This is a genomic window from Corallococcus interemptor (assembly GCF_003668875.1).
Classification (GTDB): Bacteria; Myxococcota; Myxococcia; order Myxococcales; family Myxococcaceae; genus Corallococcus; species Corallococcus interemptor.
In genome coordinates this window covers 1-57,671 of record NZ_RAWM01000002.1, presented here as the reverse complement: position 1 = coordinate 57,671, position 57,671 = coordinate 1, and the positions used below count along the sequence as shown (strand labels likewise).

Below are 57,671 nucleotides of genomic sequence, written 5' to 3'. Positions count from 1 at the left end.
GAACTCGGTGATGCGCTCCACCTCATCGCCGAAGAAGCTGACGCGCACGGCGCGCTCCTCTTCGTACGCGGGGAACACCTCCACGGTGTCGCCGCGGGCGCGGAAGGTGCCCCGGTGGAAGTCCAGGTCGTTGCGCTCGTACTGGGCCTCCACCAGCTTGCGCATGAAGCCGTCGCGGCCCATGTCCTCGCCCACGGTGGCGCGGATGGCCAGGTCCACGTAGCTGCGCGCCGCGCCCAGGCCGTAGATGCAGGACACGCTGGCCACGATGATGACGTCGTTGCGGGTGCGCAGGCTGTGCGTCGCCGAGTGGCGCATCCGCTCGATGTTGTCGTTGATGGACGAGTCCTTCTCGATGAAGGTGTCCGTCGACGGGACGTAGGCCTCGGGCTGGTAGTAGTCGTAGTACGAGACGAAGTACTCGACGGCGTTGTTCGGGAAGAGCGCCTTGAACTCGCCGTACAGCTGCGCCGCCAGCGTCTTGTTGTGCGCGATGACCAGCGCGGGCCGCTTCACGTTGGCGATGAGGTTCGCCATCGTGAACGTCTTGCCCGAACCGGTGACGCCCAGGAGGGTCTGGTAGCGGTCGCCGCGGAGCAGGCCCTCGGTCAACTCCCCGATGGCCCTTGGCTGGTCGCCCTGCGGCTTGTGCTCACTGACGAGTTCGAAGTCCGGCATGGAGGACAGATCTAACATCCCCGCTGCCTGTGTACTGAACCTTCGTGCACGTCCGTCCGGCAAAGGACGGGGCGCCCGCCTACTTCGCGGGCGGGGCCTTCAGTGCCTCCAGGGACTTCAGGCGGGCGGCCTCGAACTCGTCGCCCTTGTTCCACGCGGGCATCTGCTGCGCCTTCGCCACCTGGGCGCCCACGAGGAAGAAGAGCCGGGTGTCCTCCACGGCGCCGGACAAATCCCACTCCGGGCGGACCTCGTCGGAGGGCTGGTGGTAGTGCTTCGCCTCCCACTGGCCGCGCTGCGCCTTGCCCCACCCTTCCGGCCGGCCGATGAAGTCCATGCCGCTGCCGAAGTAGGCGGCCGGGATGCCCTGGCGCGCGAAGTTGAACTGATCCGAGCGGTAGAAGAACCCACGGTCGGACAGCTGATCCGCCTTCACCGTGCGCCCCTGCGTCTTCGCCATCGCGGTGACGAAGCCGTCCAGCGAGGACTTGCCCAGGCCGATGACGGTGATGTCCCGCGTGCGGCCCAGCACGTTGCCGCCGTCCACGTTGATGTTCGCGGCGATGCGGCCCGGGGGCACTGGCGGATGGCTGGCCAGGTACGAGGAGCCCAGCAGGCCGTACTCCTCCGCGGCCACGGCGGCGAAGAGGATGGAGCGGCGCGGGGGCGTGGGCAGCGCGGTGAAGGCCCGGGCCACGGACAGCATCGCGGCCACGCCGGCCGCGTTGTCCAGCGCGCCGTTGTAGATGACGTCCTCGCCGGGCTTGCCGTCGTCCTTCTTGCCCAGGTGATCATGGTGCGCGCTGTAGAGCACCACCTGCTTCGACAGCGTGGGGTCGCTGCCGGGGAGCAGGCCCAGCACGTTCGCCGTGGGCCGGCGGCGCACCTCGTTGGTGAGGTTCAGGGACACCGTCACGCCCAGCGGTACGGGGCGGAAGTCGCGCTTCTGGGCGGCGGCGCGCAGCGTGTCCAGGTCCTGCCCCGCCAGCTTCAGCAGCTGCTTCGTGGCGTCCTCGGTCGTCCACGCCTTCACCTGGAGGCGGGGCGCGTCTGCGGCGGGCAGCTCGAACTGCTCGCCCGTCCACGACGTGCGCACCACCTGCCACGGGTAGCCCGCGCTGGGCGTGGTGTGGATGATGATGGCGCCCGCCGCGCCCGTCTTCGCCGCCTGCTCGTATTTGTAGTCCCAGCGGCCGTACCAGAGGCGCGTCTTGCCGGCGAAGAGGCGCGGGTCGTCCTCCGGATCATTGTTGAGGATGACCAGCGTCTTGCCCTTCAGGTCCACGCCCTTGAAGTCATCCCACTGGTACTCCGGCGCGACGATGCCGTAGCCCACGAAGACGAGCTCGGAGGCTTCCAGCTTCGCCGCCGGGGCCTGCACGCCGGACACGGCGATGAAGTCCTCGCGCGGCTGGAGCTCCACGCGGCCCGCCTTCGCCTGGAAGGTCATGGAGCCCGGCCGGCTGTGGATGCCCATCAGGTCGAAGCGCTGGAGGTACCCGCCGTCCTCCGCGCCGGGCTTGAGGCCCAGGCCCTCGAACTGCGTGGCGATGTACTCCTGCGCCAGCGCGTCACCGCGCGTGCCGGGGCCCCGGCCCTCCAGCAGGTCGCTCGCGAGGAAGCGCACGTGCGCGCGCAGGAGGTCCGCGGTGATGGCCTGTTCGGCCGTCTTCTCCTGCGGCGTGACGGTGGGCGTGGCCGCGGCGAACGCGGACGCCGAACACAGCGAGACGAACAGCGCTGGGAGGAGCCTCATGGGCCTCATTGCGTAGCATGGGCGCACGGGCGCCCCCCAGCGGGTTTTCAGGAGGCTGCCGCCGCCACCTTCCAGGAGGTGCCGGCAGGCGTGTCCATGATGTCCACGCCCAGGGCCTTGAGGGCGCCTCGCACCTGGTCCGCCTTGGCGAAGTCCTTCGCGGCGCGCGCGGCGGTCCGCTCGGAGAGCAGGCGCTCCACCTCCGCCACGTCGATGCCGCGCTCGCGCACCGCGCGGTCGCGGCGGCGCAGGAGCCACTCGCCCGGGTCGTCCTCGAAGACGCCCAGGACGCGGGACGTCTCACGCACCTGCTCGCGCAGCGCCTGGAGCGTGCGGCCCACCAGCGGCTTGTCCTTCACGGGCGGCTTGTCCGTGAGCTCGTTCATGAAGCCGAAGAGGCCGGACAGCGCGCCCAGCGCGCCCGCGGTGTTGAAGTCGTCGTCCATGGCGGACTCGAACTCCGCGAGGAAGCGCGCGGGGTCGCCGTGCAGGGGGCCCTTGCCGAAGTCCTTGCCCGCCACGCGCTCGTCCACCTTGCGCAGCGTTTCGTAGAAGTACTCCATGCGGCCTTCCGCGTCCTGGAGTGCCTTCTCCCCGAAGTTGAGCGGGTGGCGGTAGTGCGTGGAGAGGAAGAAGAAGCGCAGGGCCTCCGCGTCCACCTTGGCGAGCGCGTCGCGCAGGCGCACCACGTTGCCCAGCGACTTGGACATCTTCGCGCCTTCCAGGTCCAGGAAGCCGCAGTGCATCCAGTACTTCGCCATCGTCTGGCCGGTGGCGGACTCGCTCTGGGCGATCTCGTTCTCGTGGTGGGGGAAGATGAGGTCCAACGCCCCGCCGTGGATGTCGAAGGTGCGGCCCAGGAACTTCTCGCTCATGGCCGAGCACTCGATGTGCCAGCCCGGGCGGCCCTTGCCCCAGGGGCTGTCCCACGACGGCTCCCCGGGCTTCGCCGCCTTCCACAGCGCGAAGTCCAGGGGCTCGCGCTTGAGGTCACCCGGCTGCACGCGCTCGCCCTGGCACAGGTCGTCCAGGTTGCGCTTGGACAGCTTCGCGTAGTCCTCGTCCTTGCCGACGGCGAAGTACACGTCGCCCTTCGCTTCGTACGCGTAGCCCTTGTCCACCAGCGTCTGGATGAGGGCGACGATCTCCGGGATGGTCTCGCTCACGCGCGGGGACACGTCCGGCTCGCGCAGGTGCAGCGCGCGGGCGTCCTCGCGGAAGGCCTCCACGAAGCGCGAGGCCAGGTCCACGGGCGCTTCGCCCGTCTCGTGCGCGGCCTTGATGATCTTGTCGTCGACGTCCGTGTAGTTGCGCACGTACGTCACCTTGAAGCCCCGGTAGCGCAGGTAGCGGACCACCACGTCGAACGACGTGAAGGTGCGCGCGTTCCCGATATGGATGTAGCTGTAGACCGTGGGCCCACAGACGTAGACCTTCACTTCGCCGGGCACGAGCGGCTCCAGCGGCTCCTTCTGCATGGACATCGTGTTGAAGAGCCGAATGGATGGGGGGGCCACGGTGGAAGGTCCTCCTTTGGGAGCAGGGCGGGCGCGGCACTTGCGCAACGCGATACACACTCTAGGATCCCGGGTCCCACACAGGCCAGCACTTGGCGTTGGAAGCGTCGGATAGGGAGAATCGCCGCATGGCTCCGCCGAATCCGAAGCGTCCGCCGCGCCCTCCCCGCCCTCCAGGGCAGCAGGCGTCGTCGGATGACCCGTCGGAGGAGCTCCCGTTCGACGACGACGAGGTGGCGCCCCTGCAGGCGGATGATCCGCGCCCGCAGCGCGTGCCCCAGTATCCGGCGGGTCCCCGGAAGGCGAAGCGGCGGGGGCCGGGTGAGCGCAGCCGGTCCGACAAGGAGCTGACGCCCCGGTATGACTGGGCGAAGGAGTACTCGGATCCGGGCCTGACGCCCGCGTTCGTGTACGTGGAGCGCGGGCCGGGGGCCGGGCAGCTCGTGCCCTTGCGCCAGGGCTCCATCACGCTGGGGCGGTCTTCCACGTCGGACCTGCGGCTCCAGCACGCGTCCATCAGCCGGCGCCATGCGCAGCTGACCCGGCGGGGCAACGTCTTCATGGTGCGCGACCTGGGCAGCCAGAACGGCACGTTCGTCAACCGGCTGCGCATCAAGGGCGAGGTGGAGATCAAGCCCGGGGACGAGCTGAGCCTGGGCAACGCGACGCTGCGGCTGCGGGGTTCGGGCGCCGGGCCGGCGGTGAGCCGGACGGCGTTGGAGCCGCTGCGGTCTCGCTCGGTGAAGCGGCCGCTGAACGGGGTCGCAGTGGCGGTGGGCGCGGCGGTGGTGGGCTCCGCGGTCGCGGCGCTGATCAGCGTGATGGCCATGCGGATGGCGGACCGGTCTTCCGCGCGGACTCCGGCGGCTCCCTCGCAGGAGGCCACCGGCGCTGATGTGGCTGAGGCGGAGAAGGCCGCGCGTGCGGAACCGGCCCCCAGTGCGGGTGAGCCCGCGCTCAGCGCTTCGGAGGTCGCTCGCGGGATGCACCCGGCTGCGCCGGCCGCCAAGAGCGGGAGCACCGAAGCGGCGAAGGTCCTCAGCGCTTCGGACATCGCTCGCGGCATGCACCCCGCCGCGGGGGCAACGGCGAAGGACGCGGCTCCGAGCGCGGTAGAGGTTGTCGCTGCGTCCGGACGGAAGGCCGTGCAGTCGGCGACTCCGGGTGAGGGGCAGCGCGCGGACATCCTCGCTCGCTACGAGGCGGGTGACGTCTCGGGTGCGCTGGCGCAGGCCAGGCGCGCGAACCTCCCGCTCCTGGTCCAGCAGCTCACCCGCTTCCAGACCGCCGAGTCCGCCGCCCGGAGCGCCCTGGCCGAGAAGGACCGCCCCCGGGCGCTGGATGCGCTGGGTGCGGCCGTGCGGGCGGACCAGGAGATTTCCCAGGGCTGGAGCCGCCAGGGCACCAGCCTGCGACGCCAGCTCGCCGGGCTCTACGTGCGCACGGGACAGGACGCCGTCCACGCCCAGCGCTTCGCGGACGCCCGCGCGGCCTTTACGGCGGCCCTCCAGTACGACGCGGACAACGCCGAGGCCCGCTCACAGCTGGCGGCGCTCGAAGCGCAGGCGCGCTGATTCCCCTGGTGCCCGGACTCCAGAAACACGACGCCCCAGATTCCATCGAGGGAACCCGGGGCGCGGGGTGCGAACGCGAGGACCTTGGAGGCCTTCGCGTCTCACAGGGGGCTCAGGCGAGGTTGAAGATCTTCTTCAGGTCGGACTCGACCTCTTCCTCGGAGCAGTCCTTGGCCAGCGACAGCTCCTTGATCAGCAGCGAGCGCGCCGTGTCCAGCATCTTGCGCTCACCAAAGGACAGGTCCTTGTCGCCCTTGAGCAGGTACAGGTCGCGGAGCACTTCCGCGATTTCGAAGACGGAGCCCGTCTTGATCTTCTCCATGTACTCGCGGTACCGGCGGTTCCACGTGGTGGAATCGACCGAGATGTCCTTCTCGCGGAGGATGGAATAGACCTGCTTGACGTCCTCCTCGCTGATGATCTCCCGGAGGCCGACCGAACCGACCTTGTTGATCGGGATCATGATCCGCATCCCGTTCTCCAGGATGCGCAGGACGTAGAACGACTGGCGCTGCCCGGCGACCTCGGTGTGCTCGATGCCCATCACCTCACCGACGCCCTGGCCCGGATAAACCGCCTTGTCACCAGTCTTGAAGCTGGTCTGCACTAACTGCCTCCTTGGAGAAAGCTTCGACCCCGGCCTTCACGCCAGCCACTACTACCACAAACCACATCCAAGGACAACGAAATCGCCTTGACCACCTGATGACAGCCGCACTACGGTGTCCGGTTTTGTGTGCGGTGTCGCTCGGTGTGTGAGCGCCGCAGGACGGACAGGGCGGTGGGTGGGGGTGGGTGTTGGTTCGTTTTGTGTGGCGCGACCTGGGTACGCGTCCGTTGTTCTTTCCAGCGCTGAGCCTCTTGCTCGGCGCCCTTTGGCCAACCGGAACAGAGAGCTTCGGCGGGGTATTTCTCCTCTGCGCGCTTTGCCTGGGAGGGCTGGGCATGGCGCTCGGCCCCCTGCCTGGTGCGCACCTCGCGGTGCTCGGCGCGCTGGCCCTCACGGGCGCGGGGCTCTCCTCTCTGGAGGCCCGGGTCGACCTCCCTCCCTCATTGCGAGACGGCGGCAGCGCGGTCCTTGAGGGCGAGCTGGAGCGCGTGGACCGCTTCGATGGCGCCACGCGCCTGCGGCTCGCGGTGGCCCGCGCGGGGCTGAAGACAGAGCCTCCGGTGGATGCCCGCTTCCGTGTCAGCCTTTCGGGGCGGGGTGAAGGTCTGGAATTGCACCCCGGGCAGCGCGTGCGGGTGGAGGCGCGGCTCGTGCCGGATGCGCCTCCTTCGAACCCGGGCGAGCGGGACTTCGCCTCGGCGCGGCGGCGGCAGGGCGTGGCCTTCACGGGCGGCTTCGTCCCGGGCCGGGTGCTGGCGCTCTCCCCTCCCCCTTCGTGGCGGCTGGCGCTGGAGGACGTGCGGGGACGGCTGACGGTCGCGGTACAGGAGGTCGCGCCTTCTCCGGACGCGGCGGCGCTGTTCCTCACGCTGGCCGCCGGTCAGCGGGCGGACCTGGACGCCGCATGGGAAGACGCGTTCTCACGGGCGGGGCTCGCGCATGTGCTCAGCGTCAGCGGGCTGCACGTGGCGGCGCTCGCGCTGATGACGCTCGCGCTGCTGCGGCGGGTGCTGGTGCGGATGGGCGGGCGTTGGCGGACGCTGGAGGCTCGGCGATGGGCGGCTCCGGCGGCGGTGCCCTTTGTCTGGGCCTACGTGCTCTTCACGGGCAACCAGGCGCCCGCGGTGCGCTCGGCGGTGATGGCCACTGCGGTGCTGCTGGGGCTGTCGTTGTGGCGGCGCGCGGACGGGCTCAATGGCCTGTCGCTCGCGGCGCTGGTGCTGGTGGCGTGGACGCCTTCCAGCGTCGTGGACCTGTCGCTCCGGTTGTCATTCCTCGCGGTGCTGGGCCTGGTGCTGCTGTCGCCCGCGCTTCGCGAGGCCCTGCCCCTGGCACCGCCGGATCCTTCCGAGCCCCGGCGGCTGAAGCGGTGGGCCGCGCAGGCCCGGGAGACCGTGGCGCAGACGTTGTGCGCGAGCGGCGCGGCGACGCTCGTGGGGCTGCCCGTGGTGGCGGCGGCGTTCGGCCGGGTGAGCCTGGCGGGGCTCGTGTCCAACATCGTCGCCCTGCCCCTCTGTGGCGTGCTCACGGGGCTCGCGGCGGGCGGCGCGGCCCTCTTCGTCGTCGCTCCTGTCGTGGCGACGCCGGTGCTCTGGGCGGGTGCGTGGGCGTCGGAGCTGCTCCTCATGCTGACGCGGGGCTTCGCGGCCGTGCCTTTCGCGGCGGTGGAGGTTCCAGGCCTCGGCGCGTGGCTTGGCGGGGCCTACGCGGTGGGGTTGGGGGCCTGGGCGCTGGGCTCGGGACGGTGGCGCTGGCTGGGCGTGCTCGTCCCGGGGGCGGTGATGGGCGCCGTGCTGCTGCCCGTGCTCACCCCGGAGCCCGCGCTGCGGATCACCTTCCTCTCCGTGGGCCAGGGGGACGCGGTGGTGCTGCGCTCCCAGGGACACCATGCGCTGGTGGACGCGGGCGGCGTTCCGGAGGGCGCGGACACCGGGGAGCGGTTCGTCCTGCCGTTCCTCAAGTCGGAGGGAGTGTCGCGGTTGGACCTCGCGGTGCTCTCGCATCCGCATCCGGATCATGCACTCGGGCTCATATCCACCCTGGCCCGGGTGCCCACCGAACGCCTGTGGCTGTCCGCGGGGAGCGCGGACGGTCCGCTGTCCCGGCGCATCATCTCCGCCGCGAAGGGCGCGACGGTGGAGGAGGTGCAGGTGGGCCATCCCTCGTTCACGCTGGGCGAGGCGACGCTGGAGGTCCTGGGGCCTCCCGTGGACCGCGAGCTGATGGAGGGCGCCAACGACAAGAGCGTGGTGCTTCGCGTGCGCCATGGCACCGTCACCGTGCTGCTGGCGGGCGACGTCGAGGCGGAGGGCGAGGCCGCGCTCGAGGAGGCGCTGGGGCCCGTGACGGTGCTGAAGGTGCCGCACCATGGCTCGCGCACGTCGTCCACCGCGCCGCTCCTGGAGCGCACCCGGCCACGTCACGCGGTGTTCTGCGTGGGCCGCCGCAACCGCTTCGGCTTCCCGCATCCGGAGGTGGAGGCGCGCTACCGCGCCCTGGGCACCGAGTGCTGGCGCACCGACCAGGAGGGAGCCATCACCCTGGAGAGCGACGGCGAGGACGTCCGGCTGGTCTCCTTCCTGCCGCGCGCGGATCCCGCGCCGGTGCCCATTGCCGGGAGTGAAGGTCAGGCCCAGCTTGAGCGGTGATGATCTCCGACGACCTGGATCTCCGGCAGCTCACCGCCCAACTCAAGGCCCGCCTGGGCCCTGGCGAGCCCGTGGGCTACCTGCGCGGCAAGTCGCTCATGCGCGACCTGCTGCTCGACATGAGGGACAACCGGTTCTCCGAACTGGAGGCCGAAGAGCTCGTCGACACGCTGGAGTCCCGGGGCTTCGTGCGCTTCCTGGGCGACCCGGCGGAGCGCTCCGTCGCGGACGCGCCGTGGGACATCACGCCCCACGCCTGACGGCACCGGCCTACTGGAAGACGAGCCAGCCGAAGCGCGGCAGGGCGTGGAAGTCCCCGATGAAGAGGGGCGAGAACGCCTGTCCCTCCACCTGACGGCGGTCGTGGTGCTCCAACCGGTAGAGGTTGAAGCGCCAGCGCTCGCCGGGCTGGGGCGGGACGTGCGGCACCTCCGCGAGCCGGTTGAACGGGATGGCCATCTCCACGGTCCAGCCCTCGTCGCGGTCGGACGCGTCGTCCAGCGTGCCGCGCACCTTCACGGCCGTCCTCATGCCTGAGTCCCAGGACAGGTCCATGCCCTGGCGCCGCGCGGGGAAGTACGCGTCGAAGATGACGTTGTGCGGGGACACCTGCAGCTCGTTGTACGTGCGCCCGTCCGCGTTGGCGTCGAGGAACACCTCCACGACCTCCTGCTCGTAGATGGAGTCGTCGCGGTTGCGCATCGTGCCCCAGATGTCCGGGTCCTCCACGTCGAAGGCCACGTACAGGTTCGCGTCGTCATGGACGAGCCGCGCCTGGGTGCGCAGCCGCGCGGGCCGTCCGTCGAAGCTGCCCACGAGCGTCACCGCCTTCGCGCCCTTCCAGGCCTCGTCATCCAGCGCGCCGTCGATGACCGGGGCCTTCTTCACGCGCGTGACGGTGTACTCCGGCAGCGCGGGGGGCTCGCCGCCCAGGAGCGGTCCGCGCACGCGGTTGTCGCCCTGGTGCTGGCGCGGATCATCCACCGCGAGCCGGTCGTCGCCCTTCCAGAAGCCCAGCACCAGCCGCGCGGGCGTGGACGGCATGGCCACGGTGTGCACGTCCTCCAGCACCTTGCCCACGGGCCAGGTCTCCAGCGGCGCGGCGCCGTCCTGGAACTCGTGATCCGCGTTGGCCAGCATCTGGCCGCTCTCCGGATCCACCACGTGCACGAAGAAGTGGAAGCCCTGCGGCGGCGGGCGCACGGCCTGGAAGTAGTGCGCGATGCGCACCGGCTGCCCCGGGGTGGTGCGCTCCGGCGTCACGCGCGCGCCCAGGTAGACGATGGAGCCCCCCGCGAAGGTGGCGCCGCTGCGGAAGGTGAGCCCCTCCGGGGCCGCGTCGAGCGTCCGCACCGTCGTGGGCGCGGGCAGCCTGGGCGCGCGGTGGGCGGGGCCCGCCTGTTCGTCGCGGCACGCGCCGGCGATGAGGAGGGAGGACAGCAACGGGGCGAGGGCAAGGGAGCGAAGGCGCATCGAAGGCGCGGAGTCTACCCTCCCGCGTCCCGCGGGAAGCGTTCTTCCTCGGGTGGGGCAGCGCGCTTCCCACGCCTGGGCAACCCGTCCGGGCGGGAGGGCAGCCGAGCCTTCGGGCCCCCGGCGCACGGTTGGCATGGCCGAAGGTACACCCCACTTTTCGGTCCAACACAGGGAGGGGACCACATGGGCAAGGGATTGTTGGCTGGCGCGGCGGCGGTAGCGGTGTTGGCGGCGGGGTCCGCACAGGCGGCTTCGACGGAACTGCGCAGGTCGTCGGCGGACATGCGCGGCCTGACTTTCCTCGTGGGCGGCGGTGTGGAGGGCTACACCAGCGGCCTGCGCGACCAGATTGATCCAGGCCTGGCCTACGGTGTGACCGTGGCCATCAAGCCGACGAACGTGCTGGGCATCGAGCTGGGCTACACGGGCGCCATCAGTGACTTCAACGACAGCCGCCTGCTGACGACGGACACCAGCGGGCCGGACATCGTGCGCAACGGCGCGCAGGCGGCGGTGACGCTGGGCCTTTCGGCCACGCCGCTGCAGCCGTACGTCATGGGCGGCGTGGGCCTGAGCCGCTACAACGTGCGCGCCTTGGCGCCGGGCTTCCAGGACGACACGGTGGGCAACATCCCCGTGGGCGCGGGCCTGCGGCTGCACATCGGCAGCTTCACCGCGGACGCGCGCGTGAACTACAACTTCCTGTTCGACCAGGAGTTCGCGCTCACCGTGCCGCCGTCCGACGTGAACCTGGGCAGTGACGAGACGTTCAGCAGCGGCGGCCGCTACGTGGGCACCATCAACCTGGGTGCCACCTTCTAGCCAGAAGACCTGGGCTTCCGCCGTCCCGGCCTCCGGACATGGGAGGCCGGGGCTGGATGGGGCCTGGGGGCAACCCCGCGAAAACGCGACGTCCGGTGGCAGGCGTGATGCTTGCTGCCGGGCGTCCGCATGCGCTTCGAATTCGAGCACCTGGGCACCCCCACCCCGTTCGAGCTGACCGAGGGCCACCACCTGCTGGGCGGCGGCCCCGAGGACCATGTCCACCTGGAGGGCCTGCCTCCGGGGCTGTTGACCCTGCGCATCGACTCCGGCCGGCTGATGGTGGAGGCGGTGCGCAGCTTCACCGTGAACGCGGTGCGCGTGCTGCCCGGCGTGTCCCGCCTGGTGGTGCCCGGCGAGGTGCTGGGCCTTCCGGACGGGATGTGCCTGCGCGTGCTCGCCGAGCCCAGCGCCCCCGAGCGCGGCGTGGGCACCATCGCCGTGCTCAAGGGCCTGCTGACGGACGCGGACGCACCGCCGTCCCGCGCGGCCTCCCTCACCTGCCTCACCGGACTGGACGTGGGCCGCTGTCACGCGCTCGCGGAGGCGTGCACGGACATCGGCCGGGGTGACGGCATGGCGCTGCGGCTGCGCGACCGGGCCGTGTCGCGGATGCACGCGCGGATCCGCCGCGAGGACTCCGGCTTCGTGCTGGAGGACCTGGGGACGCCCAACGGCGTGTTCCTCAACGGCGTGCGCCTGGAGTCCCCTGCCCCGCTGGCGGACGGCGACGTGCTGGAGCTGGGGCGTTCGCTGCTCCGGTTCCAGGCGGCGTTCGATGAGGCGTCAGGGAAGGCCCTGCCCGTGCCCCGGCCGTTGGTGGCTTTCGAGGACGCACCGGCGGACGCAGCGACGCCGCGAGCCCCCGAAGGAGCGCCGCGGCGTCTGGAAGGCTGGCTCATCGCGGGAGCCGTCGCGCTGGTCCTGGGAGCCCTGCTCGCCACCCTCCTGCTGACGGCGACGGGCTGAGGCGGGCGCCCTCAAGCCGGCAGGGGCGAGAGGCCCGCGCGCTCCACCAGGAGCCGCGCCAGGTACTGGTGGTGCCGGAAGAAGCTGGTGAAGTGCACGAAGCCCTGGCTGCCCCGGATGGCGTAGACCGTCACCGGCCCGGGGAGAATGTCCACCTTGCGGATGTCCGCGAAGGAGAAGCGCCGGGTGCGCACCATGCCCCGGCAGGTGATGCCCCGGGAGTCCACTTCAATGCGGGTGCGGCCGTAGTAGGCGACGGCCACCCCGAAGAAGACGACGAAGAAGGCCGCGGAGAGGAACGTCTGCAGCGGCACTCCGTCGAAGTGGAACAGCCAGGCGAAGATGCCCAGCCATAACAGGCCTGCCGCCGCCATCACGGCGGCGAGCACCCTGCGCGGGCGAAAGATCTGTTGCGACTGCTTCCCCTCCACCGCCGGCTCGCGTCGGTCCATGCCCTTCAAAATAGTGGGCCGGACAGTCCCTTGGACGATGCCCGTCTGCCCACCAGGCAGCCGGTCAGCGCAGGCGCTCGGCCTTCTGGCGGGACTCCTCTTTCAGCTCGGGGCGCACGTCCGGGGCGGTGGAGCGCGAGTAGCGCTCGTAGAGGTCGCGGGCCTCCAGGTTGCGGCCCAGCGCGCGGTACGCCTCCGCGAGCCCGTACAGCGGCGAGGCCGCGTCCGGCTCCAGCTTCAGCGCGAACTGGTAGTCCGCCGCGGCCTCCGCGTAGCGCCGCAGCCCGATGTTGGCGCTGCCCCGGGCGATGTACGCCACGGTCAACAGCGGCTCCTGCTGCAGGGCCTGCGTCAGCGTCTGGAGCGCGGGCGCGTAGGCGCGCTGGCTGATGTGCTGGACGCCCTGCTCGTAGGCGCGGCGGGCCTGGGCCCGCGTCGTGTCCGCCACCGGCCCCGAACCGGGCGGCTGCCCCACGGCCTGCGGAGATGCTCCCAGCTCCGCCTGCTTCGCGCGCGCGCGGGTGATGTTGTCCTGCGCGCTCTGGCGGATGGCGGCGTCCTGGGTGAGGCGCGACGCGGCCTCCCACTCCTCGATGGCGCGCGCGTAGTAGCCGAGCACCGCCAGCGCGTTGCCCAGCTTGAAGCGGGCCTCCACGTGCTCCGGGGCCGCGTGCTCCGCGTCGAGGAAGGCGAAGGCCGCCTCACGGTAGCGGCGCTCGCGCATCAGCGCGTCCCCGTCGCGGATCCGCGTGGCCGCCAGCACGGCCTGCGACGTGCGCTGGGGCTGCGCTTCCACGGGACCGGGCTTCGTGTCGGAGGCCGGGCCCGGTGCGCGCGCGGCCGGGGGCTGTGCGCTCGGGGGCTGAGCCCAGGCGGGCACCGCCATCGTGCCGAGCCACACCACCGCCGAGACTCCGAGCTGGAACCTGCGCGTGCGAACCATGTCCCTCTCCCGTCCTGGCCCCCGGCGGGCCAGGACCACTGCGGCCTGCGTCCTTCCTAGCTGCGGAAGGGGTTCTGCAGGAGCACCGTCTCGCCGCGGTCGGCGCCCACGGAGACGCACACCACGGGCACGCCGCTGACCTCTTCCACGCGGCGCACGTAGCGCTTGGCGGCTTCCGGCAGCTCGTCGAAGGTGCGCACGCCGGCGAGCTTCTCGTCCCAGCCGGGCAGCGACTCGTAGATGGGCTTCACGCGCGCCAGGTCCTCGTAGTCACCGGGCAGCTCCGTGACGCGCTGGCCGTCCAGCTCGTACGCGTTGCAGATGCTGAGCGTCTTGATGCCGCTGAGCACGTCCAGCTTGGTGAGCGCCAGGCCCCACAGGCCGTTGACGCGCACCGCGTAGCGCAGCACCACGCCGTCCAGCCAGCCGCAGCGGCGCGGGCGGCCGGTGGTGGCGCCGAACTCGTCGCCCACCTTGCGCAGCCGGTCTCCCAGCTCGTCGCTCAGCTCCGTGGGGAACGGGCCTCCGCCGACGCGCGTGGTGTACGCCTTGCTGATGCCCATCACCTTGTCGATGGCCGTGGGCCCCAGGCCCGAGCCCACCGCGGCGTTGCCCGCCACGCAGTTGGAGCTGGTGACGAACGGATAGGTGCCGTGGTCCACGTCCAGCAGCGTGCCCTGCGCGCCCTCGAAGAGGATGCGGGCGCCGCGGCGGACCTGCTCGGAGAGGAAGAGGGACACGTCGTGCACGTAGGGGCGCAGCCGCTCGCCCAGGGCGGAGAACTCCGCGTGCACCTGCGGCGTCTCCAGGATCGGCACGTCCACGCCCGCCTTGGCGCAGAGGTCCTTCAGCTCCTCCAGCGCGGCGGGCAGGCGCTCGTCGATGCGGCGGCGCAGGCGCTCCGGGTGGAGCAGGTCGCGCACGCGGATGCCCCGGCGGGCCACCTTGTCCTCGTAGGCCGGGCCAATGCCCCGCCCCGTGGTGCCAATGGCGCTGCCGCCACGGGCCTTCTCGCGGAAGCTGTCCAGCAGCTTGTGCCACGGGAAGATGACGTGGGCGTTGTCGGAGATGAGCAGCTGGGCGTCATCCTTGAGGAAGCCGCGCGGCTTGAGCGCGTCAATCTCCCCGACGAGGACGGCGGGATCCACCACCACCCCGTTGCCAATGACACACGTCTTGCCCGGGTGAAGGATGCCGGACGGGATCAGGTGCAGGACGGTCTTCTGCCCGCCCACCACCAGCGTGTGGCCCGCGTTGTTGCCGCCCTGGAAACGGACGACCACCTGGGCGTGCTCGGTGAGAAGGTCGACGACCTTGCCCTTCCCCTCATCTCCCCACTGCGCTCCGATGACGACGACGTTCGGCATGGTGCCCGCCGCTTAGCACGCGGGAGGGGCCGGGTGACAGTGTTCCGCGAAGCCGCAGTGAAGGGCCTGGCAGGCCGCCTTGTCCCACCCCTGCCATGCCCCCGTGATTTCAGCCTGGGCCAGGGCCCGGACGCCCTCGGCCAGCCGGCGCACCGCCCCGGGGTCGGAGGCTCCGGCCGGGAGGAATTCCGGCTCCGGGGACGCATCCCCCAGGAAGGCCACGCCCACCCGCACGGGCACCCCGTCGCGCACCATCCGCTTCGAGGCCAGGGCCAGCGCCGTCAGCTCGTGGACACACGCGGCCGGGCCCAGGGGATGGCGGGCGCCCGGGCGCAGGAGCACCGCCACGGCCTCTCCGTCCGGTGACTCCCAGAGCAGATCCACCGCGCCCTCCACGCTGGCTGCGTCATCCAGGTCCAGGACGTAGTCCAGGCCCCGGTGGATGGAGGACGCGGGCGCCGCCGCGAGCTGGCGGGCGAACGTCGTGCCCAGGAAGCGCTCCACGGTGGTGAGCACGGCTCCCAGCTCGTCCTCCTCCGGATCCCGGCCCGCGCCGCGCAGCAGGTTCTCCAGGTGCGCGCGCCGCTCGGAGGCCTCCGCGTCCGGCCCGGCGAGCGACAGGTCCACCTCGCGCAACAGCCGCGTGACGAGCTGGTCCGGACGCTCCACGGGCAGCCAGCCGTCGGGCTCGACGAAGAGCGGTGCGGCGTGCGAGGGGGACTCCCATGGCTCGGATCCGGCGGCGAGCCCCAGCCGGTGGCGCTGGTGGTAGCGGCGCGGGCAGGTGAGGAAGTCCTGGAGCGCGCGCACGGAGGCCATCACCGGTGCGTCGGTGAAGAGGGCCGCGGGCGCCGCGTCGGACATCCGCTCCAGCGCGGACTCCAGGCGGATCCGCGCCTGCTCCAGCTGCTCCTCCGAGGGCGGCTCCGGATCCGCGGGCGGCGGCAGCTGCTCCACGTCCACGTCGAGGGCGAGCGCCCGCAGGTCCGGATCCACGTCCAGCCGCCGGTCCATGCGGTGCCACCACGTGTCGGTGCCCGCGCGCTTCTCCTCGCCGCCCGACAGCACGAGCAGGTCCTTGGCGCGCGTGAGGGCCACGTAGAGCAGGCGCAGGTATTCGGCGTCCTCGCGGGCCTTCAGCTCGGCGCGCACGGCCTCGAAGCGCTCGGAGGTGAAGGTGTCCAGCGAGTCCGGCATCCATGGCCGCAGGGCCAGGCCGAAGGAGCGCTCGAAGTACGCGCGCGCGGACGTGGTGCGACGGCGGCCGCCCATCCCGGGCACGATGACCACGGGCCACTCCAGGCCCTTGGCGCGGTGGATGGTGAGCAGCTGCACGGCGCGCGGGTCGCCTTCGTCCAGCAGGTCCGCCTGGGCCTCGTTGGGGTCGGAGTCCGCCAGCTGGCGCAGCTCGCGCGCGAAGGCCACGCAGCCTCCCGTGCCGCGCTCGTCCCTGCGCGCCGCGAGCGACAGCAGCTTCTCCACGTTGGCGCTCGCCTGCTCCGCGTAGGGCGAGCCCGCCAGCGCTTCACGGTAGCCCGTCGCGTCCAGCGCGGACTGCAAGAGGGCATGCACGCCCAGCCGATCCCGCTCGCGCCGCAGCACGGGGATGAGTTCCAGGAAGCGCGTCAGCCGGGACCGCTCGCGCGCGGACATGGCGGCGCGGACCTCTTCGTCCACCAGCCGGGGTGAGCCGAGCGACAGCGGCAGGTCCCCCGCGAGCCGGAACAGCGATGCGTCCGACAGGCCTACCAGGGGCGAGCGCAGCACCGCGGCGAACGCCAGCGCGTCGTCCGCGTCCGCGAGCAGCGCCAGCAACGAGGCGAGGTCGCGCACCTCCTGCGCTCCGTAGAAGCCGCGGCCTCGCAGCACCCGGTGCGGCACGCCGTGGCGGATCAACGCCTGCCGGTACTCCTCCAGGTGCGTGAAGGTCCGGAAGAGCATGGCCACGTCGCCGCCGCGCGCGGGACGCAGGCCCTTCTTGTCCTCCGCCATCACCGCGGGCGGAGCGCCGGGCGCGAGCATCACCCGCAGCCTGCGGGCCACCGCGTCCGCTTCGTATTCGCGCAGCTCCGGTGCGGTGTCGGCCTCCGGCAGGGTCAACCGCTCCACCACGGGCCCGTCCGCCAGGTTCGGGCGCGTGGGCGACAGGTCGTCTGTCTTCGGCTCGTAGACGACCTCGAAGGGGCGCGGCGTCTCCTCCTTCGCCACGAGCAGTCCGGCGAACGCGCGGTTGAAGAAGGTCAGGACGCCCGGCAGCGAGCGGTAGTTGTTCTGGAGGAAGCCGCGCATGCCTCCTTCGTCTTCGATCTTGTCCGCCAGGACCTTGAACACGGACACGTCCGCGCCACGGAACTCGTAGATGGACTGCTTGCGGTCACCCACCGCGCACAGGAACGCGGGCTCCAGGGGCAGCGAGGCCACCAGGTCCGCGCCCGGCGCCAGCTCGCGCGGGCCGCCTTCGCGCTTCTCCGCCAGGAGCAGCACCAGCTCCAGCTGCAGCCGGTTGGTGTCCTGGAACTCGTCCACCAGCAGCGCGCCCAGCCGCTCCTGCGTCTGCTGACGGAACTCCGGATGGTCGCGCAGCAGGTCGCGCGCCTTCACCAGCAGCGAGGTGAAGTCGAACACGTTGCGCCGGGCCAGCTCCGCGTCGTGCCGCTCCTCCACCTGGGTGAGCAGGTCGCGGAAGGTCGCCTCGAAGGGCGCCGTGCGCCACGCGGCATAGGCATCCTCCAGCCGCCGCACGGAGCCGTCGCTCTTGCCCTTCACCTTCCAGAGCAGTTCCTTGAGGCACGCGCCCGCGCCCTTGCGCAGGTTGGCCAGGTTGCGCGGCTCCGACAGCAGCACGTTGCGCAGCGTCGGGAAGTGGGCCGGCTGCATGAACGTGTCCGGCGTCATGCCCTTCAGCGGGGCCTCGCACGCGGACAGCAGCGTGCTCCACTCGCCCTTGGTGTCCTGGGCTCGGGCCTCCAGGCACAGGCGGCGGCAATCCTCGATGAGGGCTTCGAGCTGCGCCTTGTCCGCCACGCCGTCGCCCACGCGCGCGGTGGCGGCCTTGAGGCCCTCCTCCCGCAGCGTGCCGTGGACGTCCATCAGCGCGGCCACGAGCCCGTCGGAGAAGCCGGAGCCCGAGAAGCCCAGCTCCGCGCACAGCTCACGCACGCGCGCGTCGCCGCCCTCCAGCGCGTCCAGGACGACGCGTTCGGTGACGTCCTCCAGCAGGCCCGCGGCCTCCAGCTCGTCCAACACCTCGAAGGCAGGGTCGATGCCCACCGCGGGCGGCGCCCGGCGCAGCAGCTGTCCGCAGAGCGAGTGGAACGTGCCCACCGTCGCGGCGCCCAGCTCCTCGCGCACCTTGCGCCACTGGTCCTGCGTGGGGAACGGGCGCTCCAGCCTCGCGAGCGACGCGCGCAGGTCCTTCTCCGCGTCTTGCGGAACGTCCCCCTGGGCCAGCGCGTCCAGGCGCTCGCGGACGCGCTTGCGCATTTCGGCGGCGGCCTTGTCCGTGAACGTGAGCATGCACAGCCGGGAGGGACGCAGCGGCTCCGCCTGCCGCGCTCCCGCGAACAGGTGCAGCGTCATGGTCACCAGGCTGTACGTCTTGCCCGCGCCGGCGCCGGCCATCAGGGCCAGGTTCTTCTCCAGCGCGAGCATGTGGGGCGCGGTGTCGCTCATCCGCTCCCCTCGTCCGAGATGCGGCGCTCGGTGATGCGGCACACCGCGCGGTAGCCGCACTTGCCGCAGTCATTGGGCCGCGCCGGGAAGTCGCCCTTGCGCAGCTGGCGCACCAGCGACTCCACCGCGTTGGGCAGGTTGAGGCCCGCGGCGTCCGCCACGCGCTGGCGCACCTCCGGGTCGGTGGACAGCAGGTCCTCCAGCTCCGCGGGCGGCATCACCGAGGACAGGTGGATGGCGTCGCCCGTGCGCAGCGAGAACCACGCCGCGTTCTTCGCGCCCACGTGGCCCGCGACGCGCGCGGCGTAGAGGTACAGCGGGAGCTGGAAGTCCGAGCGCAGCAGGTTCTCCTTCAGCGTGCGCTTGTCCAGGCGGCCCGTCTTGTAGTCGATGACGCCCACCTCCCCGCTGGCCGTGTCCAGCCGGTCGATTTGACCCTCGAAGACGATGGCGTCCTCGGCGACCATCAGCTTCACGTCGCTCCAGCGCTTGTCGTCGGCCGCCGGGCCGAAGCGCAGCTCGAAGCCTTCGGGGACCAGTGGATCAAACGGCAGGCCGCGCTTCGGATCCGCGAGGATGCGCCGGGCCATGGCCTGGGCCTTCTCTCCGGCGAGCTTCCACAGCTCGTGGTGGCCCACGTGGTACAGCTCCGCGAAGTGCCGGCTGGCCTTCTTGACCGCCTTCTCCAGCACCTCTTCCGGGATGTCCTCCGGCGCCTGGCCCAGGAGCTTCTTCTCCTTGAGCGCCTGGAACACCTCCTCCATCACGCGGTGCCAGAAGGTGCCCCGGCCCCGGGCGTCGAACTCCTCGTTGGCCACCACGGGTTCGGCGACCTTCAGGCCGTAGGCGATGAAGCCCTGGAAGCCGCAGTTGCCGAACTTCGACAGGGCGCTGGCGGACAGCGGGCGCTCCAGGCCGAAGTGGAACGTCTCGCGCAGCTTCTGCTCCAGCAGGGGGCCCTGCACGCCGCCGGTGAACTCGCCGGGCAGCTCGTCCTCGCGGCCGAAGAAGCGCAGGCGCGCGGCCTCCATGTGGGCCAGCTCGCGCGCGCTGCGGAACCAGTCGTCCGTGCCGAAGCGCTCCTTGAGCACCTGGCCCGCGGGGTCCGGCTCCGTGACGCGCAGGGAGGGGAACGTCAGGCCCGCCAGCGCCTCCAGGGCCACGGTGCGCCGCAGCTCCGGGAGCGTGAGCACTTCGTCCAGCGGCAGCACCGGAGGCAGCGCGCGCGTGGACCACTTGTGGCCGGTGAGCCGGCGCACCTCTTCCAGGAACGCGGACGGCACCTGCTCCTGCCCGCCCGCGGCCTTCACCGCGAACGACAGGCTCAACGTGCCCTCCGCCGCCGCGAGCGCGCTGGCGAAGAGCAGCCGGTCCTCCGTGAGGCGCCAGGGTGCGCGGTCGTCGAACTCGCCGCCGGTGAGGCGGAACACGTCGCGGGTCAGGTGCTGGTTGAGCGCCACGCGCTCCGCGTCTCCGAGCAGCGGCGACGGCGGATCCCTTCCGGGCAGGCGGCCCTCCGTGAGCCCGGCGACGAAGAGGTGGCGGAAGGTGCGTCCCGGCACTTCGGCCAGCTCCAACACCTCCACCGCGCCCGTGGAGGGGCCTCGCGCGGGCAGGTGCACGTCGCGCAGCGCGTCCGCCAGCCAGCGGCCCAGCACGCGCCGGGTGATGCGCGGGCCTCCGCCCACGGCGTGCAGTGAGCGCAGCAGCGCTTCCATCCGCTGACGGAACGCCGCGAGCGCCGCGTCGTCGCGGGCCCTGGCGTCCTCGATGCGCGCGCCCAGGTCTCCGGCTTCGTGAGCCTCCAGGGGCCCCGCGGAGTCCAGGAGGCCCAGCCGCTCCACGACCTTCCACCACGCGGCCACGGACTCCGCGGCGGGGGCTTCCTGGGGGATGTCGCGGCATTCGGCGATGAGCCGCATCACGCGGTCTCGCAGGGCGCGCACGGCCATCACCTTGACCGCGTCCTCCTTGCGCTTGCCGCCCTGCGCGGCCATCCGGCGCGCGAGCCCGTCCAGGCGCACGTCGTAGGCGCCCTTGCCTCGCGTGGCGCCCAGGCGATCGTCGCGCGCGGCGGCGAGCGCGAAGAGGGTCGCGGGCGCGTCCGGCCCTCCGCGCGACAGCGAGGGCACGTAGCGGCTGGAGACGAGCTCCGCGACGCGCTCGGCGGGGAAGCCGTCCTCCATCAGCACCGGCAGCTCCAGGGCCAGCCGCACCGGCCCCGCGAGCGCGAGCGGTTCACCCCAGGGCAGGCGCACCGGCACGCCCAGGTCGCCCAGCGCCTCCGCGAGCCAGCCCGCCTCCGGGCCCAGGTCCCGGTACGCGATGGCGATGTCGCCCGGCGCGCTGCCCGCGTCGATGAGGCGGCGCACGTCGCGGGCCACCACGCGGGCCTCCTCGCGCGCGTTCGTGGCGTTCCACACGGACAGCCCGTCCACCGCGCCCTTCAGCACGTCGCGCGCGGCGCGGGGTGAGAACAGGTGGCGGCCCAGGTCCGTGAAGGGGCGGCCCTCGAAGGTGACGTCGGCCTTGAAGAGGTCCACGTGGGGCATGGTCTCGCCCCGGTTCTCGAAGGCGCGGAACAGCGCCGCGAGCGCCGCGTCCGCCACGGGCGAGCCGCCCACGGGCGTCTCCACGCGCAGCGACACGCGCCGGGCCTCGCACGCGGCGGCGAGCCCCATCAGCAGCTCCAGCTTGGACGGGCGCACGTCGTAGACGCCATGGAGCACCAGCGCCGTCACGCCGTCCCAGCCCGAGGGCCACGCGCCCCGGTCCAGCGCCTCGCGCGCGCCCCGGAGTACGTCCTCGCGGTCCGCGAGCCCCAGCTCCGCGAGGCGCTGTTCGTACAGGTGATAGAGCCGGGCGAGGACACGCGCGCGAGTGCGGCGCTCGGGCGGCAGCACCTCCGCGGCGTCCTGGAGCTCGCGCGGGGTGAGGCGGCCGGCCTTCAGGTCCAGCAGGACATCCGCGGCGGCGCGGGCGAAGGCGGGCTCGCGCACGTAGTCGCCGAACGGGGTGGGGCCCAGGGTAGCGCCCAGGCCTGACACCACGGCGCGGGCCGTCATGGCGGGACAGGGCCGGCGGTTGAGCTCGCGCGCGCCACCCAGCGCGTGGACGAAGTCGCCCCACGTGAGCAGGTGGGTCCCCACGCTGATGCCCCGCGCACGCCGCTCCGCCCGCAGGGCAGCCTGGCGGCGCGCGGCATCGGGGAAGACGTGAAGTGTGCGGCCAGGGCGGGACATGCGGGGCGAGGACTCTAGAACGGCCAGGGGCGCCGTTTTCATGCTCCTTTGTGCCCATTCCCACACCCTGGCCCGTCGTCCGCCCGCCTGCTGCCCTCGGAACCCGGGAAGTCCGAGGACACAAGGCTTCCGCCCGACCCGGGACAGCACCGGTCAGCCCGGGGGCGCCCGGGGTCTGAAAACCTGTCCGACAGTCGGACAGGTTCTGGAATCCTGCGTCAGGCGCCTCGGCAACCTGTCTGACGCGTTGCTGGCCAGGGCAGCCACAGGGTCGGGCTCGGTCCGTGGGTCAGCTCGCGGTGAGGAAGTCCTCCACTTCTTGGGCGAGCCGCGCGGGGGCGGAGACGTGGGCCACGTGGCCTTGTCCTGGCAACCCCCGGAGGGTTGCTCGCGGGAGGACCCGGGTCAGGGCTTGGGCGGGTTCCGCCAGGAGCACCCGCGGACTCTGGTCTCCCAGGACCACCCGGGTGGCGGTGTCCACCGCGCGGAAGCGCTCCACTCCCATCGGGAGCTCCGCCACCGCGCTGATTTCCCGCAGGAAGGTCTCCATCATGCCGAGCTGCTTCGCCCACTGGGGCGTCTGCCGGAAGGCTTCGAGTTGCTCCGCCGTGAGCATCCGGAAGATGTGGTGCTGCGCGGCCACGAGCGCCGCGTCCGGTCCCTCGCGCTTCCAGGTCGTCCGGACCCGTTCCACGGCCTCGCGCGTGATGCGCTGGGAGATGGGAAACGGCGGCTCGTAGAGCACCAGCCGCGCCGGAGGCCTCCGCACCGCTGCCTCCAGCGCGAGGATTCCGCCCAGCGAATGGCCGAACAGCGAGGCGCCAGGCCCGGCCTCCTCCATCAACGCGAGCACGTCCTCCACCTCGCGCTCCAGCGCGTACGCCGCTCCATCCGCGCTGGCTCCTCGCCCGCGCCGCTCCAGCACGAAGTTCGTGAAGCGCGGAGACAGCCGTGACGCCACGTCCCGCCAGTCGTCCCACGTGCTGAGCGTGCCGTGGACCCACACGAGCGCGGGCCCCTGTCCTTGCCGGAAGTACGACAGCGACGTGCCGTCCGCGGAGGTGAACCGATGCTGGGTGAAGGCCACCGGGCTCCCCGTCACAGCCTCGCGCGTTCCCGTGCCGGACGCGGTCGCGCAACCGGCGAGCATCAGCGCGGCTCCCGCTCCCAGCATGTCGCGGCGGGGAATGGGGGATGACCTGTTCGTGGGCTTCAGAGGCGTGGACATGGCGCGTGTTTCCTTTCCCCAGCATTCATGCGGTGGAAAAGGCGTGCGCGAAATGACGCTGTCTGCCATTTCACTCCGGACACCCGCGTCCGGAATCATCAAGCCCCGGAGGAACGCATGGAGAGCCTGTCCGCCATCGGCGTCTTCGCCCGCGTCGCGGAGACCGGGAGCTTCGCCTCCGCCGCCCGCGCGCTGGGCATCACGCCTTCCGCCGCGAGCAAGAGCGTGGCCCGCCTGGAGGAGCGCCTGGGCACCCGCCTCTTCCAGCGCACCACGCGGCGCATGCACCTCACCGAACAGGGCGCCCGCTTCCACGAGCGCTGCGTGCGCGCCCTCACCGAACTTCGCGACGCGGAGTCGGAGCTCGCCCACGCCGTTCGCACTCCCAGGGGCCGCGTGCGCGTCTCCGTCCCGGAGATGCTCGCGCTGCGCCTCATCATCCCCAACCTCCAGCGCTTCCGCCGCGAGTACCCGCACCTGGAGCTGGACCTGGACGTCAACGACCACGTGGCCGACATCGTGGGGGACGGACTGGACGCGGCCGTGCGCTGCGGGGAGCTCACCGGCTCGCGCCTCATGCGCCGCCGCCTGGGCCCCAAGCGCTTCATCCTCTGCGCGTCGCCCGCGTACCTCCAGGCGCATGGCACGCCGCGCTCGCTCGACGCGCTCCAGGAGCACGACTGCATCCGCTACCGCTTCGTGTCCACCGGCCGCGTGGAGTCCTGGGCCCTGCGCCAGCCCCCGGGCGCCCCCGCCCCGCGCATCCCGGAGACCTTCGTCTTCAACAACAGCGAGGCCGTCACCCACGCGGCCCGGGCGGGCTTCGGCATCGCCCAGTTCGTGGAGCTGATGATCCGCCCGGAGCTGGAGGCCGGCACGCTGCGCCCCTTCCTGCGCGAACACTCCCTGGAGCGTGGCGCGCTCTGGCTCGTCTGGCCCCAGGCCCGGCGCACCCCGCCCAAGGTGAAGGCCCTGGGCGACTTCCTGGCGCGGCTCGTCGAGGAGGACGAGGCCGGGGCGCGCTGAAAACCCACGCAACCGGGATTGTGGGAAAGGGGCGGAGCGCCTTTATGCTCCGCCGCCCCATGCTTGCCTCCTACCGGACCCTGGCCACCTTCTGCCTGCTGCTGCTGGCGCCGCTGTCTCCCGCCGCCGCGCAGGAGCCCTCCGATGCGCCGCGCGCGCTGCGCTTCAACTGGACCCGCGACGGCATCATCACCGGCACCGCGGGCGTGCTGTGGATCTCCAGCGAGTCCGTCTTCAAGGACAACCTGGCCCCGGCGCAGTGCCGCTGGTGCGACCGCGCGCCGGACGGCACGGACCGGCTCAACCGGTTGGATCGCTGGGGGCGGGGCCTCGCGGGCAGCACGGAGGCCTCCCGCAAGCGCGCGGACACCTGGAGCAACATCCTCGGGTTCGCGGGGGTGCCGCTGGGCATCCTGGGCACCCAGTACGCCGTGGGCCGCAGCAGCGGTGCCTCCACGGAGTTCTTCGCCCAGGACGCCGCCATCATGGTGCAGAGCGCCGTGCTCGCCTCCGTGGCCAACCAGGCCGTGAAGTTCGCCGTGGGCCGCGAGCGCCCCTTCGTCCACGTCCTCCCGGAAGAGGAGAAGGGCCTCACCGCGCACCCCACTGACAACAACCTGTCGTTCTACAGCGGCCACACCAACCTGGCCTTCTCCCTGGCCGTGTCCGCCGGCACCGTGGCCTCGTTGCGCGGCTACAAGCACCAGGCCGTCATCTGGGGCGTGGGCCTGCCGCTCGCCGCGTCCGTGGGCCTCCTGCGCATGGGCGCGGACAAGCACTACCTCTCCGACGTGCTCACCGGCGCCGTGATGGGCGCCGCGTTCGGCGTCGCCGTGCCCCTGCTCCTGCACAGCCGCGTGGACGACGAAGCCCCCTCCCCCGCGCGGCCGTCCTCGGTGTCACTCAACCCGATGGTCGGGACCCAGATGGTGGGCCTGTCCGGCGCCTTCTAGCCACAAGCAGCCAGGCGCCACCGCCCGGCGCGCACAAGCCGACACTTCGTCGCGCCGGGCTCCCGGACGCACCCGGATGACATGGTAGTCCCTCCGTTCATCTTCGTCGGACGGGTCCTTCCGTGCGCTCCACCTTGATGGTCTACCTTCCGTGCGCCCCCTGGAGGTGCCCGTGAGCGCGCCTCACGGGAAGGACGCCCCGCGCGTCGAGCGCTTCGGGCCCGCGCTGCCCCCCTCCACGTTCACGGGCTTCACCCTGGCGGCGCTGGCGGTGCTCGCCATCGCGCTGCTCTCCTACCGCACCCTCAAGACGCGCGCGTCCACGGGCGAGCTGGTGACGCACACGCTCACCGTCGTGGCGGAACTGGAGGAGGTGCTGTCCACCGTGAAGGACGCGGAGACGGGCCAGCGCGGCTTCCTGCTCACGGGCGCGGAGAGCTACCTCAGCCCCTACACCCTCGCGAAGAAGACGCTGCCGGCGAAGCTGAAGGAGCTTCGCGGGCTCGTCTCCGACAGCGCCGTGCAGCAGCAGCGGCTGGACCGGCTGGAGGCCGCCGTCACGGAGAAGCTGGCGGAGCTGCAGGAGACCGTGGACCTGCAGCTGCGGGGCGACAGCCGGCACGCCATCGCCGTGGTGAAGGAGGACCGCGGCTTCGCCTCCATGAGCACCATCCGCGCCGCCGTGGAGGAGATGGAGCTGGAGGAGCGCAGGCTGCTCACCCTGCGCTACGGGCAGTTCCAGGAGTCCGCCAACCTGTCCCTCGCCGTCACCCTGAGCGGATCCCTCCTGCTCTTCGCGCTCCTGGGCATCGCCGCGTACACCGCCGCGCGCGACTTCCGCGCCCGCGCCATCGAGTCGTGGCTCCAGGCCGGACAGGCCGCGCTCGCCACGCGCATGCAGGGCGAGCAGCGCCTGGACCGGCTGGGCGACAACATCCTGCGCGTGCTCGCCCAGACGATGGACGCCCAGGTGGGGGCGCTCTACGCCGCGGACGGGACGAACCGCCTCCGCCGCGTCGCGGGCCATGCGCTGCCCAAGGACCTGGCCACGCGCGACGACACGCTGGTCCCCGGCGAAGGACTGGCCGGACAGGCCCTCAAGGACGGCCGCGTCCTCCACCTGCGCGACGTGCCCGAAGATTACCTGCCCATCGCGTCCGGCCTGGCACGCGGCCGCCCCCGGCACCTGCTCATCGCGCCCGCCCAGGTGGACGGCCAGGCCCACGCGGTGGTGGAGCTGGGCTTCCTGCACCCGGTGCAGCCTTCGGACCTGGAGCTGCTCCAGCGCGTGTCCGAGGCCATTGGCGTCGCGGTGCGCGGCTCGCTCGACCGCACCCGCCTGGAAGCGCTGCTGGAGGAGACCCAGCGCCAGCAGGAGGAGCTGCGCGCCTCCAACGAGGAGGTTGAGGAGCAGAGCCGCGTCCTCAAGGAGTCCCAGGCGCGGCTCTTGAACCAGCAGGCGGAGCTGGAGCAGACCAACGCCCAGCTGGAGCAGCAGGCGCGCCTCCTGGAGAACCAGCGCGACGCGCTGGCCGTGGCCAAGGTCACCCTCACGGACAAGGCCGCGGAGCTGGAGCGCACCAACCGCTACAAGAGCGAGTTCCTGGCCAACATGAGCCACGAGCTGCGCACGCCGCTCAACAGCTCGCTCATCCTCGCGAAGCTGCTGGCGGACAACAAGGACGGCAACCTCACCCCGGAGCAGGTGAAGTTCGCGCAGACCATCGGGTCCGCGGGCAATGAGCTGCTCGCCCTCATCAACGACATCCTGGACCTGTCGCGCATCGAAGCGGGCAAGGTGGAGGTGCAGCGGGAGACCGTGAGCCTCCCGCGCTTCGTGGAGAACCTGACGCGCACCTTCCAGCCCGTGGCCGGACAGAAGGGCCTGCGCTTCACCACCACCGTCGCGCCGGACGTGCCCTTGACGCTGGAGACGGATCCCCGGCGGCTGGGACAGGTGCTCAAGAACCTGCTCGCCAACGCGTTCAAGTTCACGGAAGCCGGCGAGGTGGCGCTCACCGTCGCCACGGAAGGCCCGGGGCGCCTGGTGTTCCGCGTGCGCGACTCCGGCATCGGCATCCCGAGCGAGCTGCAGGGGCCCATCTTCGAGGCCTTCCGCCAGGCCGACGGCAGCACCCACCGCAAGTACGGCGGCACCGGCCTGGGCCTGTCCATCTCCCGGGACCTGGCGCGGCTGATGGGCGGCGACGTCACCGTCAGCAGCGCGCCGGGCGAGGGCAGCACCTTCACCGTCACCCTCCCCCTGCGCCCCGGGACGCCGGTGCCGGCGGTCCGCGAAAAGGCCCCCGTCCCCGCCCCGCCGCCCGGCCTGGAGGACGACCGCGAGCGCATCACCGCCGGCTCGCGCGTGCTGCTGGTGGTGGAGGACGACGCGCGCTTCGCCCTCATCCTGCGCGACCTGGCGCGGGAGCTGGGCTTCCAGTGCATCCTCGCCACCACCGCCACGGATGGCCTGGAGGCCGCGGCCGGCCACGCGCCGCACGCCATCCTCCTGGACATGAACCTGCCGGACCACTCCGGCCTCACGGTGCTGGATCAGCTCAAGCGCAACCCGCGCACGCGCCACATCCCCGTGCACGTGCTGTCCGCGTCGGACCGGACGCGGGAGGCGCTGGAATTGGGCGCGGTGGGCGTCGCGCTCAAGCCCGTGCAGCGCGAACAGCTGCTGGACGTCTTCCGCACGCTGGAGACGAAGTCCGCGCCGGGCTCCCGCCGGGTGCTGGTGCTGGAGGACGACGCCCGCCAGCGCGACAGCCTCCAGAAGCTGCTGGAGACCGAAGGCGTGGAGGTGGAGTGCGTGGCCACCGCGCACGCCGCGCTCCAGCGGCTGCGCGAGCACACGTTCGACTGCATGGTGATGGACCTGCACCTGCCGGACCTCAGCGGCCACGAGCTGCTGGAGAGGATGGCCGCCGAGGAGGCCGTGTCCTTCCCGCCCGTCATCGTCTACACGGGCCACACGCTCAGCCGCGACGAGGAGCAGCGCCTGCGCCGCTTCTCCCGCTCCATCATCATCAAGGGCGTGCGCTCACCGGAGCGGCTGCTGGATGAGGTGACGCTGTTCCTGCACCAGGTGGAGTCGCGCCTGCCGCCGGAGCACCAGCGCATGCTCCAGGCCGCGCGCGACCGCGAGTCCACGCTGGAGGGCCGCCGCATCCTCGTGGTGGAGGACGACGTGCGGAACATCTTCGCGCTCTCCCGCGTGCTGGAGCCCCGGGGCGCGAAGGTCGAAATCGCCCGCAACGGCAAGGAGGCCCTGGCCCTGCTGACGAAGAGCCTGGCCCAGCCCCAGCTCGCCGTGGACCTGGTGCTGATGGACGTGATGATGCCGGAGATGGACGGCCTCACCGCCACGCGCGAGATCCGCAAGCACGAGGCACTGCGCAAGCTGCCCATCATCGCGCTCACCGCGAAGGCCATGCGCGACGACCAGGAGAAGTGCCTCCAGGCCGGCGCCAACGACTACATCGCCAAACCGCTGGACGTGGAGAAGCTGCTGTCGCTCCTGCGCGTCTGGATGCCCAAGGGGTGAGGCCTTCCGATGCTCGACGTGGCGACGAAGGAGTTCGACATCGAGCTGCGGCTGCTGCTCGAGGCGCTCTATCTGAAGTACCACTACGACTTCCGCGGCTACGCGCTGTCGTCGCTCACGCGCCGGCTGGCCCAGGCCGCGGACCACTTCGGCTGCGCCACGCTGTCCCAGCTCCAGGACCGGGTGCTGCACGAGCCCACGCTGTTCCCCGTACTGCTGGACTACCTCACGGTGCAGGTGAGCGAGCTGTTCCGCGACCCGTCCTACTTCCGCGGCCTGCGCGAGCACGTGGTGCCCGTCCTGCACACCTATCCGTCGCTCAAGGTGTGGGTGGCCGGGTGCAGCACCGGGGAGGAGGCCTGGTCGCTGGCCATCCTCCTGCGGGAGGAGGGTCTGCTGGAGCGCACGCTCATCTACGCCACGGACATCAACCCCACCGCGCTCCAGAGCGCGGAGGCGGGCGTGTACGCGGTGGACCGCGTCGCGTCCTTCACCCAGAACCACCAGCTGTCCGGCGCGCGCACGTCGCTGTCGGACTACTACACGGCCGCGTACGGCGGCGCGGTGTTCGACCGCTCACTCAAGAGCCACATCGTCTTCTCCGACCACAGCCTGGCCACCGACAGCGTCTTCGCGGAGGTGCAGCTCTTGTCGTGCCGCAACGTGCTCATCTACTTCAACCGCGACCTGCAGGAGCGCGCGCTGGGCCTGTTCGCGGAGTCGCTCTGTCACAAGGGGTTCCTGGGCCTGGGGGCGCGCGAGTCGCTGCGCTTCTCCTCGCACGAGGCGTCCTTCACCCCTGTCGTCCCCGAGGACCGGCTCTACCAGAAACGCTAGAGGACCCGCCGCCCATGCCCACTCCACACCGCCCCTCCGCACCGCCCGCTGGCCGCGTCGACGCCATCGTCCTCGGCACGTCGGCGGGAGGCGTGGAAGCCCTGACGCACCTGCTGCCCACACTGCCCCATGACTTCCGGCCCGCGCTGCTCATCGTCGTGCACCTGCCCCGCCACCTCCCCAGCCTGCTGGTGGAGGTGTTCTCCGTCCGGTGCCGGCTTCCGGTGCACGAGGCCGCCGACAAGCAGCCCATCCAGCCTGGGACGGTCTACTTCGCGCCCCCGAACCACCACCTGCTCGTGGACCGGGACGCGCGGGGGCCGTCGCTCGCGCTGTCCGCGGACGCCCCCGTCCACTTCTCACGCCCCGCCATCGACGTGCTCTTCGAGTCCGCCGCGGCCGGCTATGGCAAGCGCCTGGGTGGCGTCATCCTGACGGGTGCCAACGCGGACGGGGCCCTGGGGCTCCAGGCAGTGAAGCGCCGGGGAGGCGTCACGCTGGTGCAGGAGCCTTCCACCGCGCGTGCGCCCACCATGCCCCAGGCGGCGCTCGCGGCCGGCGAGGTGGATTTCGTGCTGCCTCTTGAACAGATGCCCGCCGTCCTGCGGGCATGGGGAGATGGCGGTGCTATCTGACCTTTCCATCCTCAGCAAGGAGCCCCAGCCCGTGGCCTCCCGGGTGAAGTGCCTGCTCGTCGACGACCTGGAGGAGAACCTCCTGGCGCTCTCCGCCGTGCTGCGGCGCGACGACGTGGAGGTGCACTGCGCCCGCTCCGGCGCGGAGGCCCTGGAGCTGCTGCTGCTCCACGAGTTCGCGCTCGCGCTGGTGGACGTGCAGATGCCGGAGATGGACGGCTTCGAGCTGGCGGAGCTGATGCGCGGCTCCGAGCGCACCCGCGACGTGCCCATCATCTTCGTCACCGCGGGCGCGGGCGACCCGTGGCGCACCTTCAAGGGCTACGAGGCCGGAGCGGTGGACTTCCTCTTCAAGCCGCTGGAGGCCCACGCGCTGCGCGCCAAGGCGGAGGTCTTCTTCCAGATGCACCGCCAGAAGCAGCAGCTGGCGCAGCAGCTGGACACGCTCGCGGAGACCCTGCGCCTCAACGAGATGTTCACCGCCGTGCTGGGGCACGACCTGAGAAACCCCCTGTCCGCCATGCTCACCGCGGCGGACCTGCTCCAGCGCCGCTCGGAGGACGAGGCCGTGAAGAAGACGGCCTCGCGGATGATGGCCGCCGGCAAGCGCATGAGCCGGATGATTGAAGACGTGCTGGACCTGGCGCGCGCGCGGCTGGCCGGAGGCATCCCCCTGCGCCGGGGGGAGACGGACTTCGGGCAGCTGGTGCAGCGCATGGTGCAGGAGCACCAGACGGCCTGGCCGCGCCACCGCATCGAGGTGCGGCAGGACGGCGACCTGGTGGGGGACTGGGACGCGGACCGGCTGGCGCAGGTGGCCTCCAACCTCATCGGCAACGCGCTCCAGTACGGCGACGCCGCGGAGCCGGTGCGCATCCACGTGGACGGCACGCGCGACGACGCGCTGAGGTTCACCATCACCAACGTGGGCGTCATCCCGGCCCACCTCTTGCCCTTCCTCTTCGACCCGTTCCGCGGCGGCCAGCAGCGCCGGGGCCGGGGAGAAGGCCTGGGCCTGGGGCTCTACATCGTCCAGCAGATCATCCACGCGCATCAGGGCGGCGTGGAGGTGCTCTCCGGCACCGGGCCCTACACGGAGTTCCGCGTGGTGCTGCCGCGCAAGGGCGTGGAGGTCGTCAAGCTGTAGCGCCGTTGTCCGCGGGCACGCTGCCCGGCCCGCCCGGATCCACCGGCGGCAGGGTGTGCATCCCCCAGCGCTGTCCGGCCTGCCAGGTGGGCACGCCGGAGACGCCCCAGCCGGCGCGCTGGGCCTCGCGCCCCTCGAACTCCAGCCAGAAGACGGCGGTGTCCGGCCGCGCCGCCTGGTCCAGGCACGCCACGCGCGACAGCGTGCGCCCGTGCGAGTCCAGCGCCACCGCGAAGGGCTTGTGCGAGTGCCCGCAGAGCACCCACTTCGGGTGCACCGTGTCCACCAGCTTGCGCGTCACCGGGTTGCCAATCCACGGCGAGGGCAGCGGGCGCTCGGGGGACAGCCGCTCGTCGCGGGCCTTCTGCACGATGCCCCGGGGCCACTCGTGCACCAGGAGCAGGTCCACGTCGCGCTCCGTGGCCACCCGCTCCACCTCCGGCGTGCGGAAGTAGCCCGCCTGCTTCGCCGTATCCAGCGACGTGGGGCGCTTGAGCGGCTGGTCGATGAAGCGCGGCGCGTGGATGCCGGACAGGTACGCCACGCGCAGGGGCCCCAGGGTGCGCAGCCCCGCGCGGCCCAGGTAGTGGACGCCCGGGGCCAGCTCGCCTCCATCAGGCAAATCGTGCAGCGCCTCGAAGTCCTCGTTGTTGCCGCCAATGAAGTACAGCGGCCGCTTCACGCGGCGGATGCCGTCCGCGTACTCGGCGAACTCGGCGGGCATGGAGCGCTTGGCGGCCTTGCGCCGGTGGTCGTCCGCGTGGCGGAAGGCCTCCACGTCGCCCACGGCCAGCACGTAGTCCACCGGGCGGCCACGTGCCTCTTCCAGCGCGTCCAGCCACGCCTCCACGCGGTGGAAGCGTCCATGGATGTCACCCAGCGCGGCGACGAGGAGGGAGTCCTGCGGCATGCCCTTCACTCAAGGGCTCCCGCCCCGTCCTGTCGAGTCATCCGCCACCGGCACTTTCCGGTGACGGACGAATGGCCGCTTTTGCCTAGGGACAACCCAGAGGATACGTGACCTCCACCACCACGCCCGGGGCCGGGGCGCGCAGCCGCTCGAAGATGACCGCGTTGGCCCGCGCGTCATAGGCCCAGCCCTCCGTCACGGGCACCCCGTCCACCCGGACGGCGATGGCGCCGGGGTCCTCCGGCAGCTCCGACAGGGGGAAGGCGCGGTTGGGCCCGAAGGCGCTCTCCGACAGCTTCTCCAGCGACGCGGCCCAGTTGGGCGTGCAGATGCTGTCCACCACGCCGTTGAGCCTGCGGGCCAGCTCCATGTAGCGGCTGCCGGAGCTGCTGGAGGTGGTGCAGGTCGTCAAATCCTCCGGGCCCACCACCGCGTTGAAGCTCACCTTGGACGGGTCGTTCCCCTTCAGGGCCAGCAGGTACGTTTCATAGAAGGCCACCGGCTGCGAGCTGAAGTCCTCCTCGTCCGACAGCACGATGATGGCCAGCTTCGCGTCCTCGCGCAGGAAGCCGCCGTTGCCGTCGTTGAGCTGGGGCGTGCGCGGGTCGTCCAGGTTGTAGAGGAGCGGGTCCGACAGCGCCCGCCAGGTCGCGTCCAGGCCCTGCTCGTTCCAGTGGCACACGCCCACGTGGGTGTTGTTGGCGAAGACGCCGGCCGCGTTGGGCGTCTCCGGGGTGATGATGCGCGGGCTGGTGCCGTCCACCGGGAACAGGCGCCCGTTCTCACCGCCCAGCGCGCCGCCGGGGCACTCGGACCAGCCGCCGGGGGACGGGTCCAGGCCGGTGGTGGTGACGCCGATGCGGTAGTCCACCTGCGCGGCGGCGGCCTGGGACAAAAAGGCCGCGAAGTTCGCGCCCAGGCTCTGCTGCTCCTCCATCATGGAGCCCGAGTTGTCGACGACGAAGAGCACGTCCACGCGCGCCTCCGCCTGCTGGATGAAGCGGTCCGTCTGGTCCGTCTTCGACAGCCCCCGCCCCACCAGGCCCGCGTTGAAGACGGCGCCGTCCTTCAGCGTGAAGCGCACCGTCGCCGCGTCGTCTCCCTCCTCCACCGGCGCGTACTTCGCGGTGAGCTTCACGCGCCCGCCCGGGGGAATCGTGGCCGGCAGCGCGCCGGACACCGCGAACTGCGCGCCCGCCTGCTCCAGCTTCATGCCCGCGACCTTCACCTCTCCCGGACAGTCGTTGTAGGCCATGAACTCGCGGGTGCGCGGGCCGCACACCAGCCGGTTGATGCCGAAGTCCACCGTGGTGGGCTGCACGGAGAAGCACCCCTGCACGCCCCGGCCCACCAGGTTCACCAGCGGATGGCCGTGCGTGGGGTGGCTCACCCACCCTTCCGCCAGCCCCTGGAACTCCCCTTCCGAGGGCGGCTGGAAGCGCACGATGAGCGTGGCCTTCTTGCCGGGCTCCAGCACCCTGTTGGGCAGCGTGGACGCGCGGAAGGCGGGGTCCGACCCGGACGCCAGCTGGAGCGCGGACAGGAAGCACGCCTCCGTGCCGGTGTTGCGCAAGGTCAGCCCCAGCGCCACCTCCGAGCCCACCGGCACCTGGCCGAAGTCCAGCACCTGCGGCAGCGCGTACTCGCACGGCGCGAAGGCCCGGCCCTCGCCCGACAGCGTCACGCCGTCCGTGGCGCTGGAGGTGCGCTGGGTGGAGGTGACGGCCAGCTGGCCGCTGCTCACGCTGCCCACGCCCGCGCGGGGGCTGAAGGTGACGCCCACCCTCAGCGTGCCCCCCGGCGCCACCGGCTGCGAGGACGACGGCTGCGCGAGCGTGAAGTAGCCGCCCGCCTGCGTGGTGAGGTGCAGCCCGGTGACGGTGGTCTCCTCGCGGCAGCGGTTGTGCACCGTGACGTCGCGCGTGGCCGTCATGCCGTAGGCCACCGGCCCGAAGTCCAGGTGCGAGGGCAGCACCTCCACGCACGACGCGCCGCCCTCGCCCGTCAGCGACACCTTGGGTCCGGGCGACGTCGTGCCGGGCTTGCGCACGGCCACCTCCACGCGGCCGTCGCGCACCCTACCGGTCGCCTTGGGCGTGAAGGCCACGCGCAGCTCCACCACCGCGCCCGGCAGCAGCACGTCGCTGGGGAGCGCGGGCGCGTTCACCACCTTGAACACGCCGGACGGGTCCTCCAGCAGCACCGCGCCCTTGTAGCTGAGCGGCTCCGTGCCCTGGTTGCGCACGGTGATGCGCTCCTCGGCGGTGGCGCCCACCGCCACCCGGCCGAAGTCCACGCGCAGCGGCGTCACCTCCAGCGCGCTGGCCACGCCCGTGCCCGTCAGCGTCACCACCGCGGGCTCGCAGCCGTCGCACACGGCCACGTGCAGGGCCGCCTCCGCGTTGCCCAGCCGCACGGGGCTGAAGGCCACCGCCACCCTGCGCGTCTCATGCGGCGCCAGCGTGGAGGGCAGCCCGGCTCCGGCGGAGAATTGATCCGCGTCCGAGCCCTCCACCGACAGCACCAGCGGGCTCTCCACGTCGGAGGGGTTGCGCACCGTCACCTCGCGCATCTCCACCAGCCCCAGGTTCACGTTGCCGAAGTCCAGCGCCGTCTCCGGCACCTCCACCAGCGCCTTCACGCCGCGCCCGCTGACGGGCACCTGCGTCGCCGCGCCGCCGGACGCGTCCGTGAAGAGCTCCAGCTGCCCCTGCACCGCGCCCTCCACGTCCGGCGTGAAGCGCACTTCAAGCTCGTGCTCCTCGCCGGCCGTCAGGGTGAAGGCGTCGAACGCGGGGACGCTGACGTTGGGCAGCGACGAGCGCGCGCCCTCCACGCGGTACGACGCGCGCCCCTGGTTCGCCAGCCGCAGCTTCAGCGTCTTGGTGCGCCCCACCGCGGCGGGGCCGAACTCCAGGAGCTCCGGCCGGGCGGCGAAGCCCGTGCGTGCCTGCTGTGAAGTGGGCCGCTCACACGCCGTCGCCGCCACCAGCACCGCCAACACCAGCCATCGGAGTCCACGCATACAGAGTCCCCCTCTTTCCGACTCACGGCACCGGTGTCCCCCCACACAGCACTGCGCGTGGATCCGGTTGTCTTGGAAAGGTGCAACCCTGGTGCCTGAACGTCCCAACGAGGCGCCGTCGCGCCGCCAACACGGCAAACGGGCGCCCACGTTGGGGAACGGGCTTTAACGGGTAAGTCAGGAGATTCCACGTTTCGTGGAAGCGACTGCAAAAGCTTCTAAAACGGTGGCTGCCGCACCGACCTCCTGTCCTCGGGGGCCGTGCGACTTCCAGCGGGGAGGAGTGCAGCGCGCAGGACGGCCGGGTGCCCGGCTGGCGGTGGGGATGCGGGCGGCGTCCTGGGGTGTTTCCGCTGAACCTCTCCGGTCCTACGCCTTTGCGTGCACCGGAACACCCTTTCAGTGATAAAGCGCGCCCCATGTCCGAGCCCGACGTCATTTCCATCCGCGGTGCCAGGGAGCACAACCTCAAGACCGTCTCCCTGGACATCCCGAAGAAGAAGCTCGTGGTGTTCACCGGCGTGTCGGGCTCCGGCAAGAGCTCGCTCGCGTTCGACACGCTCTACGCGGAAGGCCAGCGCCGCTACGTGGAGAGCCTGTCCTCCTACGCGCGCCAGTTCCTGGGGCAGATGGAGAAGCCCCGCTACGACACGCTGCGAGGCCTGTCCCCCACCATCTCCATCGAGCAGAAGGCGGCCAGCAACAACCCGCGCTCCACGGTGGGCACCGTCACGGAGGTGCACGACTACCTGCGCGTGCTCTACGCCTCCATCGGGGTGCAGCACTGCCCCAACTGCGGCCGCAAGGTGGGCAAGCAGAGCGCGCAGCAGATCGTGGATGAGATCATGAAGCTGCCGGCGGGCACCAAGCTCCAGGTGCTGGCGCCCATCGTCACGAACCGCAAGGGCGAGCACAAGGACCTGCTGGCCGAGGCGCAGAAGCGCGGCTTCTCCCGCGCGCGCGTGGACGGCAAGGTGCGGGAATTGGAGGAGCGCATCGAGCTGGACAAGAAGTCCAAGCACGACATCGCGCTCATCATCGACCGTCTGGTGTTGAAGCCGGACCTGCGCACGCGCCTGACGGACTCCGTGGAGACCGCGCTGCGCGAGGGCAAGGGCACGCTCATCATCACGGATGAGAAGGGAAATCTCGCGTCCGACCGCGTGATGAGCGAATTGAACGCCTGCCCCGCGTGCGGCCTGTCCTTCGGGGACCTCACGCCGGCGTCGTTCTCCTTCAACAACCCGCTGGGCATGTGCACGGACTGCAACGGCCTGGGCACCCGTCCGGAGATGGACGCGGACCTGCTGGTGCCGGACCAGACGCGCAGCATCCGCGACGGCGCGATTGAGCCGTGGGCCAGCGGCATGAACCGCGGCGAGGGCTGGACGGCGGACTTCGTGGAGAGCCTGGCGACGGCGTTCAAGATCGACCTGGACGTGCCGTACGCGAAGCTGTCCAAGCGGGAGAAGGACGTCCTGATGAACGGCGCGAAGGGCAAGTCCTTCACCGTGCAGTGGGGCGACAACGGCCAGTACGACATGGAGTGGGAGGGCCTGCTCGCCCGCACCATGCGCAACTTCAAGACGACGACGTCCGAGGCGCGCAAGGCGGAGCTGCAGAAGTACTTCAGCGACAAGCCCTGCCCGTCCTGCAAGGGCGAGCGCCTGCGCCCGGAGAGCCGCGCCGTGAAGGTGCACCAGCGCACGCTGGTGGACCTGAGCCGGATGACCATCACGGAGGCGCGGACGTTCCTGACGCAGATGGGCCTCTCCGCGCAGGAGGAGAAGATCGCCCAGGAGCTGCTCAAGGAGATCCGCAGCCGCCTGTCCTTCCTGGTGGACGTGGGCCTGGGCTACCTCACCCTGGACCGCACCGCGTCCACGCTGTCCGGCGGTGAGAGCCAGCGCATCCGGCTGGCGTCGCAGATGGGCAGTGAATTGACGGGCGTCATCTACATCCTGGATGAGCCCTCCATCGGCCTGCACCAGCGCGACAACGGCAAGCTGCTGGCCACGCTCAAGCGCCTGAGGGACCTGGGCAACTCCGTCATCGTCGTGGAGCACGACGAGGAGACGATGGAGGAGGCGGACTACCTGGTGGACTTTGGCCCCGGCGCGGGTGAGCTGGGCGGCCAGGTGGTGTCCCAGGGCACGCCCAAGCAGGTGATGGCGGACGAGAAGAGCCTCACCGGCGCGTACCTCTCCGGACGCCAGGAGATTGAGATCCCGGAGACGCGCCGCCCGGTGAACCCCAAGCACCAGATCTCCATCGTGGGCGCGACGGAGAACAACCTGAAGAACGTGGACGCGGACATCCCGCTGGGCATCTTCACGGCGGTGACGGGCGTGTCCGGCGCGGGCAAGTCCACGCTGATCAATGAAATCCTCTACCCGGCCCTGGCGCGCGCGCTCTACGACAGCCGCGAGCCCATGGGGAAGCACAAGTCCATCAAGGGCCTGGAGCACCTGGACAAGGTCATCGACATCGACCAGCGGCCCATTGGCCGCACGCCGCGCAGCAACCCGGCCACGTACACCAAGGTGTTCGACGCCATCCGGGAGGTCTTCGCCATGACGCCGGAGGCGCGCACGTTCGGCTACGGCCCGGGGCGCTTCAGCTTCAACATCAAGGGCGGCCGCTGCGAGGCGTGCGAGGGCGACGGCGTGAAGCTGGTGGAGATGCACTTCCTGGCGGACGTGTACGTCCCCTGCGAGGTCTGCAACGGCAAGCGCTTCAACGAAGCGACGCTGCGCGTGCGCTACAAGGGCAAGAACATCGCGGAGACGCTGGACCTGAGCGTGCGCGAGGCGGTGGACCACTTCGGCGCGCACAAGGACATCATGCGCGTGCTCACGACGCTCACCGACGTGGGCCTGGGCTACCTGCGGCTGGGCCAGCCCTCCCCCACCCTGTCCGGCGGTGAAGCGCAGCGCATCAAGCTCGCCCGCGAGCTGGCCCGGGTGGCCACCGGGCGCACGCTCTACATCCTGGATGAGCCCACCACGGGCCTGCACTTCGAGGACATCCGCAAGCTGCTCTCCGTGCTCAACCGGCTGGTGGAGGCGGGCAACAGCGTGCTCGTCATCGAGCACAACCTGGACGTCATCAAGAGCGCGGACTGGCTGGTGGACCTGGGGCCGGAGGGCGGCGCTGGCGGCGGCAACATCCTGGCCGTGGGCACGCCGGAGGACGTGGCGAAGGTGGAGGCCAGCCACACCGGGCGTTACCTCAAGCACGTGCTGGGCAAGGCGCGCCGGGCCCGCATTGGCAAGCGCGTGGACGCGGCCTGAGGGGCCCCGGTAGGGTGGGGGCATGGCCGAGACCTCGACCGCCCCCAACCGCTTCCCGCCCCAGATTCCCTACATCATCGGGAACGAGGCCTGTGAGCGCTTCAGCTTCTACGGGATGCGGAACATCCTCACGGTGTTCTTCATCGACTACCTCTTGCGCACGCACGTGCCGGAGACCGGGGCGCGGGAGGCCCAGGCGAAGGGCCTGTTCCACCTGTTCATGGCGGGGGTGTACTTCTTCCCGCTCATTGGCGGCTACCTGGCGGACCGCTTCTTCGGGAAGTTCCAGACCATCTTCGTGCTGAGCCTCGTGTACTGCGGCGGGCACGCGTGTCTGGCGCTCTTCGAGGACAACGCGACGGGCTTCTACACCGGCCTGACGCTCATCGCGATTGGCTCAGGCGGCATCAAGCCGTGCGTCTCCGCGATGGTGGGCGACCAGTTCACCCACGGCAACCGCCACCTGGTGAAGAAGGTCTACGCCATCTTCTACTGGACCATCAACTTCGGCTCGTTCTTCGCGTCGCTGTTCGTGCCCCTGTTGATGACGAAGTTCGGGCCGGCGGTGGCCTTTGGCGTGCCGGGCATCCTGATGTTCCTGGCCACGGTCATCTTCTGGGCCGGCCGCAAGCACTACGTGATGGTGCCGCCCACGGGCCCCAACCCGCATTCGTTCCTCAAGGTGGTGTTCAGCGCGTTCAAGGGTGACGCGCCGAAGGGCGCCCACTGGTTGGACAGGGCCAAGGCCGCCCACCCGCCGGAGGCGGTGGAGGGCGTGAAGGCCGTGTTCCGCGTGGCCGGGCTGATGCTGCCCTTCGTCCCCTTCTTCTGGATGTTGTTCGACCAGAAGGCGTCCACCTGGGTGGTGCAGGCGCGCGCCATGGATCCGCACGTGGGCAGCGTCGTGTTCCAGCCCAGCCAGATGCAGTTCATCAACCCGGCGCTGGTGATGGTGCTGATTCCGTTCCTCACCGTCATCATCTACCCGGCCTTCCAGCGCCTGGGCTGGGAGCTGACGCCGCTGCGGCGCATGCCCATGGGGCTGGTGTTTGGCGCGCTGTCGTTCGTCATCGCCGGCGTCTTCCAGGTGGTGATGGAGGGCGGCACGACGCTGAACATCGCCTGGCAGCTGCTGCCGTACATCGTGCTGACGCTGGGGGAGATCCTCATGTCCACCACGGGCCTGGAGTTCGCGTACACCCAGGCGCCCCGCGAGATGAAGGGCACCGTGCAGAGCGTGTGGCTGGTGACGAACACGCTGGCGAACGTGGCGGTGGCCATCGCCGCGGCGCTCAACGTCTTCACGGGCTCCGCGCAGTTCTTCTTCTACGCGGCCCTGGCGTCCGCGGCCGCCGTGGGCATGGCGCTGGTGGCCCGCCGCTACGTGGTGCGGGACTACTACCAGTCGGACGCGCAGGCCCCCGTGGATGGCCGCAGCCCCGGCGTGGAGCCGAAGCCGGCCTAGGGTCCCAACCCGGCGGGGGCCGCGGCCCGCGGTCCCTGGCGGGGCAGCTCCACCGTGAAGGTGGCCCCCTGCCCCGCCTCACTTTCGACCTGCACCGAGCCTCCCAGCCTTTCGACGAGCTGGTTCACGATGTGGAGGCCCAATCCCAGGCCTCCGTAGTGGCGCGACGACACCGCGCGCTCGAAGGCCCGGAAGATGCGCGCGTGACGCTCCGCCGGGATGCCGATGCCCTGGTCCCGGACCTCCAGGCGCGCCACCTCCGCGTCCCCCTCCACCCGGACTTCAATGGGCCGCCCCTCTCCGTACTTGATGGCATTGGAGAGCAGGTTGGTGACGATCTGATCCAACCGCGAGCGGTCCCACACGCCCGGCATCGCCGTGCCGGCGTGGACCCGGAGCCGGGTGCCCGTCGAGGCCAGCTCCGGGGTGAAGCGCGCCGCGACGTCGCGCACGAGCGCGGCGAGGTCCACCTCCTCGAACTCCAGCTCCAGCTTCCCGGCGTGGATGCGGGAGACGTCCAGCAGGGTGTTGACGAGCTTCGCCATCCGCTTCGCCTGACGCTCGATGACCTCCAGGGAGTGCGTCACGGACGCCACCGGCGCGGTGCGCAGCGCCCCCGTCCGGCCCAGGCGCATCAGCCCCTGCACCGACAGCTGGAGCGAGGTGACGGGCGTCTTCAGCTCATGCGAGGCGATGGAGAGGAATTCATCCCGCAGGCCAATCGCCAGCTGGGCCTGCTGGTAGAGGCGCGCGTTGTCCAGCGCCATGGCCGCGCGGCGCGCCAGCTCCTGCGCGAGCGCCAGGTCCGCCGGGCCATACGGGCCTCCGCCCCTCATCCGCGCGAGCGTGAGCGCGCCGAGCGCGTGCTCCCGGGCGAGCAGCGGCACGGAGATCCACGACTGGAACTCGACGACCTCCGACAGGCTCTCTGCGTCCCGCACGCACCCCAGGGACATGGCCGCGCAGCCGTCCGGACAGAACTCCGCTTCCCCCAGGCGCAGCACCCGTCCCGGGCCATGCGCGGCGTCCAGGTCGGGCAGCGAGCAGTGCATCCGCGAGGGCACGGTGTCCCGCAGCGCCTCCGAGCGGGCCTCGGCGATGCGCTGGAAGGAATGCCCTCCATCCAGGAGGTCCACCGCGCACCAGTCCGCGAACCGCTGGACGGTCAGCGCGGCCACGCTCCGCAGCGCGTCCTCGGGAGCGAGCGAACCGGCGAGCAACCCGGACGCCTCCGCCAGCAGCGCGGACCGCCCCTCCTGCTCCTCCGCGCGGGCGCGCGCCTGCTGTTCTCTCTGGAAGGTCTGGTCGCGCTCCTGCTGCATCCGGCGGTGCTCGGTGATGTCGATGCCGGTGGCGATGACGTACTCGATGGCGCCCGACTCGCCTCGCAGGACATTGCTGGACCAGGAGATGAGGCGGCGCTCTCCCTTGCGTGTCAGCCAGTCGGACTCGTACTGATCGAACCCCCGCCCGGACGCGAGCACGGCGAAGTGCGTCACCACCCGCGCGGCTTCGTCCGGCGGCAGGAGCCGCTTCCAGAAGGGCTCACCGCGCAGCTCCTCGAAGGAGTAGCCCGTCACCTCCTGGCACGCCCGGTTGAAGCGGACGATCCTCCCTTCGGGATCCAGGACGATGACCAGCGCCCGCGCCGTGTCCAGGACCGCGGAGCTGAAGTCCCGCTCACGCTGGAGCGCGCGCTCGCTGTCCAGGGTCCGGGCGAAGAGCTGCCGGTGGACGAGCGCCGTGCGGAGCACGCCCCCCAGCCGCTCCACCATGCCCCGGTACTGCCGGGGCAGGTGCGGCTCGCGGTCGAAGTACATCAGCAGCAGGCTGGAGGGCGCCCCGGCATCGTCGATGGGCACGGACCAGCGCACGAGGCCCGGCGAGGCCAGCTCCGGATAGGGCAGGTCCACCCAGAGGGCCCCGGGCTGCCTCGGGTGCGGGGACAGCCTGGGAATGGGGATCTGGCGGGAGGCCGGGGACAGCCCGCTCGCCCCCAGCAGGCCGACCTGCCCTCGCGCGTCCGGCTGGAGCCAGAGGGCGACCGCGCATCCCAGCCGCTCCGCGACGCGGTCCAGGAAGTCATCCGCGGGCGTGCAGGGATTGAGCAGGTCCAGCGCGGCGACGGTGAGCTCCTGGAGCACGCTCAACAGCGCCAGCCGCTCCTCGGTGAGCTTGTGGTCCGCGTCCGCGCTCAGGTCCACCATGCGCCACCTCGTTGCCTCAACCGGGCAAGGCGACCACCACCGCGGTCTTGTTGTGGAACTGGGGGACGCCGCCGCCCATGGCCCCCACCTCCCCCAGGGTCAGACAGCCCACGAGCGGAACTCCCTCTCCGAGCGCGGCCTGGAACGCCGCGAGCTCGTCCCGGACGCCGTCCCCCAGGACGAGGTACCGGGAGACGCAATCGAACACCACCGCGCCGCCCAGCGTGCCGGGCGTTGCCTCCCGCGCCAGGGTGGCCGCGATGGCCGCCGCGTCGAGCAGGTCCGTGCGCTTGCCCTGCATCACGCGGACCAGGGAGCCATCCGGAACCTCCGCGATGAAGCGGACGGAGCCGTCGGGTTCGACGGACAGCGGGTCGCGGATCACGAACTCGCCATTGGCCTGGGGAATCCCCAGCGGGTGGTTCATCGCGAAGCGGGGGAAGCCGCGCGTGTCCAGGGCGTCTCCCCGGCTCTCGGCCGTGTGCCGGTAGACCTCGAAGGCGCGCTCGTAGTCCAGCTCGACGGCGGTCGAGCCCCGGGCCTTGGTGACCTGCGAGGGCGGACCATACGGAGACCAGCCGTGCTGGATGCCCACGCCCATGGGCTCCCGGGCATCAAACGCAATCACCACCACCTGGTCCTCGTAGGCCTGCCCCTGCACGAACTGGGCGCTCTTGACGAACGGGACGGTGTTGCCCGCGCCGCCGCCCGCCCAGCGGATGCCCGCGCCCGCTTCCCGCTGGGCGCCGCGCACGACCTCCGTGGAGTTGCCGCTCAGCGCATCCGGCAGGACGAACAGCGTCCGGCGGAACCCGGGCGGCTTGAGCGGCAGCCTGGCTACGGCCCCGGCCACCGCCGCGCGCCCGGCCGCCCGGGGGTGCACGCTGACGGGGCCGCCCATCCCCACGCCCACGAGGAAGTCGTCGCCGTGGAAGAGCGCGATGACCAGCCCCTGGAGCAACAGCTCGGTGCCCACGAAGACGCCCGCCGCGCAGCACCCGGCCCAGGGGAGCTGCCCCAGCTCCGCGTCAATCGCGGACGCCAACCCCGGAGCGTCGTACTGGTCCGTGCACAGCACGAGCGCGAAGGTGGGCGCGTCCACGCCTCGCAGCGCCTGATGGCTCGCCTCCCGCGCCGCGGCGGCGCAATCCGGCGAGCGGCTCTTTCCAATCTGGATCCGCATGGGCCCTTGAAGAATCGATACCCACGCGGGAGCGGGCGTGCAGGGCCCACGGGCCCCACGAAAAACGCCGGAGCACCCAGGGGGCGCTCCGGCGTTCGTGCTTCAGCAAGACTGCTCTACCTGTCGCTGGGGGCCGGCTCAGGTGGCCGGGTGGACGGTGCCTTCCTGGTGCGCGGGGGCCGGCGCGGGCGTCACCTCGTCCGTGCCGTGCATCATCCGCTTCAGCATGGGGGCGAGGAACAGCAGGATGACGCCCGCCAGGCCCGCGCCGATGACGATGGTGAGGAACACGCTGAACTCGCCCATCTTCTCCGAGTAGCCGCCCAGCACGCCGGACAGCTTGTTGGCCACCGCGTTCGCCAGGAACCACACGCCCATCATCGCGGACACGACGCGCTGGGGCGCCACCTTGCTCACCATGGACAGGCCCACCGGCGACAGGCACAGCTCGCCCATGGTGTGGAAGAGGTACGCCATGATGACCCACCACGCCGCCGCCTTGCCGTCCGCCGCGCTCTCCTTGGAGGCGCCCAGCATGAAGGCGAAGCCCACGGCCAGGAAGATGAGGCCCAGGGACATCTTCACCGGGATGCTCAGGTCCTTGCCCTTCGCCGCCAGCGAGCTCCACACCGCCGCGAAGAGGGGCGCCAGCGTGACGATGAAGACGGAGTTGAAGTTCTGGAACCAGGTGGTGGGCACCTCCCAGCCGAACATGGTCCGGTCCACCTTCTGGTCCGTGTAGAGGTTCATCAGGCCGCCGGCCTGCTCGAAGCCCGTCCAGAACGCGACCACGAACAGCGCGATGATGAAGATGACGATGATGCGGTCCCACTCCTGGCGGCTGAAGGCGTGGTGCTTGCCGTCCGGCGTCGTCTTCTGCGCCTCGGTGGGGCGCGGCGCGGGCGCGAGGCCCACGGTGCCCAGGAACCTGCGCGAAAGCGCCATGAAGATGATCAGGCCCAGCGTCATGCCCACGCCGGCGGAGCCGAAGCCCCAGTGCCAGCCCACGCGCTCACCCAGCGTGCCGCAGATGAAGTTGCCCAGCACGGCGCCCAGGTTGATGCCCATGTAGAAGATGGTGAAGGCACCGTCGCGCCGGCCGTCACCCGCGGGGTACAGCCCGCCCACCATGGTGGAGATGTTGGGCTTGAAGAAGCCGTTGCCGATGATCAGGAAGCCCAGGCCCGCGTAGAAGATGGAGATGCCGGGTAGCGCCAGCAGCAGGTGGCCAATCACCATCAACGCGCCGCCCAGCACCACCGCCTTGCGCTGGCCGATGTAGCGGTCCGCGATGTAGCCGCCCAGGATGGGCGTCAGGTACACGAGGCCCGTGGACGTGCCGTACAGGCCCAGCGCGTCCGCCGCGGACCAGCCAAACCCGCCCCGCACCTTGTCGGTGAGGAAGAGCACCAGCAGGCCGCGCATGCCGTAATAGGACATGCGCTCCCACATCTCGGTGGCGAACAACAGGTACAGGCCCGGGGGATGCCCCTTGCGGGCCTCGCCCGCGGCGACGGTGCTTTGCATGCCGTGAGTTCCTCGAACGGATTTCTTGTGAGGGGGAACGAAAAGTCGCGCGACTGTAACAGGAGTCCCGCCCTCGGCGAGGACAGAGGACACCCCGCGTCCATGGGAATTCCCGCCCCCTGCGCGGGCGGCCCGTTGAGCCCCCCGCGCGCTGTCCGTTCGTGGCGGGCCGCGTCAGCCGATGCGCCGCGACCACCGCCCGCGACTCGCACCCGTGGTGGGGGTGGCGGCCAGGGGCTCCGCGTGGGCCGGGCGCAGCGGCAGCCGGACCTCCACGCGCGTGCCCTTGCCCATCTGGCTGGTGATGTGGATGCGGCCGCCGTGCTGCAGGATGATGCGGCGGCTCAAGGCCAGGCCCAGGCCGGTGCCCTCCCCGGCGGCGCGAGTGGAGAAGAAGGGCTGGAAGAGCCGCTCCAGGTCCTCCGGGCGGATGCCCACGCCGGTGTCGGAGATGATGACCAGCGCCTCGTCGCCCTGCTGGGCCGTCTCCACCTGCACGCGGCCGGCGTCGCCCACCGCGCGCACGGCGTTGTCCAGCAGGTTGAGCCATACCTGGTTGAGGGTGCCCGGGTCGCCCCAGATGGGCTCCGCGCACTGGTAGGTGCGCTCCACCACGACGCCCGGGGGGATGCGCCAGCCCAGCACGTTGAGCGTGGAGTCGAGCGCCGTGTCCAGCCGCACCGCCACCGGCTTCTCCGCCGTGCGCACGAAGGACAGCAGCGACTCCGCCAGGTGGCGGATCCGCTGGCCGCACTCCTCCATGACCTCCAGCATCGCGGAGCCCAGGTCGGGGTCGCCGCCCGTCTGCTTCCCCTGCATGACCTCCTTCAGCGGGATGAGCGCGTTCATCAGCCCGTTGAGGGGGTTTCGCACCTCGTGCGCGAAGCCGGAGGTGAGCAGGCCAATGGCCGCCAGCCGCTCGTTCTCCGCCGCGCGCACGGCCGCCTCGCGCAGGCGCAGCTGCGTCTCCACGCGCGCCAGCAGCTCGCGCGGGCTGAAGGGCTTGCCCAGGTAGTCATTGGCGCCCGCGCCCAGGGCCTCCACCTTGGCGGAGATCTCCTGGCGCGCGGTGAGCAGGATGACGGGCATGTCCACCGTCTGCGCATGCGAGCGCAGCTGCACCAGGAGGTTCAGGCCGGACAGCACCGGCATCATCACGTCGGACACCACCAGGTCCGGCCGCTCGTCCATGGCGCGGCGCACGCCCTCTTCACCGTTGGTGGCCTCCAGCACCCGGTAGCTGGGCGCGAGGATGTCCGCGATGAAGGCGCGGATCTCCGCGTCGTCCTCCACCACCAGGATGCGCGGGGCCTTCGAGTCCGCGCGCGTGTGGTCCTGGGGCTCCGTGGGGCGCTGCGTCCCGGCGACGGTGGCGGCCAGCACGGTGGCGAAGCGGCCGGAGCTGCGGCGCTCACGGCGCGTGGGCAGGTCCGTGGAGCGGCGCTCGCGCAGATCCTCGCGCAGATGCTGCGTCCCCTTGGGCAGCCGCACGCGGAAGCTGCTGCCCTGGCCCGGCGTGCTCGACACCTCGATGCCGCCCGAGTGCAGCTCCAGCGTCTCCTTCACCAGCGCCAGGCCGATGCCGCTGCCCCCGAAGCGCCGCGTGCCGGACGTATCCGCCTGGGCGAAGCGGTCGAAGATGACGGCCAGGTCCGCGGGCGCCATGCCCTGCCCCGTGTCCACCACCTCCACGTGCACGTCCGCGTCGTCCTCGCGCAGGCGCACCGCGATGCTGCCGCCGGCCGGGGTGAACTTGAGCGCGTTGGAGACCAGGTTGTGGAACACGCCCTCGATCCGCTCCGCGTCCACGTGCACGGGCGACACCGGGCCGCCCTCCAGCGACAGTGAAATCCCCTGCTTCTCCGCCACGGTGCGGAAGGGCAACAGCTGCGAGGACAGGAACGCGTGCAGCTCCAGCGGCTGGTAGCGCAGGCGCACCTTGCCCGCCTCCAGCTGCGCCAGGTTGAGCAGGTTGTCGATGAGCCGCAAGAGCCGCTGCGTGCTGCGATCCAGCGTCACCAGGTGCTGCCGCACCACCGTGGGCAGCGACTCCGGCTCCTTCTGGAGCGTGTCCAGCGACAGCAGGATGAGCGTGAGCGGCGTGCGCAGCTCGTGGCTCACGTTGTCGAAGAACTCCGTCTTCAACCGGTCCTGCTCGCGCTGCTTGACGAGCGCCGCCTCCAGCTTCTCGTTGGCCTCCGACAGTTCGCGCGTGCGCGCGGCGACGCGGTCCTCCAACGCGACGTTGCTGCCAAACACTTCGTCGTAGCGCTGCTGCAGCTCCCGCAGCGAGCCCATGTTGGCCTGGGCCTGCGCCGCGAGCAGTTCGTCCTTGCGCTTGAGCTCGCGCCGCCGGTCCAGCCAGCCGCCCAGCGCGAAGCCGCCCATGCCCAGCGACGTCACGGAGAAGAGCGCGTCGCCCCAGCCCAGCTGCGTGGCCAGCAGGCCGCTCACCATGCCCAAGAGCAGGCCCAGGTAGTGGCCCCAGAGCGTGGGCGGGTCGGTCCAGGTGAGGTGGTAGCGGCACGCCTGGCCGCCCAGCACCTGGCACTCCGTCTCCCGCACCTCCGCGGGCGCCAGGCCCCAGATGGTGGGGAAGGACGCGAACTGGCCCATGCGCAGCTCGCAGATGTTGCGGTTCTGCTCCGGGATGGCGCTGCGGTAGGACAGCTTGAGCCGCTTGTGCTCCAGCAGGTCCACCGTGAACGCCCCCACCCGGTTGTAGCTGGGGGAGAAGTCGATGGTCTGCTTGTAGCAGGCCTTGGGCGAGCCGAAGGCGCGCAGCATGTAGAAGACGAAGCCCAGCGCCTGCGGCGACGCGGTGAACAGGCCCGCCTCGCGCATGAAGCGCGAGTCACCGGACTCGTCGCGCAGGGCCGCGGCCACGCGCTCCAGGAAGCGCAGCGAGACGTAGTTGGTGGGCTGGCGCATGTAGTCCAGCCCCAGGCTGAACCCGTGGTCGCGCCAGGCCTTGGCCAGCCGCTCCGCGCCGTAGCGGTGCTCGAAGTACAGCAGCAGCGTGGACGTGGCGCGGACGCTCACCTCCGGAGCGTTGTCCGGTGACACGTCCTGCACCTTCACCGCCGGCAGGCGTTGGGTCACGGCTTCGTTCCTTCGGTGACGAGCGTCACCGCGTACTTCAGTCCCTCCGGGTCCTCGAGCATCGCCAGGAAGTCGGCGCAGTGCGCCTGGTAGGCCTCCAGTCCGCCGAAGGCCGCCGTGCCCACCGGCGCCAGCGCCTCGAAGCGCGTCTTCCAGTCACGCACGAGCCGGGCCTCCGCCGCGCCCGGGGAGAGGTAGAAGGGCATCAGGTGCACGCGCACGTCGGTGAGCCCCGCGCGGCGGAACTCGGAGAACAGCTTGCGGCCGACGTACAGGTCGAACCCGCGCGACGCCAGCGCCTCCACGATGCGCTGGGTGCCCGCGCGCAGGTGCTCCGGGAAGGGCCAGTTCTGGAACCCCAGCCCGTCGATGTCGGACACCACCACCCGCCCCCCGGGCCGCGTCACGCGGATGAGCTCCGCGAGCGCCAGGTTGCGGTCCGGCAGGTACTCGAAGACGTACTGGCTCCAGGCGTAGTCGAACGCGTCCGGGGGCAGCCCGGTGGTGCGCACGTCCGCCTGGAGGAACGTCAGGTGCGGGCGGTGGGCGTTGCGGGAGCGGGCCTCCGCGACGCGGCCCTCGTGCAGGTCCACGCCGGTGACGTGGCCGCCCTCCCCCACCAGCTCCGCCATCAGCTCCGCGATGCCGCCGGGGCCGCAGCCGGCGTCCAGCACGCGGTCCCCCGGCTTGAGGCCCGTGCGGCGCAGCATGGCGCGCGTGTCCTGGGACTGCTCCTGCTCCAGGAGTCGGCGGGACTCGTCGGCGGATTCCATGAGGTACATCACCGCACCTCCTGCTTCAGGTTGGACGCCACGGCCTGGGCGGAGGCCCGGGGCTTCGAGCGCCGCCGCATGGGCATCTGCCGCTCGAAGAGCGAGCGCCAGGCCTCGCACCAGCGGCGCACCATGGAGCGGTGGAAGGTCCACTCGGAGAAGCAGCCCTGGTCCACGAAGCCCAGCTCGCGCAGGGCCGGCACGTCCAGCGCGTCCACCAGGCCCAGCGCGGAAGCCCGGCCCCGTTCGCGCGCGTGCGCCATGCACCGCAGCGCCAGCGCCGCCACCGCGTCCTTCGCGCGGGGGTGCTCGCGGTCCGCCACCACCAGGTTGAAGCCGTTGGTGACCTCGATGAGGCTCAGGCCCGGCGTGGCCTCGTCCTGGAGCGCCATCGCGAGCGGACCGTCCTCCCCGTCCACCACGAACATCCGCCGCTCGCGGTGCAGCCCCGCCGCCCGGAAGCGCTCACCCAGGACGCCTTCCGGGCCGGGGTCCGCGCGCAGGTCCTCGCTGAGCAGGCGCACCAGCTCGCCCCGGCGGCGCAGGTACGACTCCAGCCACTGGCGGTCCTCCGGGCCGGCCTCGCGCACGGCGGGCAGCGCCCCTGTGCCCACGACGTGGTTCTGGCCCAGGTCCGCGCGCAGGTAGTGGAACTGGCGCAGGTGGCACAGCCCCTGGCCCTCCAGCACGCGCGCCAGCCACGTGCCCAGCCGGTGCGGCCACCGGTTGTCGGTGCGCCACATGTAGCGGATGAACTCCACGTCCTCCATCGCCTCGCCCACCTCCACCGCGAGCGACGTGAGCTCGCTGGAGATCTGCTCGCTGCGGCGGAAGCCCGGCATCACGGCCAGGTGCTGCACCAGCCACGTGCCGGAGTACATGCGCAGGCCGTTGACGTGCCCCAGGAGCCGATGTTCCTCCGTGAAGACGAGCGAGCGCCCCAATTCGCGCGCGAGGCTCAGCCGCTCGTGCGTCTCCTCCAGCACGGGCAGGACGCGGGACTCCTCGCCGAAGGGGTGGTCCGGGTGGAAGGTGTAGTGGGCATCCTCCATCATCCGCCAGACGTCCGGGAAGCGGAACACCGCGCCGTCGCGCACCTGGGGGGCGCGCGCGGCCACGAACGCATCCACGATGGCGTCGCGCACCGCGCGCGGCATGTCCAGGATGCGCACGCCGCAGCGGTAGGGCCTCAGGCGCTGATCCTGCCGGGACTCGAACGGCACGACGTCCACCGAGCGCACCTCCACGCGGCACGCCACCTCCAGGCCGTCCGGCAAGAGCAGCGTGGTGTCCAGCTGCGAGCCCACCGGCAGCACCTCGCACGACGCGTCGATGGGGAAGGCGAACCCGCCCGCGCCCAGGTCCAGCACCGCGCGGGTGATGCGCTGGCCGCTGAAGGGCGAGGTGAAGCCCACGAGGAAGCGGTGCTGCGCGCCGGGGCGGAAGCGCGGCTGGCCGCGCCGGTTCTCCACCGCGAGCGAGCGGGGCAGCCCCAGCGCCACGCCGTCATGCCCCACGTGGAGCATGCTGGTGACGCCCCGGTAGTGCTGGCCGCCCATCTCGAAGGAGAGGTGGACGACCTCGCCCACGCTCGTGGGCAGCGCCGGGGACACCTGCCCGCGCAAGAGGCCCCGCTCGTCGCTCGCCTCCACCGTCGCGTTCTCCAGCCGGAAGTGCGCCGCCTGGCTGTCCGGCGGGTGCAGCCACACGGGCAGCTCGCGCCGGAGCGCCTTGCGCAGCGCGGCCTGCACCGCCACCGCGTCCCGCAGCGTGCGCGGCGGGGCGGCGGTGGACTCGTCTTGGGAAGGCCGCCAGGAGATGCCCACCCGCAGGAAGGCGTGCGTCCCCTGCTGGATGGGGGTGGCGTGCCGCACGTAGGCGCGCGCCACGTGCAGCACGGGCCGGCCGTCGCGCACCATGACCAGCGAGTCCAGGGGCGTGCCCGGCAGGAAGGCCGCGAGCGACGCGTCCATGGGCACCTGGAGCGCGGCGCCGAAGTGGCCCAGGTCCTGGCACTCCGCGATGAAGGGCTGGCCGCGCAGCTTGAAGTCCACGCGCATCCCCGCGTCCAGCGACACGCGCGTGGAGGCGCGCAGCTGGAGGATGTCGCGCAGGCGCAGGGTCAACTCGCCTTCGGTCAGCGCGTCATCCACCGTGCTGAAGACGTGCCCCTCCGCGGCCGTCTCCACCAGCTCCTCCAGCCCGTGCTGATCCGACCGGGCGCAGACGAACACGCAGACGGCCTCCGGCGCCGCGCGGTCCACGTGGCGCAGGAAGCGGCGCGCGTTGTCCGCGGGCGCGATGATCAACGTGGGCACGGATGACTCCATGCACCGCGTGGCTTCCAGCTGTGAGCCCACCACCGAGACACGATGCGCGTTCAACGCGGACTTCAGCGCGTTGCGGCGCACCTCGTTGGGGTGGACGATGAGGACTTCATGAGTCGGCACGCTCATGGATTTTCTCCGACGCGCAAGAGTCACACCGGCGCCCGTGCATGGCGCCATTCCCGTCGACACGGGGCTCGCACGCGCCCCGTTCCGCCATCCACTTGTCTTGAGTGTCCGAGCCAGGTGCTCTCTCTTGTTGCCAGCGGGCCCGCGCTGAGACGCCTTCCCGGTGAGCCGCCGGCGAACAACCACCGTGTACTTTACCTGCTCCCATGAATTAGGTGATGTACGCGGGGGTAAGAGACTTTCCGGAATAGGTTAAAGACGCGCGGTCAGCCCGGACCCCTTGGTGGGTAGGACGCACGGAGGGAGTGCCGCTCAGCGCGCTGGCCCCGGGCGTCCGTCGCGGTTACAGAATGCGCGGGCGACGAGGAGGCCCCCCATGGGCGAGACGGTGGATTACGAGGCCGGAATCCGGGAGCTGAAGCGCTCCATGAACGCGGTCATCCTGGCGCACTACTACCAGGAGAGCGAAGTGCAGGACGTGGCTGACTTCGTCGGCGACAGCCTCGCGCTGGCGCAGGCGGCGGCCCGGACGGAAGCGGACGTCATCGTCTTCTGTGGTGTGCACTTCATGGCGGAGACCGCCAAGATTTTGAATCCTACCCGACAGGTGTTGCTCCCGGACCTCAAGGCCGGCTGCTCGCTGTCGGACCGCTGCCCCCCCGCGGCCTTCAAGGCATTCAAGGACAAGCACCCGGACGCCTTCGTGGTGTCGTACGTGAACAGCTCCGCCGCGGTGAAGGCGATGAGCGACGTCATCTGCACGTCGTCCAACGCCGTCCGCATCGTGAACCAGATTCCGAAGGACCGGCCCATCCTCTTCGCGCCGGATCAACACCTGGGCCGTCACGTGATGAAGGAGACGGGCCGGGACATGGTGCTGTGGCCGGGCAGCTGCATCGTCCACGAAATCTTCAGCGAGAAGAAGCTGGTGGGGCTGAAGGTGGAGCACCCGGACGCGGAGGTGGTGGCCCACCCGGAGTGCGAGCAGCAGGTGCTGCGGCACGCGGACTTCATCGGCTCCACCAAGGCCATCCTCGACTACGTGGTGAAGAGCCCGAAGAAGAAGTTCATCGTGGTGACGGAGGCCGGCATCCTCCACCAGATGAAGAAGGCCGCGCCGGACAAGACGTACATCCCGGCGCCGCCGGACAACGGCTGCGCGTGCAACGAGTGCCCGTACATGCGCCTGAACACGCTGGAGAAGCTCTACCGGTGCATGCGGGACAGGACGCCGGAGCTGGTGCTGCCGGCGGACCTGCAGCACGCGGCGCTCGCTCCCCTGAAGCGGATGCTGGAGTGGTCCGCCTGAAACACGGTGGGGCGCGGGACTGTCGCCCGCGTCCCATGTTTGGCAACTCGCGTCTTGCGGATGGCGGGCCCAAGTGCCATGGAAGAGACGTGGCCTTCCGATTTCTCGCACTTCCCGCCCACCGGCTGGTGGACTTCCCCAAGACGCTGCCAGACGAGGAGCGGCTTGAGCCGAACCTGCCTCCGGTGCTCGAAGCCGTGGAGCGCGCCCTCGCCGGCGCCGAGTTCCGCGACCTGAAAGCCCGCGACCGCCTGCGCGCCCTGCTCCAGGGGGACCGTCCCCCGGCCCTGGGCTCGCCGGGAAAGGGCTACGGCCCCAGCGCCATCTTCGCCCAGCCGCCCCAGGACCTGCCGGCGCTGCTGCGCCTGGCGGACGAGCTGGAGCACCTGGCCCGCCGGGAAGCCGGCGAGCGCGCCCTGGTGTGGAAGTGCGGCGAGTGCAGTGCCCGCTACGCGGTGCCGGTGGCCCTGGTGCGCCAGGTGTCCATCCGCTGCGAGCGCTGCGGGCACCCGGTGCAGCTGTCCTCGCAGCAGAGCCTGGGCGAGGAGGCCCTCATCGACCCGTTCCAGGGCGCGGTGAACACCAGCCGGCATGAGCTGGCGGCCTTCTTCCGCGAGGCCATGGCGCGCGGCTGGCCCGTGCTCGTGGCCGAGGGCGGAATCCCCGCGCCGCGCGGGCGCTCCTCCAGCCCGCAGGCCTGAGCCGCCCGTAACGCCTGGGGGCCATCCACGGCCCCCCGTCCCTGCCTCAGATGAAGATGCCGGCGGAGGCGTCGTTGCGCGCCTCCTGGAGCTGCTGCGTGGCGGGGCTGCCGCGCAGCGCGTCCGTCACCTGGCGCGGCGCATGGCGGCCCGAGCACTTGGAGCACTCGCACTTGCCGCGCTTGCAGGTGCAGTCCGCCTTGCTGCCGCAGGAGCACCTGGCCGTCAGCAGCTGATCCAGCTCCTCCAGGGGGCGCGGGGCGTCGTCCTGCTTCGCCTCCGGCGCGGGCGTCTGGGGCGCGGCGCCCTTGGAGGCCGCCGCCTTCGCGTGGGCCTCGCAAGCGTGGGCGCTGGCGGGCACCAGCCAGAGGCCGCCCAGCAGCAATCCCGCGGTCATCAACGTCGCGCTGCGTGCCATGTCCGCTCTCCTTGGCGAAGGCCCCGGAAGCCATTGGGGGGAGGCGTCCGCCGTCCTCGGCCTATAGCGCAGGGCATTCCCCCTGCCAAGGCGTTCGCACGTACCTTTGCCTACCCTTCAACGGAGCACACGGTGCGCTCGCCGGGCGCCAGGGCGCGCGCGTACAGTCCGCGCCCTCCTGCCCGTGACGAACCGAACCGACCGCATCGCCTTCGCCGCCGCGCTCGTCCTGGGGGCGCTCCCGCTCTGGGTGTCGCGCGCCATCCCCATGGTGGACCTGCCGCAGCACCTGTACCTCATCTCGGTGCTGCACCGGCTGGACGACCCGACGACGCTCTACCCCACGCTGTTCGCGGCGCGGCACGAGCTGACGCCCTACCTCGGGTACTACTACCTCGTCAGCGCGCTCAACTGGCTGTTGCCGCTGGAGCTGGCCAACCGCGTCTTCCTCACCGCGTACGTGGTGGGGATGCCGCTGGGCATGGCGTTCCTGCTGCGCGGCCTGGGCCGGCCGTCGTGGCCCGCGCTGCTCACGCTGCCGCTGGCGTACGGGGACAGCTTCGGCTGGGGCTTCATCAACTACCTGGCGGCGCTGCCGCTGACGCTCGTGTGCTGCGGCCTCTTCGTGCGGACGCTGACGGGCGCGCCGCGCCGGACGCGCTGGGGCGTGGGGCTGGCGGTGTGCCTGGTGGCGGTGCTGCTCTTCCACGTGCAGGCCTTCGGCTTCCTGGCGTTCGGGCTGCCGTGGCTGCTCTTCACCACCCCGGTGCCGGAGGACTCCACCGCGCACGGAGTCGCGGCCCGGCTGCGGCCGCGCGTGCCGGCGCTGCTGGGCGTGGTGCCCGGCGTGGCGCTGTTCCTGTCGTGGGTGGTGCTGCGCTTCGGCAACCCGCCGGACATCCAGCCGGGCGCGCCATGGAAGGCGTGGGGGCCCACGTTCTCGCCGCAGAACCTGGCGTGGAAGGGCTTCGAGCAGAACCGCGCGGAGTTCTTCCAGGTGCTCGCCAACACGTTCCACGACGGCTCGGACCGCTGGCCGCTGTATGCCGTGAGCGCGCTGGCGGTGGCGGGCTGGGTGCTGGGGCTCGTGGGCGCGGGGACGCGGCGCGAGGGCGTGGTGGCGCGCTGGCGGATGCTGGGGCTGGGGCTGCTGGCGCTGGCGCTCTACTTCCTCCTGCCCTTCGACATCCGGGGGTACGTCTACTACCTCAACACGCGCTACGCGCACCTGGCGGCGGCGCTGCTGGTGGCGAGCATGCCGGCCGTGCGCGCGGCCTGGCGCAGGCCCCTGACCTTCGCCGCGGCGGCGAGCGCCGTGCTCCTGGCCTTCGTGATGGGGCGCGGCTTCCAGCGCTTCTCCGCCGAGGCCCGTGAGCTGGAGGCGCTGTCCCGCCTGGCGGCGAACCGGCCGAAGGTGATGGGGCTGGTGTTCGACCCGCGCTCCAGCGTGGTGCGCTTCCCCGTCTTCATCCACGCCGCGGCGGTGGTGGCGCGCGAGCGCGGCGGCGTGCCCAACTTCACCTTCGCCTCCACGCCCCACTCGCCGCTGCGCTACCGGGGGGAGCTGCCGCCCACCTTCCCCTCCGAGTGGCGGCCCGGGGACATGGACTACGCGACGCAGGGGAGCTGGTACGACCACTTCCTCGTGCGCGGGGTGCATCCGTCGCGCGTCTTCGGCGGGCGGCTCCAATCAGAACTGGTCATCGTGGGACACGAGGGGGGGAGCTGGCTGGTGCGGCGGCGGTAGCGCGTGAAGTAGAAACCGGGCGCATGAGCCCTGCCTCCACCGAGCCCCGTCCCCTGCTGGATGCGCTGCGCGCCGGCACGCCCCTGCCCTCCTTCCCGGAAGCAGCGGTCGCTCGGGCCCGGAGCCTGGTGGACGACGTGGGTGCCGCCACCACCGCCGCAGTGGAGGCCCTGCCGGAGCCCCTGGCGGGCGCGGTGCTGGAGGCCGCCGTGCTGGCGGGCCAGGTGGCGCTGCCGGAGGCCCTGTCCGCCTCGTCCGTGAAGCCGCTGGCCAAGGCCGCGAAGAAGGCGCTCTACCGGCTGCGCTCGCGCGGCGTCACGCCCGCGGAGGCCTCCAGGGAGGCGCCCCCGGCTCCTGCGCCGGCGGCCCCGGAGTCGCTGCCCACGCTGGTGACGGTGATGTCCTCCACGGGGCAGTACGGCCTGCTGCTCACCCGCGGGGTGCGCGGCGGCGTGGAGCTGCTCCAGGTCATCGCGTCGGATGAGCAGGGCGTGCTGGAGCTCACCCGCAGCGAGCCGAGCCGCGGGGACGTCCGCCGGATGCTCAAGCACGGGCTGAAGAACGGCTTCGGGATGGAGGTCTCCCGCGAGGAGGGAGCCCGGTTGCTCGCCGAGGCCGCAGCCCTCAACCTGCGCACCCGCACGCCCTTCCCGCCGGACCTGGAGGCCGCGCTGCGCCACCACGGTGTCCAGCCCGTCCACGAGCCCGAACCCCTCCCCGCCCCCGAGCCTGACGACGTGCGCCATGCCCTGGAGGGCGATCAGCTCCACGCGACGCCGGAGATCGCCGAGTGGATGCCGCCCGAGGCGCAGGTGCGCGCCTTGATGGAGCAGGTACAGGCGCTGGCCCAGAGCCCGCTGGCGTTGAGCGGGCCCCAGCGCCAGGAGCAGGTGCGGCAGCGGGTGCTGGAGGCGGCGAAGGCCTGGTTCACCCCGGAGGTGCGCCAGCGCTACGCGCGCCGCCTGTGGCGCATGGCGGCCTTCTTCGATGCGACGGGGCGGGCCCTCCAGGGGTCCATCGCGAGGGGCGAGGCGCGGCGCCTCTTCCACGGGCTCGACGAGCCCTTCTCGCGCTTCGCGGAGACGCTCTTCGCCAAGGTCGTGGTGCTGGCCGCGGCGGGCGCCCAGGCGCGGCTCGAGGCCTCGCAGCAGGGCGCCCCGGGAACCGAGGCGCCCGCCGCCACGCCTTCAGGGGAGCGGCGCAGCCCCGGCGGCCTCATCCTTCCCTGAGGCCGCGGGGCTGCTGACGTCAGGCCGGCTCCGTCCGGGCGCACAGGAGCAGGTCCAGGTTCTCCCGCTCCCAGGCGAGCGCCCGCTGGTAGTCGTGGAAGCGCTTCTCGTGCTCCATCAACTCCGGCGGGTGGATGCAGCGCCGGCCGTCCTCGCCCCGGCGGGCGCGGTAGACGTGGTGCAGCATCTCGTGGAAGACGATCCACTCCACGAAGTACCGGGGCACCAGCGGCTGGTCCAACGCCGGGTGGATGCGGATGACCTTCGAGTCCGCCGAGTACGAGCCCATCTTGATGCTCTTGCGAGGCCCCTTCACCCGGGGCGCCGGCCCGTAGGTGATGGCCGCGTCGATGCGGCTCTGGAAGTAGCGCTCGTTGAGCCGCTCATAGATGCGGGCCAGGTCGTGGTAGCGCCCCACCGGGGACAGCCGCAGCCGCTTGCGCATCTGCGCCGGGGACAGCCGGCGGATGAAGATGCGGTTGCGCTCGATGTAGCGGTCCAGCAGCGCGCTGGCGTCCGGGTCCCCCTTGCGCACGAAACTGGCGAGCGCCTGGAGCACGTCGTCCGGCGCGGCCAGGAACATGTGGTGCAGCCTCAGCCGCCACAGCGCCCGCTGCCGCTGGAACGTCAGCATCGTGTGGGTGTTGTCGTGGATCTCCACCGCCACCTTCCCCCGCAGCCGCGTGCGCAGCCGGCGCTCCAACACGCGCCGCCACACCTTCACCAGTCGGTTGGGCTCCGGGGCGACCGGGAGCTGCCGGGCCACCCTCCCCGCGGGGTAGGTCCTCTGTCGGTTGATGTTCTTCCGCTTCTTCGCGCGAGCCATAGAGGGGCCGGAGTCTACGGACCCCTCTGACATGTGTAAACGCGCCCGCTTGGTGGAAAGCCAAGGAATTCCAACGACTTAAGGGCACTCAAGCTTACCCGGTCCTACGTGTCCTCCGGGGGGTGCGGATGCCGCATACGCGTAAGTCGCCGTGCCAATTAGCGCCGCCTTGGGCACGGGACCCGGAGCGTCTGGAGTTCCCCGGTTACAGGTCGGACGTTGTAGGTCTCGATACCCCGAGGTGCCCGCTTTCCCGGGCAGGTGTACTGGACGCGAAGCGGGCCGGGGGCCAGGGCGACGACCTGGTTGATGGGCAACTTTCCGCCCCCTGGGCGGCCGAGCACGGTTTTGACCGGGGCCTCGAAGCGGACCTCCACGGTGGCGGGGGGTGGAGG

Annotated in this window: 38 protein-coding genes (1 of these 38 running past the window's edge); 17 read left to right on the top strand and 21 right to left on the bottom strand. The window is 71.4% G+C overall.

Annotation, left to right across the window (positions count from 1 at the left end; genetic code table 11):
• The 3 genes from uvrB to cysS form a co-directional block, all read right to left on the bottom strand.
• Positions 1 to 678: the start of an excinuclease ABC subunit UvrB gene (uvrB, locus tag D7X96_RS01015; RefSeq protein WP_167510783.1), read on the bottom strand. 1,491 nt of this gene lie to the left of the window's left edge; only the first 678 of its 2,169 coding nucleotides appear in the window; it begins with the start codon at positions 676 to 678; its stop codon lies beyond the left edge, outside the window.
• Positions 679 to 757: 79 nt separating this feature from the next.
• Complete coding sequence (locus tag D7X96_RS01010; RefSeq protein ID WP_121724338.1) at positions 758 to 2,434, bottom strand: M28 family metallopeptidase; 1,677 nt, start codon at positions 2,432 to 2,434, stop codon at positions 758 to 760.
• A 47-nt stretch (positions 2,435 to 2,481) separates the two neighbouring features.
• Entirely contained in the window at positions 2,482 to 3,951 is a 1,470-nt protein-coding gene (cysS, locus tag D7X96_RS01005; protein ID WP_121768756.1) for a cysteine--tRNA ligase, read from the bottom strand.
• A 128-nt stretch (positions 3,952 to 4,079) separates the two neighbouring features.
• On the opposite strand from cysS, the gene D7X96_RS01000 reads away from it, so the two are divergent.
• Positions 4,080 to 5,525: an FHA domain-containing protein gene (locus D7X96_RS01000; protein WP_121768755.1), complete on the top strand. Its 1,446-nt coding sequence runs from the start codon at positions 4,080 to 4,082 to the stop codon at positions 5,523 to 5,525.
• Between the two features lie 112 nt (positions 5,526 to 5,637).
• Here the strand turns inward: D7X96_RS01000 and D7X96_RS00995 are convergent, their stop codons facing one another.
• Positions 5,638 to 6,132: a CarD family transcriptional regulator gene (locus tag D7X96_RS00995; RefSeq protein WP_014398206.1), complete on the bottom strand. Its 495-nt coding sequence runs from the start codon at positions 6,130 to 6,132 to the stop codon at positions 5,638 to 5,640.
• Between the two features lie 338 nt (positions 6,133 to 6,470).
• Here D7X96_RS00995 and D7X96_RS00990 point away from each other — a divergent pair, with 338 nt between their 5' ends.
• Entirely contained in the window at positions 6,471 to 8,783 is a 2,313-nt protein-coding gene (locus D7X96_RS00990; protein WP_244219404.1) for a DNA internalization-related competence protein ComEC/Rec2, read from the top strand.
• The gene (locus D7X96_RS00985) at positions 8,783 to 9,043 is read left to right on the top strand and encodes a hypothetical protein (protein ID WP_120546799.1); all 261 of its coding nucleotides are present in this window, start codon (positions 8,783 to 8,785) and stop codon (positions 9,041 to 9,043) included. Before D7X96_RS00990 ends, D7X96_RS00985 begins: the two co-directional genes overlap by 1 nt.
• Before the next feature lie 10 nt (positions 9,044 to 9,053).
• Here the strand turns inward: D7X96_RS00985 and D7X96_RS00980 are convergent, their stop codons facing one another.
• Positions 9,054 to 10,256, bottom strand: coding sequence for a sugar-binding protein (locus tag D7X96_RS00980; protein ID WP_121768753.1), 1,203 nt, complete (start codon positions 10,254 to 10,256; stop codon positions 9,054 to 9,056).
• A gap of 285 nt (positions 10,257 to 10,541) precedes the next feature.
• On the opposite strand from D7X96_RS00980, the gene D7X96_RS00975 reads away from it, so the two are divergent.
• On the top strand, positions 10,542 to 11,081 hold the full coding sequence (locus D7X96_RS00975; protein WP_233609943.1) for a hypothetical protein: 540 nt from the start codon (positions 10,542 to 10,544) through the stop codon (positions 11,079 to 11,081).
• 129 nt (positions 11,082 to 11,210) lie between these two features.
• Complete coding sequence (locus D7X96_RS00970) at positions 11,211 to 12,050, top strand: FHA domain-containing protein (protein ID WP_121768793.1); 840 nt, start codon at positions 11,211 to 11,213, stop codon at positions 12,048 to 12,050.
• An 11-nt stretch (positions 12,051 to 12,061) separates the two neighbouring features.
• Here the strand turns inward: D7X96_RS00970 and D7X96_RS00965 are convergent, their stop codons facing one another.
• The 6 genes from D7X96_RS00965 to D7X96_RS00940 form a co-directional block, all read right to left on the bottom strand.
• Positions 12,062 to 12,502 (bottom strand): PH domain-containing protein, encoded by a 441-nt coding sequence (locus tag D7X96_RS00965; RefSeq protein ID WP_120546815.1) that lies wholly within the window; start codon positions 12,500 to 12,502, stop codon positions 12,062 to 12,064.
• A 64-nt stretch (positions 12,503 to 12,566) separates the two neighbouring features.
• Positions 12,567 to 13,445, bottom strand: a complete 879-nt coding sequence (locus D7X96_RS00960) for a tetratricopeptide repeat protein (protein ID WP_121768752.1) — start codon at positions 13,443 to 13,445, stop codon at positions 12,567 to 12,569.
• A 56-nt stretch (positions 13,446 to 13,501) separates the two neighbouring features.
• Complete coding sequence (locus D7X96_RS00955) at positions 13,502 to 14,812, bottom strand: adenylosuccinate synthase (RefSeq protein WP_120546803.1); 1,311 nt, start codon at positions 14,810 to 14,812, stop codon at positions 13,502 to 13,504.
• A 12-nt stretch (positions 14,813 to 14,824) separates the two neighbouring features.
• On the bottom strand, positions 14,825 to 18,484 hold the full coding sequence (locus D7X96_RS00950) for a UvrD-helicase domain-containing protein (protein WP_121768751.1): 3,660 nt from the start codon (positions 18,482 to 18,484) through the stop codon (positions 14,825 to 14,827).
• Positions 18,481 to 21,726 (bottom strand): PD-(D/E)XK nuclease family protein, encoded by a 3,246-nt coding sequence (locus tag D7X96_RS00945; protein WP_120546805.1) that lies wholly within the window; start codon positions 21,724 to 21,726, stop codon positions 18,481 to 18,483. The genes D7X96_RS00950 and D7X96_RS00945 overlap by 4 nt, the downstream gene beginning before the upstream one ends.
• A gap of 289 nt (positions 21,727 to 22,015) precedes the next feature.
• Complete coding sequence (locus tag D7X96_RS00940) at positions 22,016 to 22,954, bottom strand: alpha/beta fold hydrolase (protein ID WP_158626529.1); 939 nt, start codon at positions 22,952 to 22,954, stop codon at positions 22,016 to 22,018.
• A 117-nt stretch (positions 22,955 to 23,071) separates the two neighbouring features.
• Between D7X96_RS00940 and D7X96_RS00935 the strand changes: the two genes are divergently transcribed.
• From D7X96_RS00935 to D7X96_RS00910, 6 genes are all read left to right on the top strand, one after another.
• Complete coding sequence (locus D7X96_RS00935) at positions 23,072 to 23,980, top strand: LysR family transcriptional regulator (protein WP_158616141.1); 909 nt, start codon at positions 23,072 to 23,074, stop codon at positions 23,978 to 23,980.
• A 59-nt stretch (positions 23,981 to 24,039) separates the two neighbouring features.
• Positions 24,040 to 24,933 carry a phosphatase PAP2 family protein gene (locus tag D7X96_RS00930; RefSeq protein ID WP_120546817.1) on the top strand — a complete coding sequence of 298 codons (894 nt, stop codon included), beginning with the start codon at positions 24,040 to 24,042 and terminating at the stop codon, positions 24,931 to 24,933.
• 172 nt (positions 24,934 to 25,105) lie between these two features.
• A complete protein-coding gene (locus tag D7X96_RS00925; protein WP_121768791.1) occupies positions 25,106 to 28,486 on the top strand; it encodes a response regulator in 3,381 nt (1,126 codons plus the stop codon).
• Between the two features lie 9 nt (positions 28,487 to 28,495).
• Positions 28,496 to 29,323, top strand: a complete 828-nt coding sequence (locus D7X96_RS00920; RefSeq protein ID WP_120550918.1) for a CheR family methyltransferase — start codon at positions 28,496 to 28,498, stop codon at positions 29,321 to 29,323.
• Positions 29,324 to 29,337: 14 nt separating this feature from the next.
• On the top strand, positions 29,338 to 29,958 hold the full coding sequence (locus D7X96_RS00915; protein ID WP_121768750.1) for a chemotaxis protein CheB: 621 nt from the start codon (positions 29,338 to 29,340) through the stop codon (positions 29,956 to 29,958).
• Positions 29,959 to 29,989: 31 nt separating this feature from the next.
• Positions 29,990 to 31,105, top strand: coding sequence for a hybrid sensor histidine kinase/response regulator (locus D7X96_RS00910; RefSeq protein WP_208647250.1), 1,116 nt, complete (start codon positions 29,990 to 29,992; stop codon positions 31,103 to 31,105).
• Here D7X96_RS00910 and D7X96_RS00905 read toward each other — a convergent pair.
• Both D7X96_RS00905 and D7X96_RS00900 read right to left on the bottom strand, forming a co-directional pair.
• A complete protein-coding gene (locus D7X96_RS00905; protein WP_121768749.1) occupies positions 31,095 to 32,015 on the bottom strand; it encodes a metallophosphoesterase family protein in 921 nt (306 codons plus the stop codon). The two genes, D7X96_RS00910 and D7X96_RS00905, sit on opposite strands and share 11 nt — an antisense overlap.
• 85 nt (positions 32,016 to 32,100) lie before the next feature.
• Entirely contained in the window at positions 32,101 to 35,040 is a 2,940-nt protein-coding gene (locus tag D7X96_RS00900) for a choice-of-anchor D domain-containing protein (RefSeq protein WP_121768748.1), read from the bottom strand.
• Positions 35,041 to 35,459: 419 nt separating this feature from the next.
• Between D7X96_RS00900 and uvrA the strand changes: the two genes are divergently transcribed.
• Entirely contained in the window at positions 35,460 to 38,333 is a 2,874-nt protein-coding gene (gene uvrA, locus D7X96_RS00895) for an excinuclease ABC subunit UvrA (protein ID WP_120550923.1), read from the top strand.
• 22 nt (positions 38,334 to 38,355) lie between these two features.
• On the top strand, positions 38,356 to 39,798 hold the full coding sequence (locus D7X96_RS00890; protein WP_121768747.1) for a POT family MFS transporter: 1,443 nt from the start codon (positions 38,356 to 38,358) through the stop codon (positions 39,796 to 39,798).
• On the opposite strand, the gene D7X96_RS00885 is transcribed toward D7X96_RS00890, so the two are convergent.
• The 6 genes from D7X96_RS00885 to D7X96_RS00860 all read right to left on the bottom strand — a co-directional run bounded on the left by D7X96_RS00885 (position 39,795) and on the right by D7X96_RS00860 (position 51,046).
• Positions 39,795 to 42,005: a sensor histidine kinase gene (locus D7X96_RS00885; protein WP_121768746.1), complete on the bottom strand. Its 2,211-nt coding sequence runs from the start codon at positions 42,003 to 42,005 to the stop codon at positions 39,795 to 39,797. The two genes, D7X96_RS00890 and D7X96_RS00885, sit on opposite strands and share 4 nt — an antisense overlap.
• A gap of 16 nt (positions 42,006 to 42,021) precedes the next feature.
• Entirely contained in the window at positions 42,022 to 43,188 is a 1,167-nt protein-coding gene (locus tag D7X96_RS00880) for an FIST signal transduction protein (RefSeq protein WP_121768745.1), read from the bottom strand.
• 138 nt (positions 43,189 to 43,326) lie between these two features.
• On the bottom strand, positions 43,327 to 44,715 hold the full coding sequence (locus tag D7X96_RS00875; protein WP_121768744.1) for a peptide MFS transporter: 1,389 nt from the start codon (positions 44,713 to 44,715) through the stop codon (positions 43,327 to 43,329).
• A gap of 174 nt (positions 44,716 to 44,889) precedes the next feature.
• A complete protein-coding gene (locus D7X96_RS00870) occupies positions 44,890 to 47,817 on the bottom strand; it encodes an ATP-binding protein (RefSeq protein WP_121723466.1) in 2,928 nt (975 codons plus the stop codon).
• Complete coding sequence (locus D7X96_RS00865) at positions 47,814 to 48,599, bottom strand: methyltransferase domain-containing protein (RefSeq protein ID WP_199746981.1); 786 nt, start codon at positions 48,597 to 48,599, stop codon at positions 47,814 to 47,816. The genes D7X96_RS00870 and D7X96_RS00865 overlap by 4 nt, the downstream gene beginning before the upstream one ends.
• Positions 48,599 to 51,046, bottom strand: a complete 2,448-nt coding sequence (locus D7X96_RS00860; protein ID WP_120550929.1) for a PilZ domain-containing protein — start codon at positions 51,044 to 51,046, stop codon at positions 48,599 to 48,601. Before D7X96_RS00860 ends, D7X96_RS00865 begins: the two co-directional genes overlap by 1 nt.
• A gap of 376 nt (positions 51,047 to 51,422) precedes the next feature.
• Here D7X96_RS00860 and nadA point away from each other — a divergent pair, with 376 nt between their 5' ends.
• Together nadA and D7X96_RS00850 are read left to right on the top strand one after the other, a co-directional pair.
• Complete coding sequence (gene nadA / locus D7X96_RS00855; RefSeq protein ID WP_120550930.1) at positions 51,423 to 52,355, top strand: quinolinate synthase NadA; 933 nt, start codon at positions 51,423 to 51,425, stop codon at positions 52,353 to 52,355.
• Positions 52,356 to 52,444: 89 nt separating this feature from the next.
• A complete protein-coding gene (locus tag D7X96_RS00850) occupies positions 52,445 to 53,056 on the top strand; it encodes a zinc ribbon domain-containing protein (protein WP_120550931.1) in 612 nt (203 codons plus the stop codon).
• A gap of 46 nt (positions 53,057 to 53,102) precedes the next feature.
• Here the strand turns inward: D7X96_RS00850 and D7X96_RS00845 are convergent, their stop codons facing one another.
• Positions 53,103 to 53,474 (bottom strand): metallothionein, encoded by a 372-nt coding sequence (locus D7X96_RS00845; protein ID WP_120550932.1) that lies wholly within the window; start codon positions 53,472 to 53,474, stop codon positions 53,103 to 53,105.
• Positions 53,475 to 53,658: 184 nt separating this feature from the next.
• Here D7X96_RS00845 and D7X96_RS00840 point away from each other — a divergent pair, with 184 nt between their 5' ends.
• Together D7X96_RS00840 and D7X96_RS00835 are read left to right on the top strand one after the other, a co-directional pair.
• Positions 53,659 to 55,221 carry a hypothetical protein gene (locus tag D7X96_RS00840; RefSeq protein WP_167510781.1) on the top strand — a complete coding sequence of 521 codons (1,563 nt, stop codon included), beginning with the start codon at positions 53,659 to 53,661 and terminating at the stop codon, positions 55,219 to 55,221.
• 23 nt (positions 55,222 to 55,244) lie between these two features.
• Positions 55,245 to 56,450, top strand: coding sequence for a hypothetical protein (locus D7X96_RS00835; protein ID WP_120550934.1), 1,206 nt, complete (start codon positions 55,245 to 55,247; stop codon positions 56,448 to 56,450).
• Positions 56,451 to 56,469: 19 nt separating this feature from the next.
• Here D7X96_RS00835 and D7X96_RS00830 read toward each other — a convergent pair whose 3' ends face one another.
• The gene (locus D7X96_RS00830) at positions 56,470 to 57,276 is read right to left on the bottom strand and encodes a hypothetical protein (RefSeq protein WP_233610312.1); all 807 of its coding nucleotides are present in this window, start codon (positions 57,274 to 57,276) and stop codon (positions 56,470 to 56,472) included.
• Positions 57,277 to 57,671 lie beyond the last annotated feature (395 nt).

Bases quoted from the DNA above. Each gene is read 5' to 3' on its own strand.
- D7X96_RS01010 (WP_121724338.1), bottom strand. From the start codon at position 2,434: ATGAGGCTCCTCCCAGCGCTGTTCGTCTCGCTGTGTTCGGCGTCCGCG.
- D7X96_RS01000 (WP_121768755.1), top strand. From the start codon at position 4,080: ATGGCTCCGCCGAATCCGAAGCGTCCGCCGCGCCCTCCCCGCCCTCCA.
- D7X96_RS00990 (WP_244219404.1), top strand. From the start codon at position 6,471: ATGGCGCTCGGCCCCCTGCCTGGTGCGCACCTCGCGGTGCTCGGCGCG.
- D7X96_RS00985 (WP_120546799.1), top strand. From the start codon at position 8,783: ATGATCTCCGACGACCTGGATCTCCGGCAGCTCACCGCCCAACTCAAG.
- D7X96_RS00980 (WP_121768753.1), bottom strand. From the start codon at position 10,256: ATGCGCCTTCGCTCCCTTGCCCTCGCCCCGTTGCTGTCCTCCCTCCTC.
- D7X96_RS00975 (WP_233609943.1), top strand. From the start codon at position 10,542: ATGCGCGGCCTGACTTTCCTCGTGGGCGGCGGTGTGGAGGGCTACACC.
- D7X96_RS00970 (WP_121768793.1), top strand. From the start codon at position 11,211: ATGCGCTTCGAATTCGAGCACCTGGGCACCCCCACCCCGTTCGAGCTG.
- D7X96_RS00965 (WP_120546815.1), bottom strand. From the start codon at position 12,502: ATGGACCGACGCGAGCCGGCGGTGGAGGGGAAGCAGTCGCAACAGATC.
- D7X96_RS00960 (WP_121768752.1), bottom strand. From the start codon at position 13,445: ATGGTTCGCACGCGCAGGTTCCAGCTCGGAGTCTCGGCGGTGGTGTGG.
- D7X96_RS00955 (WP_120546803.1), bottom strand. From the start codon at position 14,812: ATGCCGAACGTCGTCGTCATCGGAGCGCAGTGGGGAGATGAGGGGAAG.
- D7X96_RS00950 (WP_121768751.1), bottom strand. From the start codon at position 18,484: ATGAGCGACACCGCGCCCCACATGCTCGCGCTGGAGAAGAACCTGGCC.
- D7X96_RS00945 (WP_120546805.1), bottom strand. From the start codon at position 21,726: ATGTCCCGCCCTGGCCGCACACTTCACGTCTTCCCCGATGCCGCGCGC.
- D7X96_RS00940 (WP_158626529.1), bottom strand. From the start codon at position 22,954: ATGTCCACGCCTCTGAAGCCCACGAACAGGTCATCCCCCATTCCCCGC.
- D7X96_RS00935 (WP_158616141.1), top strand. From the start codon at position 23,072: ATGGAGAGCCTGTCCGCCATCGGCGTCTTCGCCCGCGTCGCGGAGACC.
- D7X96_RS00930 (WP_120546817.1), top strand. From the start codon at position 24,040: ATGCTTGCCTCCTACCGGACCCTGGCCACCTTCTGCCTGCTGCTGCTG.
- D7X96_RS00920 (WP_120550918.1), top strand. From the start codon at position 28,496: ATGCTCGACGTGGCGACGAAGGAGTTCGACATCGAGCTGCGGCTGCTG.
- D7X96_RS00915 (WP_121768750.1), top strand. From the start codon at position 29,338: ATGCCCACTCCACACCGCCCCTCCGCACCGCCCGCTGGCCGCGTCGAC.
- D7X96_RS00905 (WP_121768749.1), bottom strand. From the start codon at position 32,015: ATGCCGCAGGACTCCCTCCTCGTCGCCGCGCTGGGTGACATCCATGGA.
- D7X96_RS00900 (WP_121768748.1), bottom strand. From the start codon at position 35,040: ATGCGTGGACTCCGATGGCTGGTGTTGGCGGTGCTGGTGGCGGCGACG.
- uvrA (WP_120550923.1), top strand. From the start codon at position 35,460: ATGTCCGAGCCCGACGTCATTTCCATCCGCGGTGCCAGGGAGCACAAC.
- D7X96_RS00890 (WP_121768747.1), top strand. From the start codon at position 38,356: ATGGCCGAGACCTCGACCGCCCCCAACCGCTTCCCGCCCCAGATTCCC.
- D7X96_RS00885 (WP_121768746.1), bottom strand. From the start codon at position 42,005: ATGGTGGACCTGAGCGCGGACGCGGACCACAAGCTCACCGAGGAGCGG.
- D7X96_RS00880 (WP_121768745.1), bottom strand. From the start codon at position 43,188: ATGCGGATCCAGATTGGAAAGAGCCGCTCGCCGGATTGCGCCGCCGCG.
- D7X96_RS00875 (WP_121768744.1), bottom strand. From the start codon at position 44,715: ATGCAAAGCACCGTCGCCGCGGGCGAGGCCCGCAAGGGGCATCCCCCG.
- D7X96_RS00865 (WP_199746981.1), bottom strand. From the start codon at position 48,599: ATGTACCTCATGGAATCCGCCGACGAGTCCCGCCGACTCCTGGAGCAG.
- D7X96_RS00860 (WP_120550929.1), bottom strand. From the start codon at position 51,046: ATGAGCGTGCCGACTCATGAAGTCCTCATCGTCCACCCCAACGAGGTG.
- nadA (WP_120550930.1), top strand. From the start codon at position 51,423: ATGGGCGAGACGGTGGATTACGAGGCCGGAATCCGGGAGCTGAAGCGC.
- D7X96_RS00845 (WP_120550932.1), bottom strand. From the start codon at position 53,474: ATGGCACGCAGCGCGACGTTGATGACCGCGGGATTGCTGCTGGGCGGC.
- D7X96_RS00835 (WP_120550934.1), top strand. From the start codon at position 55,245: ATGAGCCCTGCCTCCACCGAGCCCCGTCCCCTGCTGGATGCGCTGCGC.
- D7X96_RS00830 (WP_233610312.1), bottom strand. From the start codon at position 57,276: ATGGCTCGCGCGAAGAAGCGGAAGAACATCAACCGACAGAGGACCTAC.